The sequence below is a fragment of the Neosynechococcus sphagnicola sy1 genome (assembly GCF_000775285.1).
In the GTDB taxonomy this organism is placed as follows: domain Bacteria; phylum Cyanobacteriota; class Cyanobacteriia; order Neosynechococcales; family Neosynechococcaceae; genus Neosynechococcus; species Neosynechococcus sphagnicola.
Genome location: NZ_JJML01000003.1, coordinates 57,672 through 115,342 on the forward strand (window position 1 = coordinate 57,672; position 57,671 = coordinate 115,342).

The 57,671-nt window shown below is 49.9% G+C and carries 50 protein-coding genes and 3 pseudogenes (2 of these 53 cut by a window edge); 21 read left to right on the plus strand and 32 right to left on the minus strand.

What is annotated here, in order from left to right; all coding sequences use genetic code 11:
- The 6 genes from DO97_RS30605 to DO97_RS24770 form a co-directional block, all read right to left on the minus strand.
- A protein-coding gene (locus DO97_RS30605) for a chemotaxis protein CheA (protein ID WP_239651366.1) crosses the window boundary here: on the minus strand, positions 1-1,458 show its 5' portion. It extends 798 nt beyond the left edge of the window; the window shows 1,458 of its 2,256 coding nt (coding positions 1-1,458); its start codon is at positions 1,456-1,458; its stop codon lies beyond the left edge, outside the window.
- An 8-nt stretch (positions 1,459-1,466) separates the two neighbouring features.
- Positions 1,467-5,126 (minus strand): GAF domain-containing protein, encoded by a 3,660-nt coding sequence (locus DO97_RS20450; protein ID WP_052128281.1) that lies wholly within the window; start codon positions 5,124-5,126, stop codon positions 1,467-1,469.
- Positions 5,127-5,145: 19 nt separating this feature from the next.
- Positions 5,146-8,589, minus strand: a complete 3,444-nt coding sequence (locus tag DO97_RS01870) for a methyl-accepting chemotaxis protein (RefSeq protein WP_052128283.1) — start codon at positions 8,587-8,589, stop codon at positions 5,146-5,148.
- 74 nt (positions 8,590-8,663) lie between these two features.
- Entirely contained in the window at positions 8,664-9,158 is a 495-nt protein-coding gene (locus DO97_RS01875; RefSeq protein WP_036530715.1) for a chemotaxis protein CheW, read from the minus strand.
- A 4-nt stretch (positions 9,159-9,162) separates the two neighbouring features.
- A complete protein-coding gene (locus tag DO97_RS01880) occupies positions 9,163-9,525 on the minus strand; it encodes a response regulator transcription factor (RefSeq protein ID WP_036530717.1) in 363 nt (120 codons plus the stop codon).
- Positions 9,526-9,621: 96 nt separating this feature from the next.
- The gene (locus DO97_RS24770; protein ID WP_036530719.1) at positions 9,622-11,022 is read right to left on the minus strand and encodes a response regulator; all 1,401 of its coding nucleotides are present in this window, start codon (positions 11,020-11,022) and stop codon (positions 9,622-9,624) included.
- Positions 11,023-12,875: 1,853 nt separating this feature from the next.
- Here DO97_RS24770 and DO97_RS23555 point away from each other — a divergent pair.
- Both DO97_RS23555 and DO97_RS20455 read left to right on the plus strand, forming a co-directional pair.
- Positions 12,876-13,322 carry a hypothetical protein gene (locus tag DO97_RS23555; RefSeq protein ID WP_156120387.1) on the plus strand — a complete coding sequence of 149 codons (447 nt, stop codon included), beginning with the start codon at positions 12,876-12,878 and terminating at the stop codon, positions 13,320-13,322.
- Positions 13,323-13,489: 167 nt separating this feature from the next.
- The gene (locus tag DO97_RS20455) at positions 13,490-14,809 is read left to right on the plus strand and encodes a glycoside hydrolase family protein (RefSeq protein WP_052128285.1); all 1,320 of its coding nucleotides are present in this window, start codon (positions 13,490-13,492) and stop codon (positions 14,807-14,809) included.
- A gap of 372 nt (positions 14,810-15,181) precedes the next feature.
- Here DO97_RS20455 and DO97_RS01900 read toward each other — a convergent pair whose 3' ends face one another.
- A complete protein-coding gene (locus DO97_RS01900) occupies positions 15,182-16,810 on the minus strand; it encodes a helix-turn-helix domain-containing protein (RefSeq protein WP_036530721.1) in 1,629 nt (542 codons plus the stop codon).
- A gap of 1,094 nt (positions 16,811-17,904) precedes the next feature.
- Between DO97_RS01900 and DO97_RS01905 the strand changes: the two genes are divergently transcribed.
- Positions 17,905-18,819, plus strand: coding sequence for a ParB/RepB/Spo0J family partition protein (locus tag DO97_RS01905; RefSeq protein ID WP_052128286.1), 915 nt, complete (start codon positions 17,905-17,907; stop codon positions 18,817-18,819).
- Positions 18,820-18,930: 111 nt separating this feature from the next.
- Here DO97_RS01905 and DO97_RS01910 read toward each other — a convergent pair whose 3' ends face one another.
- The gene (locus tag DO97_RS01910; RefSeq protein ID WP_036530725.1) at positions 18,931-20,547 is read right to left on the minus strand and encodes a helix-turn-helix domain-containing protein; all 1,617 of its coding nucleotides are present in this window, start codon (positions 20,545-20,547) and stop codon (positions 18,931-18,933) included.
- A 780-nt stretch (positions 20,548-21,327) separates the two neighbouring features.
- On the opposite strand from DO97_RS01910, the gene DO97_RS01915 reads away from it, so the two are divergent.
- The 8 genes and pseudogenes from DO97_RS01915 to modB all read left to right on the plus strand — a co-directional run bounded on the left by DO97_RS01915 (position 21,328) and on the right by modB (position 31,303).
- Entirely contained in the window at positions 21,328-22,797 is a 1,470-nt protein-coding gene (locus DO97_RS01915) for an efflux RND transporter periplasmic adaptor subunit (protein WP_036530726.1), read from the plus strand.
- Between the two features lie 172 nt (positions 22,798-22,969).
- A pseudogene (locus DO97_RS30610) lies at positions 22,970-26,265 on the plus strand (efflux RND transporter permease subunit).
- 436 nt (positions 26,266-26,701) lie between these two features.
- Positions 26,702-27,211, plus strand: coding sequence for a hypothetical protein (locus DO97_RS01925; RefSeq protein ID WP_036530728.1), 510 nt, complete (start codon positions 26,702-26,704; stop codon positions 27,209-27,211).
- Between the two features lie 17 nt (positions 27,212-27,228).
- Entirely contained in the window at positions 27,229-27,840 is a 612-nt protein-coding gene (locus DO97_RS01930; RefSeq protein ID WP_036530854.1) for a cysteine dioxygenase family protein, read from the plus strand.
- 29 nt (positions 27,841-27,869) lie between these two features.
- On the plus strand, positions 27,870-28,121 hold the full coding sequence (locus tag DO97_RS01935) for a hypothetical protein (protein WP_036530730.1): 252 nt from the start codon (positions 27,870-27,872) through the stop codon (positions 28,119-28,121).
- A gap of 20 nt (positions 28,122-28,141) precedes the next feature.
- Entirely contained in the window at positions 28,142-28,459 is a 318-nt protein-coding gene (locus DO97_RS01940) for a hypothetical protein (protein ID WP_036530737.1), read from the plus strand.
- 189 nt (positions 28,460-28,648) lie between these two features.
- Positions 28,649-29,440, plus strand: coding sequence for a molybdate ABC transporter substrate-binding protein (modA, locus tag DO97_RS01945; protein WP_036530739.1), 792 nt, complete (start codon positions 28,649-28,651; stop codon positions 29,438-29,440).
- A 5-nt stretch (positions 29,441-29,445) separates the two neighbouring features.
- A pseudogene (modB, locus tag DO97_RS30615) lies at positions 29,446-31,303 on the plus strand (molybdate ABC transporter permease subunit).
- Positions 31,304-31,411: 108 nt separating this feature from the next.
- On the opposite strand, the gene DO97_RS01955 reads toward modB, so the two are convergent.
- Both DO97_RS01955 and DO97_RS01960 read right to left on the minus strand, forming a co-directional pair.
- Positions 31,412-31,825 (minus strand): ArsC/Spx/MgsR family protein, encoded by a 414-nt coding sequence (locus DO97_RS01955; protein ID WP_036530741.1) that lies wholly within the window; start codon positions 31,823-31,825, stop codon positions 31,412-31,414.
- Positions 31,826-31,887: 62 nt separating this feature from the next.
- On the minus strand, positions 31,888-32,241 hold the full coding sequence (locus DO97_RS01960; RefSeq protein WP_036530743.1) for a hypothetical protein: 354 nt from the start codon (positions 32,239-32,241) through the stop codon (positions 31,888-31,890).
- Between the two features lie 344 nt (positions 32,242-32,585).
- Between DO97_RS01960 and DO97_RS01965 the strand changes: the two genes are divergently transcribed.
- Positions 32,586-32,795: a TOBE domain-containing protein gene (locus tag DO97_RS01965; protein ID WP_036530744.1), complete on the plus strand. Its 210-nt coding sequence runs from the start codon at positions 32,586-32,588 to the stop codon at positions 32,793-32,795.
- 60 nt (positions 32,796-32,855) lie between these two features.
- Here the strand turns inward: DO97_RS01965 and DO97_RS01970 are convergent, their stop codons facing one another.
- The 22 genes and pseudogenes from DO97_RS01970 to nifB form a co-directional block, all read right to left on the minus strand.
- A complete protein-coding gene (locus DO97_RS01970) occupies positions 32,856-33,482 on the minus strand; it encodes a class I SAM-dependent methyltransferase (protein WP_036530745.1) in 627 nt (208 codons plus the stop codon).
- A gap of 2 nt (positions 33,483-33,484) precedes the next feature.
- Positions 33,485-33,781 carry a ferredoxin III, nif-specific gene (gene fdxB, locus DO97_RS01975; protein ID WP_036530746.1) on the minus strand — a complete coding sequence of 99 codons (297 nt, stop codon included), beginning with the start codon at positions 33,779-33,781 and terminating at the stop codon, positions 33,485-33,487.
- Positions 33,782-33,902: 121 nt separating this feature from the next.
- Positions 33,903-34,535, minus strand: a complete 633-nt coding sequence (locus DO97_RS01980) for a hypothetical protein (RefSeq protein WP_036530748.1) — start codon at positions 34,533-34,535, stop codon at positions 33,903-33,905.
- A gap of 17 nt (positions 34,536-34,552) precedes the next feature.
- Complete coding sequence (locus DO97_RS01985) at positions 34,553-35,284, minus strand: dinitrogenase iron-molybdenum cofactor biosynthesis protein (RefSeq protein ID WP_036530750.1); 732 nt, start codon at positions 35,282-35,284, stop codon at positions 34,553-34,555.
- 32 nt (positions 35,285-35,316) lie between these two features.
- Positions 35,317-35,610 (minus strand): ferrous iron transport protein A, encoded by a 294-nt coding sequence (locus DO97_RS01990; protein WP_052128287.1) that lies wholly within the window; start codon positions 35,608-35,610, stop codon positions 35,317-35,319.
- A 74-nt stretch (positions 35,611-35,684) separates the two neighbouring features.
- Positions 35,685-35,984, minus strand: coding sequence for a 2Fe-2S iron-sulfur cluster-binding protein (locus tag DO97_RS01995; RefSeq protein WP_036530752.1), 300 nt, complete (start codon positions 35,982-35,984; stop codon positions 35,685-35,687).
- A 52-nt stretch (positions 35,985-36,036) separates the two neighbouring features.
- Positions 36,037-36,402, minus strand: coding sequence for a HesB/IscA family protein (locus DO97_RS02000; RefSeq protein ID WP_036530753.1), 366 nt, complete (start codon positions 36,400-36,402; stop codon positions 36,037-36,039).
- Between the two features lie 185 nt (positions 36,403-36,587).
- Entirely contained in the window at positions 36,588-37,382 is a 795-nt protein-coding gene (locus DO97_RS02005) for a HesA/MoeB/ThiF family protein (RefSeq protein ID WP_156120388.1), read from the minus strand.
- A 67-nt stretch (positions 37,383-37,449) separates the two neighbouring features.
- On the minus strand, positions 37,450-37,767 hold the full coding sequence (nifW, locus tag DO97_RS02010) for a nitrogenase-stabilizing/protective protein NifW (protein ID WP_036530755.1): 318 nt from the start codon (positions 37,765-37,767) through the stop codon (positions 37,450-37,452).
- Positions 37,764-37,985: a CCE_0567 family metalloprotein gene (locus tag DO97_RS02015; RefSeq protein WP_036530756.1), complete on the minus strand. Its 222-nt coding sequence runs from the start codon at positions 37,983-37,985 to the stop codon at positions 37,764-37,766. The genes nifW and DO97_RS02015 overlap by 4 nt, the downstream gene beginning before the upstream one ends.
- Positions 37,986-38,054: 69 nt before the next feature.
- Positions 38,055-38,522 carry a NifX-associated nitrogen fixation protein gene (locus tag DO97_RS02020; protein ID WP_036530757.1) on the minus strand — a complete coding sequence of 156 codons (468 nt, stop codon included), beginning with the start codon at positions 38,520-38,522 and terminating at the stop codon, positions 38,055-38,057.
- A pseudogene (gene nifX, locus DO97_RS02025) lies at positions 38,519-38,946 on the minus strand (nitrogen fixation protein NifX). Before nifX ends, DO97_RS02020 begins: the two are co-directional and overlap by 4 nt.
- A gap of 75 nt (positions 38,947-39,021) precedes the next feature.
- Positions 39,022-40,326: a nitrogenase iron-molybdenum cofactor biosynthesis protein NifN gene (gene nifN, locus DO97_RS02030; RefSeq protein ID WP_036530758.1), complete on the minus strand. Its 1,305-nt coding sequence runs from the start codon at positions 40,324-40,326 to the stop codon at positions 39,022-39,024.
- Positions 40,326-41,705 carry a nitrogenase iron-molybdenum cofactor biosynthesis protein NifE gene (gene nifE, locus DO97_RS02035; RefSeq protein ID WP_036530760.1) on the minus strand — a complete coding sequence of 460 codons (1,380 nt, stop codon included), beginning with the start codon at positions 41,703-41,705 and terminating at the stop codon, positions 40,326-40,328. The genes nifN and nifE overlap by 1 nt, the downstream gene beginning before the upstream one ends.
- A 172-nt stretch (positions 41,706-41,877) precedes the next feature.
- Positions 41,878-42,270, minus strand: coding sequence for a Mo-dependent nitrogenase C-terminal domain-containing protein (locus DO97_RS02040; RefSeq protein ID WP_204368427.1), 393 nt, complete (start codon positions 42,268-42,270; stop codon positions 41,878-41,880).
- A gap of 10 nt (positions 42,271-42,280) precedes the next feature.
- Positions 42,281-43,819, minus strand: a complete 1,539-nt coding sequence (gene nifK / locus DO97_RS02045) for a nitrogenase molybdenum-iron protein subunit beta (protein ID WP_036530761.1) — start codon at positions 43,817-43,819, stop codon at positions 42,281-42,283.
- A 125-nt stretch (positions 43,820-43,944) separates the two neighbouring features.
- Positions 43,945-45,456, minus strand: coding sequence for a nitrogenase molybdenum-iron protein alpha chain (gene nifD, locus DO97_RS02050; protein ID WP_036530763.1), 1,512 nt, complete (start codon positions 45,454-45,456; stop codon positions 43,945-43,947).
- Positions 45,457-45,544: 88 nt separating this feature from the next.
- Positions 45,545-46,441: a nitrogenase iron protein gene (gene nifH / locus DO97_RS02055; protein ID WP_036530764.1), complete on the minus strand. Its 897-nt coding sequence runs from the start codon at positions 46,439-46,441 to the stop codon at positions 45,545-45,547.
- 157 nt (positions 46,442-46,598) lie between these two features.
- Positions 46,599-47,486 (minus strand): Fe-S cluster assembly protein NifU, encoded by an 888-nt coding sequence (nifU, locus tag DO97_RS02060; RefSeq protein WP_036530766.1) that lies wholly within the window; start codon positions 47,484-47,486, stop codon positions 46,599-46,601.
- Positions 47,487-47,519: 33 nt separating this feature from the next.
- Positions 47,520-48,722 (minus strand): cysteine desulfurase NifS, encoded by a 1,203-nt coding sequence (nifS, locus tag DO97_RS02065; RefSeq protein WP_036530768.1) that lies wholly within the window; start codon positions 48,720-48,722, stop codon positions 47,520-47,522.
- Positions 48,719-49,105, minus strand: a complete 387-nt coding sequence (locus DO97_RS02070) for a 4Fe-4S binding protein (RefSeq protein ID WP_036530770.1) — start codon at positions 49,103-49,105, stop codon at positions 48,719-48,721. Before DO97_RS02070 ends, nifS begins: the two co-directional genes overlap by 4 nt.
- Before the next feature lie 89 nt (positions 49,106-49,194).
- Positions 49,195-50,673 carry a nitrogenase cofactor biosynthesis protein NifB gene (gene nifB, locus DO97_RS02075; protein ID WP_193365047.1) on the minus strand — a complete coding sequence of 493 codons (1,479 nt, stop codon included), beginning with the start codon at positions 50,671-50,673 and terminating at the stop codon, positions 49,195-49,197.
- A gap of 1,119 nt (positions 50,674-51,792) precedes the next feature.
- Between nifB and cysE the strand changes: the two genes are divergently transcribed.
- The 9 genes from cysE to DO97_RS02120 form a co-directional block, all read left to right on the plus strand.
- Positions 51,793-52,575 carry a serine O-acetyltransferase gene (cysE, locus tag DO97_RS02080; protein WP_072016319.1) on the plus strand — a complete coding sequence of 261 codons (783 nt, stop codon included), beginning with the start codon at positions 51,793-51,795 and terminating at the stop codon, positions 52,573-52,575.
- 77 nt (positions 52,576-52,652) lie between these two features.
- The gene (locus DO97_RS02085; RefSeq protein ID WP_036530771.1) at positions 52,653-52,913 is read left to right on the plus strand and encodes an Asr1405/Asl0597 family protein; all 261 of its coding nucleotides are present in this window, start codon (positions 52,653-52,655) and stop codon (positions 52,911-52,913) included.
- 81 nt (positions 52,914-52,994) lie between these two features.
- The gene (dpsA, locus tag DO97_RS02090; RefSeq protein WP_036530773.1) at positions 52,995-53,540 is read left to right on the plus strand and encodes a DNA starvation/stress protection protein DpsA; all 546 of its coding nucleotides are present in this window, start codon (positions 52,995-52,997) and stop codon (positions 53,538-53,540) included.
- Positions 53,541-53,584: 44 nt separating this feature from the next.
- The gene (locus tag DO97_RS28245) at positions 53,585-53,911 is read left to right on the plus strand and encodes a DUF2949 domain-containing protein (RefSeq protein WP_036530774.1); all 327 of its coding nucleotides are present in this window, start codon (positions 53,585-53,587) and stop codon (positions 53,909-53,911) included.
- A gap of 209 nt (positions 53,912-54,120) precedes the next feature.
- Positions 54,121-55,278 carry a homocitrate synthase gene (nifV, locus tag DO97_RS02100; RefSeq protein ID WP_036530776.1) on the plus strand — a complete coding sequence of 386 codons (1,158 nt, stop codon included), beginning with the start codon at positions 54,121-54,123 and terminating at the stop codon, positions 55,276-55,278.
- Positions 55,279-55,328: 50 nt separating this feature from the next.
- Positions 55,329-55,595, plus strand: coding sequence for a nitrogen fixation protein NifZ (locus DO97_RS02105; RefSeq protein WP_036530778.1), 267 nt, complete (start codon positions 55,329-55,331; stop codon positions 55,593-55,595).
- Entirely contained in the window at positions 55,592-55,795 is a 204-nt protein-coding gene (gene nifT, locus DO97_RS02110) for a putative nitrogen fixation protein NifT (protein ID WP_036530779.1), read from the plus strand. Before DO97_RS02105 ends, nifT begins: the two co-directional genes overlap by 4 nt.
- Before the next feature lie 174 nt (positions 55,796-55,969).
- Positions 55,970-56,581: a (2Fe-2S) ferredoxin domain-containing protein gene (locus tag DO97_RS02115; RefSeq protein WP_036530781.1), complete on the plus strand. Its 612-nt coding sequence runs from the start codon at positions 55,970-55,972 to the stop codon at positions 56,579-56,581.
- A gap of 484 nt (positions 56,582-57,065) precedes the next feature.
- Positions 57,066-57,671, plus strand: the 5' portion of a protein-coding gene (locus DO97_RS02120) for a glutathione S-transferase family protein (protein WP_036530783.1). The gene runs 102 nt beyond the window's last position; the window shows 606 of its 708 coding nt (coding positions 1-606); its start codon is at positions 57,066-57,068; the stop codon falls past the right edge of the window.

Consider the following 57,671-nt stretch of genomic DNA (forward strand, 5'->3'; position numbering starts at 1 on the left):
TTCCAACAGGTCGAAGTCAGCTGTATCACTGCTTGAGGTCGAAAACAGGGTACTGCCTCGGGCTGCGGTTACGGGTAGTCGGTGGGATGCTCTTTCCGTAACACTGCGAGTAGCGGGTCGGATGGACACTGCTTTCAGGTCATAGGCCGTTCTTAAGCGAATGTTCGACTGCTCAAGGGTACTGACTCGCTGACTCAGCATCCCAATTAAATTCCGCAGTCGCCCCAGATGTAAGTTCAGGGCATTGCGCTCGATGGTTAACTCTCCAAACAGATCATTGAGTTCATCCAGCCGCCGAACCGGGATGCGAACGGTGTTGTCTTCTGGCACCATGGCCGCCGCAGTTGCGTCTGCGGCAGGATGATTTCTAACGGAGGTCTGCACCTCGGAAGGTTGAAACAGGGAGGTGAGTGGCGGTGGGGGAATGGCCGGCGGCCGATCTTGCGCCGGAGGAACGCCTATGCCCATGAACATCTCGGCTTCAGGTTCGGCAATGTCGGAGATGGCAGCAATCGGTGCGGTTGAAAATTCCATGGGGTCAGCAGCAGCATTCCACTGGGATTCCATCTCTAAGGCAAAATCTGGCAGGTCTGCTGCTCCCAGGACATCCAACAACATCGATTCATCTAGGGACGGCTCTAACAGGCTATCCAGATTGAACAAATTCGTCGGGAAAGGGGTTAATTCTGCGGGAGTCTGGGGACTGTCCAGTTGAGTCGGCAGGACATCCCGTTGTCCCGCAATCACCAGTGCCTGAGCCCGCCGCCAGGTTTGCAAGGCCAGGGGAGCAATCTGACCCACTTGATCGGGGGGATGGGTGGTGAGTTCCTGGGCGATCGCCTGACATAGGTCTGTGAACGCATGCAGTTGCAGCATCTCTCCTAGGCCACTGAGCTCTTGGGCGATGATGGTCAATTCCTCATGCAAACAGGGCTGTTCGGGATGGTCAATTACCGATGCTAACCGTTGCAAACAACCCTCCACCTCTGATTCAAAGAGCAGGGCTACCATATCCTGACCGTCTTCCGAGGGCAGGAGGGTTTCCTCGGGGGGCACCTCCCCCAATTGTAGGTGCACTTGCTCAAACAGGGGATAGACGTAGGTTTCTAGCCACTCGGAGTCAACGTCCTGACCCTGGGCATTGCGGCTAATCACCTGTCCCAGGCAGTCCCCACCCCGCAACAGCAGGTGCTCTAAGGATTCGTCAACCTCTGGCCGCCGGATTTTCAGGATCTTGAAAAAGTCCTCTAAGCGATGGGCCAGGTCACTCAGGGTGAGAAACCCCATCATCGCTGCCCCGCCTTTGATCGAGTGGGATGCCCGTAGCATCCCATCCACTTTTTGCGGCACCACACCACTGGCTGCGAGACCCAACAGTGCCGTTTCAATGGTGTTCACGTATTCTTGCGCTTCTTCCAGAAACTGGAGCCGGATGATCAATTCCTTATCTTGGGACATACCGTTCTTTACCCCTGAGTATTAACCTTGAATGTACCCACCGACACTTGTAACTCCTGGGCGACTTTCACGGTCTGTTCCAGGGCTTGCGAGACTTGTCGTGAAGAGGCCGAGGTTTGTTCAGAGGTCTGGGCGATCGCCTGCATCAACTGAGCCACACTGTCAGAGGTCTGGGTTTGGGAAACGGTTGCCTGGGAAATGGCCTGCACCAACTGGTCAATCTGGCGAGACACTTCGACAATCTGTTCCAAACTCTGCTTGGCACCCTCCACCAGTTGGGTGCCTTCAACCACTTGGGTAGTCCCCACTTCCATCGCTGCTACCACTTCGCTGGTTTCCCGCTGAATGCTCTCGACAATCCGCTCAATCTCCTTGGTGGCCATTGCTGACTGCGCGGACAGTTGTCCAACTTCTTCAGCAACCACTGCGAAGCCCCGTCCTTCTTCCCCTGCGAGGGCTGCTTCAATACTGGCGTTAATCGACAGCAGCTTCGTTTTCATGGCGATCTGGTTAATCAGGGCCACCACCTTAGAAATCTGTTGGGAGGATTCCCCTAAGCGTTTCACTCGCTTTGAAGTTTCACCCACCGTATCCCGCAGTTGCAGAATACTCTGCACCGTGCGATCCATGGCAACTTCTCCAGCTTCGGCAGTGGTGGAAGCTTGACGTGCCACCGTCGCTGCCTGTTTGGCATTGTCAGACACCGTTTGGATGGAGCGAGACATCTGCTCCACGGAACTGAGGGTGCGGGTAATTTCATCGGCCTGCTTCAGAGCCTGGTCAGCCAGTTGACGAATCGCGCCTTCATTCTTGCCCACGGAGGTACTCACCTGCTGGGCGGATGCCTGCACCTGCACCACAATCTTACGTAAGCTGCCAATAATGGCATTAAAGAAGTCGGCAACGGTGCCAATATCCGCCGCTGTCACATCCGCCCGCACGGTTAAATCCCCACGGGAAGCCCCTTCCACACTGCTCAGCAGGTCAATTAACTGGAGCTGAATCGCTTCTTTCTGCCGCTGTTGTTCTTTGGCCAGAGCTTCTGCCTGTTGCCGTGCCACTTCTGAATCTTGCAGGAAGTTCACCCGGTCGAGGGACAACCCCACCAGGGTGGCTAACTGGGTGAGAAAGTCGATTTCTGACTGTTGCCAGACGTGGGGCCGACCGCAGAAGTGGGCAACCAGTAAACCATACAGTTGGTTGTTGGTCACAATCGGGGTCACCAGGTTGGCTTTAATTTGCAGCCGCTCCATCAGTTTCAAATGCTCGGGATGGAATCCAGCATTGAAAACATCTTTGGTGGGAACAACCCGTCCCTGACAATAGGCATCCCGCAATTGTTGGGGAATACAGGCATCTTCAATGGTGTTGTTTAGAGCCTGGGGCCAACCGGGGAGGACGGCTTCGGAGGCGACAAAGCCGCTCCAATCGCGGTTGAATTGGTAAACCACCACCCGGTCTGCCTGGAGGTAATCCAATGCTCCGGTGACGGCGCGATTAAAGACAAATTCCAAGTCCTGAGAGACCCTAGCTTTGGCGGCGGTGACTTCGGCAAAGAGTTGGGAACGCTTGGCTTCTAAGCTTTTCTGCTCCAGGGAAACCACCCGACTCAAGGACAGACCAATCTGACTGGCAAATTGCCCTAACTGGTCGATCTCCGAGGGCTGCCAAACATGCGGTTGGGCACAGTGGTGGGCAACTAGCAGGCCATAGAGTTGGTCACCGGCGACGATGGGGGTGACGAGATTGGATTTAATTTGCAGCCGCTCCATGAGTTTTAAATGCTGGGGATGGAATCCGGCATTAAACACATCTGTTGTGGGAACCACCCGTCCCTGGCGGTAGCTTTCTAGCAGGTCTTGGGGAATGCAGGGGTCTTCAATTTTGTCGGCGAGGGCTTGGAACCACCCTGGAGCTACTGATTCTGCTGAAACGTAGCCGCTCCAGTCGAGGTTGAACCGATACACCACTACCCGATCAACACCCATTTGGGTTCGGATATTTGTGAGCAACTGATTGAGTAAAACCGTCAGCGTCGATGACTCAGATTGGGCTATTTCTGCAAACAGTTGCGATCGCTGGGCTTCCTGTCGCTGGGCTAGGAGATTGGCCTCTAGGCGACCCACCATTTGGTTCATTTCTTGGGAGAGAATGCCAATTTCATCCTGGCTCTGGGTGTTTTCCAGCCGCATACTGGTTTCTCCACTGCCCACCTGCTCGGCAAAATGAGTCAGACGGCGCAAGGGTCGGGAGAAGGTACCCGCTAAGGGGAGCGCAATTAACCCCACCAGTAACAACATGCCACCGCCAATACCGTAGCCCAGGGCTCGCTCACGCCAGAGTAATTGATCCACCTCGGTCAAAGGCTTGCCCACAAAGGCAATCCCCACGGGCTTGGCCTCGGGGTTGAGTGCCTTTTGATGATCGTAGAGAGGGGTGTAAGCCGTCAGGTAATTGACGCCGACAATGTTGGTGGTTCCAACAAATTTCTCGCCCTGGTTAAGCACCTGGGCGGCGACTTCTCGGGACACCCGTGTCGCAATGGCTCGGGTGTTATCGGGCTTTTTGGTCACGGGATCGACATAGGGGACATTGGTACTGACCCGCCAGTCTTGGGCAAAAATCGTGGCCACCGGAATATCGGGATAGCGCTGGGTAAACTTATCGGGAATGCCAAAGTTACGATTCAGCAAGGAACCGACAACCACGGTTCCGGTGAGCTTGCCCCCGGTGCGAATCGGGTACACTGCCATACTTACCAGTCCGGCCTTGCCCCCATCGATGTTATAGGTGCCCTCGGGGAAGGGTTGTTTGGGTTCTGGCAACCCCTTGATGGCTTGAGGACGAATCCCAACATTGGCTTGCTTATCCAATCCCAACCGCTGGAGATAGCTTCCTTTCAGCAGTTCCATGCCTACAAGGGGACGGCCACGTTGCAATGCACTTTGGACAATGGGAATATCTCCCAGGGGAATTCCCACAGGCAGGGAGAGCAGGTGAAATGACTGGGGTTTCAGTGTCTCAGATGGAGCCGGGAGGGACGGAGGGGTAGTAAAATCTTCATCCAGCACCTGCACCGACTGAGCGACTGTTTGACCCTGAGCATTGGTGAGGATCTTAAAACTTTTCAGGGTTTCTGGATCGACATCGCTCCGCAGTTTGAGCAGATTCTGGAGAAATGGCTGGCGCGCCTGAACCTGTTCAGGGTTGTTGAGGTCAATGCCGGCTGACTGCACGTCTCCGAGAATTGCCTCGGCATCCGTCTGCACTTCTTCCTGGGTCCAGAGTACGTATTCGTCTGTAAACAGGGCATTTTTTTCAGATACGGACGCTTTAATCTGACGCAAGAACTGCTGAGCAGAAATCGTTGTCAACAACTGGGTAACAACCAAGACGGGCACTGCTGCGGTGGTCAGCAGCAGCAAGGTCAGCTTCCAGCGGAAACTGAGATTTTGCCAGAAGCCTAGAAGGTGGCGTTGCCCACGGGGACTGGGGGGTAAGGGGRAAGACGGTTGGGATTTGCCAACGCCTGTCTTGAATGGTGCTGCGGTGGTCACTGGCTGGGGCAGTTGGCTACCGCCATTCATCGAGTGACCTGGCGCAGCTAGATAGTTAGAGGTAGGAACACCGACGCGGCCGGAGTTGTTGCCCTGGGAATGATTCGTCATAGATCGATGATCTCCGTGATCAATTGGTGCCAACGCCACTGCCGACTTTGAATGTACCGACGGAAGACTGTAACTGCTGAGACACTTCTACGGTTTGCTGAAGTGATTTGGACGCCTGCCGCGAGGACTGGGAGGTTTGCTCTGACAGTCGAGCCACCTCTTTCATTAAGGTGGTTACCGATTGAGAGGTCTGGGTTTGGGAAACGGTTGCCTGGGAAATGGCCTGCACCAACTGGTCAATCTGGCGAGACACTTCGACAATCTGCTCCAAACTCTGCTTGGCACCCTCTACCAGTTGAGCCCCTTCAACCACCTGGGTGGTGCCTAATTCCATGGCCGTCACCACTTCGCTGGTTTCCCGTTGAATGCTCTCGACAATCTGCTCAATCTCCTTGGTGGCGGTTGCTGACTGCGCGGCCAGTTGTCCGACTTCCTCGGCAACCACTGCAAAGCCCCGTCCTTCTTCCCCTGCCCGTGCCGCCTCAATACTGGCGTTGATGGCCAACAAGTTGGTTTGTAGGGCGATTTGGTTAATCAGGGCCACCACCTTAGAAATCTGTTGGGAGGATTCCCCTAAGCGTTTCACTCGCTTTGAGGTTTCACCCACCGTATCCCGCAGTTGCAGAATACTCTGCACCGTGCGATCCATGGCAACTTCTCCAGCTTCGGCAGTGGTGGAAGCTTGACGTGCCACCGTCGCTGCCTGTTTGGCATTGTCAGACACCGTTTGGATGGAGCGAGACATCTGCTCCACGGAACTGAGGGTGCGGGTAATTTCATCGGCCTGCTTCAGAGCCTGGTCAGCCAGTTGACGAATCGCGCCTTCATTCTTGCCCACGGAGGTACTCACCTGCTGGGCGGATGCCTGCACCTGCACCACAATCTTACGTAAGCTGCCAATAATCGCATTAAAGAAGTCGGCAACGGTGCCAATATCCGCCGCTGTCACATCCGCCCGCACGGTTAAGTCCCCACGGGAAGCCCCTTCCACACTGCTCAGCAGGTCAATTAACTGGAGCTGAATCGCTTCTTTCTGCCGCTGTTGTTCTTTGGCCAGAGCTTCTGCCTGTTGCCGTGCCACTTCTGAATCTTGCAGGAAGCTCACCCGGTCGAGGGACAACCCCACCAGGGTGGCTAACTGGGTGAGAAAGTCGATTTCTGACTGTTGCCAGACATGGGGTTTGCTGCAGAAGTGGGCAACCAGTAAACCATACAGTTGGTTGTTGGTCACAATCGGGGTCACCAGGTTGGCTTTAATTTGCAGCCGCTCCATCAGTTTCAAATGCTCGGGATGGAATCCAGCATTGAACACATCTTTGGTGGGAACAACCCGTCCCTGACAATAGGCATCCCGCAGCTCTTGGGGAATACAGGCATCTTCAATGGTGTTGTTCAGAGCCTGAGGCCAACCGGGGAGGACGGCTTCGGAGGCGACAAAGCCGCTCCAATCGCGGTTGAATTGGTAAACCACCACCCGGTCTGCCTGGAGGTAATCCAAGGCTCCGGTGACGGCGCGATTAAACACAAATTCCAGATCCTGAGAGACCCTAGCTTTGGCGGCGGTGACTTCGGCAAAGAGTTGGGAACGCTTGGCTTCTAAGCTTTTCTGCTCCAGGGAAACCACCCGACTCAAGGACAGACCAATCTGACTGGCAAATTGCCCTAACTGCTCGATCTCCGAGGACTGCCAAACATGCGGTTGGGCACAGTGGTGGGCAACTAGCAGGCCATAGAGTTGGTCACCAGCGACGATGGGGGTGACGAGATTGGATTTAATTTGCAGCCGCTCCATTAGTTTCAAATGCTGGGGATGGAATCCGGCATTAAACACATCTGTTGTGGGAACCACCCGACCCTGGCGGTAGCTTTCTAGCAGTTCTTGGGGAATGCAGGGGTCTTCGATTTTGTCGGCGAGGGCTTGGAACCACCCTGGAGCTACTGATTCTGCTGAAACGTAGCCGCTCCAGTCAAGGTTAAATCGATACACCACTACCCGATCAACTCTGAGATCGGCGCGAACCTGATGGAGCAGTTGGTTCAAGCTGCCGGTTAGTTGGGCGGGGGTGGGGGACTGGGCAATCTCGGCCAGCAGTCGAGCCCGCAGGGTATCGGTTTCCTGTCTTTGGATGAAGGTTTGCATTTGATCCGCCATCTGGTTGAGGTTGGTTCCCAACACGGTCAGTTCGTCTGTCCCTGTGGTCATCCCCTCTACCCGTGCGTCCAGATTACCCTGCCCCAGTTTCTCCGCCGTGGCGGCAACCTCCAGAATTGGACGGGTGAATCGCCCTGCCAGGTAAGCCGCGATCGCCCCCACCAGTAAGGCCGTGATCGCTGACCCTGCCAGCAGGATCAGACGTAGGTTGTCCAGGGACGCAAACGCTTCTGTAGTCTCCTCGGCAACCAGCACACTCCAACCCAGTTTGGGCAGACCTTTCACCTCTCCTGCGGGAACGTAGGTAACCAGTTCCTGAATATTTTCTTTCTGATTCTGATAAATTTCGGTCACGAGCTGTTGCCCTGACTGCCAGCGGGGAAAGGTTGTAAAGTCTTTTTCCACTGGGAGACCCAGTTCTTCAGGGTGTTCCCCAACAATAAAGTATTTCCCCTGTTGATCCACCGCGAAGATTTCATGGTTTAGGGTGCTGCCCTGACTACCAATCGTTGTGTCTTTCAGCAGTGCTTCCAGGAGTTTCACCGGGGTACGGCTCCTGATCACCGCAATCATTTTGCCAGTGGTGGCATCGAACACCGGTGCTGCCAGGAAAATAGAATATTGTTTGGAGATCGCTGATTTGCGGGGAGGGGTAATCACGGGTTGGCGGGTTTTCACCGCTGCCTTAAAATAATCCCGAATTCCCAAACCAGTTACGGGTTCGCCGCTGGATTGCAAAATCGTGTTCCCCTGGAGATCTGCCACCGCAATGCTGTCATAGTTACCCGTAGCTTTAATAAATTCATCCAGAACCGCCTGCCGCTGTTCGAGCGGCACTCCAGCGGTGGCACTGGGATTTGTCAAAATTGTTAAGTGAGCAAGCTTCTGAATATCTGCATAGCGCTCAAGCATGAACTGATTCAGCAAATCGGCCTTGGCGTCTGCCTGGAATTGCTGCTCACGCAACACTTGCTCATGCACCCGTTGACTGGTGACCCCATAGGCCAGTGACCCGATCGCGGCTACGGGCACAATCCCCAGGGCGATCGCCAACACCGTTGCCTTGGTTCTCAAGCTTTGGCGCTGCCACCAGGTATGTCCTGCCTCCTGCGCCGTTGCCATCTGGATCTGGGGAACCGTTCTAGGCATGGAGACAGGGGAGGAGCTGGGAGGTTGTGGCGGGGAATCGGCACTGACACCCTCTGCGTCTTCCTGATTTTTGGTCTGCATCACTGGAGGAGGGGGAGGGGGAGCAGAGACGGCACGGCCGATGGGTTCGGAGGAAGGTCGCTGATCTTTTTGAGTCGTCATACTCTAGGTGCCTCAAGGGAAAATGAATCTACAAACGCTGCTGGAATTGCAGTAGACTTGCCAAAACGTAATTGCTAATGACTGTGCAGGAGGGGCGATCGGGCGATCGCGGCTGCATCCAGTACTAACAAAATCTGCTGATGATCCAGGAAGCATCCTTGCAAGTAGGGAACCAGCTTCGTTGCCACCACGCCCACTGGGGACTGAATTGCATCCGCCTGAACACGCATAACCCCCTCCACATCCTGGAGTGCCAACCCCACCAGGGATGGTTCACAGCGCAAAATCACAATGGAATAAACCTGGGAGAGCGGATTCAGGGGTTGAAGCCCCAGCATGTTTGCCAGATCAACCACCCACAGTGCCCGACTCCGCCAGTTCAACAACCCCAACAGATATGGGGGCATATTGGGCATGGGAGTCAGACGCTCCACAGGCACTTCTAGCACCTCTTGGGCATAATGCATGGCTAAGACTGCCGGAGTTTGGCGATCTAACTGAAATTTCAGGTAGGGATCGCCCACACTCTGAGGTTGGTTCCGCAGCAGCGAAAGGGGTAGCGCATTCATTGGGTTATGCCCCTACGGACTTAACTGCTTTCAAAAGTTCCTCTTGGGTAAAGGGCTTGGTGATATAGACATCAGCACCCTGCTTCATCCCCCACAGGCGATCGATCTCCTGATTCTTAGAAGAGCAAATCACAATCGGCACCTTCTCCGTCGCTGGGTTGCCTTTGAGGTTCCGGCACAGTTCAAACCCACTCATCCCCGGCATCACCACATCCGTCACAACAACGTCGGGCTTTGACTCAACCGCTTTGGAGAATGCTTCTTGAGCATCGGTTGCCTTGATGACGATGTAACCTTTGTCTTGCAGAAAGGATGCAATTAGCTCCAACTCAGAGGGAGTATCATCGACAACTAAAACGGTACTCATGGGAAACCTTTGTGAATGAACGATTAGAAGAACAACCTAGAACTAACATCCTTACTTTACTCAAGTCATGCTGTATCCCACCCTCCTGGGAACATCCTAAGAAAGGTGTTTGAATACTACTTTGAGTAAGCCAGACTGGGTAAAGGGTTTGGTTAAGTAATCCGATGCCCCCACCAGCTTCGCCCTTGCCCGGTCAATAATTCCAGTATGCCCTGTTACCATAATCACAGGTGTGGCCTTAAACAGGGAATGGTTGCGAAGGAGGCGACAGAGTTCGTAGCCATCGATACCGGGCATTCCCACATCCATCAATACTAAATCCGGCTTCACCCGCACAATTTGCATCAGTGCTTTCAGGGGATCCCCAATCGTCACAATCGTGATGCTTTCATCATTTAAGAGACGACTGATTTCATTCAACATCGCGGGACTGTCGTCCACGCAGGCAATGGTATAGGTTTTACGGAGAGTGGGCGAACTGGCAACCACAGCGCTGGGCGATGAGATGGGGGAACCAATGGGAGCCGTTGCGGTTGAATTGGGCTGGGGTGCAGCCTGGGGAATCACTGCCGCTGGGTTGCTGGGAATCCTGGGGAATCGATCAAAGGGCGGACGAGGTTCGCCGAGAAACAGAATTCCCTCAACAATATAAGGATGTAGGGTCTGCGCCAGTTGTAATTCATCTTTATTCAGCAAAGCCGCAAGGTGCCGGAAACTTAATCCCTTCAACACGGCTCCTAGCTTCTGCTGCAGCTCTTGGGAGAGTTGTTTTTGCCCTTGAGACTGACTACTAGACTGACTGAAAAAGTAGGGACGTTGGTACGGTGACCAAATCTGTGGACCTAGAACCTGCCATCCCCGAAGTCGTTGTTGGGCTTCCTCAATCAGTGACTCAACCTCCATCTTGCAAAATTTGGGATAGTGAGACAGTTGATCCTGATCAATAAATTCGCAGGTTGCCTGGGTGATCATCAACAACGATTCCAGGACTTCCTTGGAAATGGCTTCAATCAGCGTAGTTGCCTGTAAGGGGCTGAGAAGCTCCTCACTGAATAGCCAACAGATGGCTTGGTAAGAAGGATGGAGCGTGGGTGGATTGTTGGGCTGTGTCCATTCTTCAATCAAAGCTGCTGATTGTTCCGGGGTGATATATTGCTGGTTCAGCAGCCAACACACGGCCTGATAGCTCGGATCTTCCATTAATTGGGAGGAGGCGTTCCGAGAGTCATTGGCAAACAAATGGGACACTTGAGAGCGCTGTTCCTGGATCGCGGGGGAAGCCTGTAATCCAAGGCGGCGCAGCATGCGATCGAGCCGATCCAGGGGGGAAATAGAATCCGCAGCATAGACAAGCCTGCCTCTACTCAGGTGAAGTGTCCAAATCGTCCCAGAACTGACGACCCGCAAACAGCCATCAACGGCACTACGTGACAGCCGCAGCAGTGAATCTAAAATATTGCTGCCTTGTGATTCTTGAACAACTTCAGAGCGAACCATAATTTAAATCTCGTCCCGGTAAATGAATACAGAGATGACTCAGCGTCAGAAGCATTGCAATAAATCTACAAATATTAAAATATAAATTTCAATACGAATTTTTACGCAAGAACCCGAATAGAAGCACAAACAAATAGTTCATAAAAACTATTCACAAAAGCCTTACGCAGTAAAGCTTCTAGGTAATTCTATCTATAGTTCATTTGAACTTTTTCTTGTAAGTCAAGTCAGATTGCTATATGACAACAAAAGTCTTGAACGCAAAGTGTAAGATAGCAAGTTCATAGCCAAATTTAGTACAAAGGATCGACATGTTTACCTATAAGGGGCTAATTATTGAGAATGGAAGCAATAATTAGCCCCTTAGGAGTAGCATTTGTTGTGTTTCACCTTCAAGATTTAACGCCTTTGACTCAGCGCATATTCTGAGCATCTTAATGATTAGGCGCTTATCAGACCTAGGTAAGTGCAAGATAAACTCAGGCCGAACCTTGAATTAAACAGGAGTATTTTTACGGATTATTAAACATTGTGAAAACGACTGTGTACTCTCGCTTGATCTCCAATAATTTCAGGTTATCTCTTTTAATTAGGGCGAAATAATAAATTTCAGTCACATCTTGGCGTTATTTGTAAAGAAACCGTAAAGAACCAACTTTAATTATTAAATTATATCTTATTTAATTAGGGTAGGTGACTCCCGTACCTCAGTATTAATCCTGTACATTGGGTCAGTGTTAGCACCGATAGGCTCTTGGAGTTTCTTGTGATTTAGTTGCGGCATCTAGAGATCTGCAATTTTTCTGTGACTAAATCTAAGCCGCAGAAATTCCATTGAATCTAAAGCGTTTGTCTCACCTATTGTGATTGATGTTCTCACGACGCCAGCCTTGCAACGATCGCTGTCCTTTCCCCTGGAATGGAGGGCGTTTTTTACGGGTGAGCGTCAAGGGAGTAGGATTTCATTGATTTGCTACTGGATTCTCTGAGTTACTATACATGCTTCATAGCTATGAAGAAGTTGTGGCGAGTCGCCAGAGATCGACGCTGTCTTCTCATCAGCGGGTTGAATGGTGACCCAATGTATCGAAGTTTAACGACGCATTTTCCGCATTAATCAGGATTCATATAAAGTTTCATTGCAGATTGCGTAAAGCATTCCCGAATCAACTGACTTATCTACAGAACCACTTAAGAAAAAGAAGGAATCACCCAGGAGGGAAGACTTCTCAAGATTGGCCGTGACCCATCACCTTTGGTAAATTGCCCGAGGCTGAGTGTTGCGCGGAATTGAATCGGCGTTTTGCTACCAAAGAGCGATGGCCAAAGGCCGGTCGGAGACCATCGCAGTTAAATTTCTTCTTCCCACAGTCCACATAGTTTTTATAACGTCTCAAAACTAATTTCATAACGTTGTTATTCGAGCATTAGTCATCACTTTGCCGTCTATATTTTTATGGCCATATATTTCAGATTTTCGTCGTCTAAACGACTCCTAAAAAATGTCTATAAAGCTCAAAAGCTTTGCCAAAAAGGAATACAGATTTTTTAAAAAAAATTTAGTTAAAGACACTTACAGTACCTTGTTATTGTTGAAAACAAATGATATTCTTTCAAAAGATATTCGAATTTCTCTGGCATCCAGTTTTTTGTCTAATTAAGTAGACGAAATTGTGCGGTTCTCTAATAATTTATTACCAGTCATTTCTGGATAATCAGGCAATTATTCAAGAGTGAATTTAAAGCCAATCTATAGGTTTTTATATCTAAATGGCTGAGACAGATTAGCGTAAATTGGTTGTGAAGAGGTAATAAAGCAATATTGGTGTTTCACAAAATATAGAGGTAATAAAATGCCAGAACAGGATGTTCAACAACCAAAAACAAGTTGGTGGAATGAGCTTTTAGGATTTCTTTGGGAAGGAGGTTTTCGTTCATTAATCATTCTTGTATCTATAGTCGGCACGATATGGATCACTGTAAATAACGACAGTGTATGCAAGAACCTATCCTCAAATAATGGGACAGCTAATGGAGCTTCGTTAGCCCAAGGAAACCCAATTTGCTCTAAATATTTTGATTTGATATTTCTGATACTCGGTGGTTATTTCGGTATTTCTGTTCCTAGTAGCTCCTCAGGAAAACCCTTCGGGTTTTCTGAGCCTCATGCACCTGCTATCCCACGACCAGTCGAGTCTTCTGTTACACCACAACCGACAAGAAGGGAGAATGAAAATGTACCAGCATCTATAGGAGAAGGAGCAATAAAGCCGGACTCTCCTGATCAAAATAGAGGCTAATTTCAGAGCGGAATGTTGGAATGAAATTTTAGGTATTCAAGTGATCTCAAAAGAAACCGAAATGGCGATCGTTACCCCGAAGAGTATTCAGTAAATATCAGTTTTTTACCTAAGGTAGAATTGCCATAAATTTCTTCTGAGGAATGAAATATTGAGGGAGGTGAAAAATGAAGCCAAGTAAAGACTGCTTTGACCTAATTAAGAAATGGGAAGGTTTACACAAAAAACGTTCAGATGGTTTGATTGAATCATATCAAGATCCTGTTGATATATGGACAATTGGGTATGGCTCGATCAATAACCCTGATCTAGGACGACCTATTCAGCCCAATGATGTCATCACGGAAGCAACCGCCTTGCGATGGCTTGAACTTGAGGTTCAGGAAGTAGCGGAAGATGTAGATAACATTTGTAAAGTCTCTTTGACTCAAGGCATGTTTGATGCGTTAGTTTCGTTTGTCTATAACATTGGAATTGGGGCTTTTGGTGAGTCAACACTGTTACGAAAGCTAAATGAAGTTAGGGATTATGAAGGTGCTGCCCGTGAATTTGAACGTTGGGTAAATGCTGGAGGCAGAGTTTTACAAGGATTAGTAAATCGACGGGATGAAGAGGAACGTTTATTCCGTCGGGATGGCCTAAGTCCTGCGAGAAATCTTGTAACTTCTCCTTCTAACCCAATTTTACCCTCTTCTGCTAGTCCTTCATTGGTAGTGGAACGCCCTTATCAAGCTGCTCCAGTACCCTTACCATTTAGTCGGACACTCCTAATTGGTGACGTAGCTGAGGACTGCTATATCCTCAATTGTGCCCTTGCAGGCTTAGGTTTTCTGCGGATTGCTCCCCAACCTAATAAATTCAGTGAGGTTACCAAAAGTGCCGTTGAACTGCTTCAGAGACGGGAAGCGATCCAAATTGATGGCAAGGTTGGGCCAGAAACCAAACGAGCGATCGAAAACTCTCTCAAGCGGTCACGTGGACTTGTCCCCTCAGTCTCAACCCATGTTATTTGTCGTCTTACCCGAACTCGACAAGATACACCTGAGGGACTCGAATGGCTCAAACTTGAGTTTGTTGATCCCGATGATGGTGCTGTTGCCTCATTAAAGGTTATATCAGGTGCCCCTGGACACCAAAACTTTTTACTGTTCAACAACCCGGCTAGCGTACCAGGGAGTTTGCAGCCTATCCCTCAAGGGCGATATGCCATTGGCGATCTTGATTGGGCAGGAGGGAGGGACGACTATTCTATATCCCATTCTCATCCTTCAGATGGAATAGGCCCTGTGTTTGTGTCTCTTACCTGTCTGCAACCCGACGATCGTGATGCCTTTGGCTTCCATGGTGATTGGAATTGGATTACACGAGGAGAAAGTCCTGGGAGTGCGGGTTGCGTTTGTCCGACCAATCTTGCTGATCTAAAAGAACTCGTAAAATTACTACGACAGTTGAACCCACGAGTATTAGAGGTAGATTGGGGATTATGATTGTTATACCTAGCCGGAGTTTAGTTCCATCAGAGAAAAAAGGCAGTTTCTCAATATGAAGATGTCTACGGTGGTAGACAACCCAAATTTAAGTATTATTACGCCAGTTTAAATCTGAAGTGCATCAACAATAGGCTTAGTTGGTGTTGTGCTTGGAGGTGATGATTGCGGCGGCATAACAATTCAAATGCAGCGAACGGTTGAGAGCCACTGGTGCTGAGTTGGATTTCAACTGCCACGGATCTGTCAAGCAGTGAGACTGTAAATTAGTTTGTGTCAGAGAAAATCATTAAACTGGAAATCTATCTTCTCTCGACAGTCGATGGAATATGGTTTCATTGCTGACCTACTTTGATAACGCTTTATTGTCCTCTATCTGACTGCAAAGCGCTGTAGCAACTCAGACAACATCGCGTAGTCTTTTTCATTCAGTTGCAGCCGACCATTTTCAATATCACGAATCCAACTTTGGCTCTTGCCAACCCTATCTGCCAGCACTCTCTGACTCAGTTGGAGTTTTTTTCTGGCTGCGGCAATTTGTGGCCCGGAAAGCAACGATGTGGATTGGTGGTGTTTGCGCTCTTGTTTTCTGTATTCTTCTGATGTTTTTTTAGCTATTTTGGGTGACTGCTGTGCCCAATCGTCTGGAATTTCAAATTTCAGCAAACGAGCATTCATCAGCCGCTGCCACTTGTTACGGGGAGCGGCATCCGTTAAGCGGTGATCACGGCTACCATCGCTCGTCCAAAACTCTAAAGCAGCCTCGGCATCGTCTGGTAAGTCTGCTAGCTTTACCCATAGGGGCTGAATTTCAAGTGGATAGGTTAATGGATCAAAAATAGGTTGGATCTGGTAGCGGTTTAGCACTTCGAGATCACTTTCAAACGATCGCACCAACCGTTTGCGCTCTTCTCGTTGGGAGCCTGCTTTGAGCAGTCGTTCTTCGCCATAAGCAATCCGCATCAGTGTCGGTACAGTGATCCGTTGTTCAGTGCCCATGCGAGTTTTGAATAGGAGCCACAGCATAATCCGAGCAACCCCTTCATGTTGCTGCCAGATGCTCATCACATTCATCAACAGCGATTTGGGCAAGGTGCCGTACTGATAAAACGTGGTTCCTTCTTTGGCACCCTGTCGATTGAGAAAGAACTGGGCCCACTGTCCCGCCTTGACTGTAAAGGTCAATCCAGTCAAGTGCTTACACCCTAGATCATCCTCTTGAAAGTGTTGGTGGGTGTTAATCAGGTGCCATAGATGACTTTGAGGCACCGTGATCTTTCTGAATCTGCCCTGCGGTGCCCAGTCAACCGTTACCAATAGTTTGCAGGGTTGTTCAACCAGATCTTTGATCAACGTTAGCTTTGCCAGTTTACTCAGGTCTTTGCGCTTGCTTAAGCCCAAATAGTCGGAAATTTCTTGATCGTTGACCGTAAAAGACTGCTCCCAAGGACGCTCCAGAGACGTTGCATAGGCAGCGTACATAAGATGTAGACATGCCGATCGTATATCCCAAGAGGCGATCGCGGTTTCAGCTGCTTTCACTTCTAAGACGGCAGGCGAGTCTGGAGTGCAGGTAGGAATACAGGTATCCGTCAGGCAAAGCGTGACCTCACCTCTACCGCCACTGACCTGCCGCCGATGACAGAGGTTACCCGACTCATCTGGCTGCCAGGGTAACGACTGTCGTTGTGCTAGCACATTACAAGCTTCCCAAACGACAATGGCAGATGCAAAGGGATGGGTTTTGCCATTGGAAAAGAGCCTAGGACTCGTATTCACTTTAGTATTAACCTTGCATCGACCTTTCTTTGCCTGTAATGGCACTGGCACATCGTTTAAACAGATCGAAGCACATAACGGTTGCTCATAAAAACCTTCACAGTTATTGCACAACATCGGATCAATCCAAAGTTTTTCGCCCTCTTGCTTAATGGCAGCTGTAGGACACAATGGTACGCAGTCATTACACTGAGTGCACAGGCTTGTAATGGTATAAGCCATAGTTGTGTGTGATTACCTCAAAGTGAGCCGTGAACTTAAAGCTTTAGTCTCGTTATCTTTAGTGGATGTTTTAAAAGTCCGATTGCGGGTATCAAATTCTACCATTCCCCCTAAATTCCCTTGAGAAATTAGGGGGAATGGTAATTCAAAATCCCTCTGTTGATGGATGCTTTCAACTTCCCTCAGAGTCGGAAGCTAGGAGCGATCGCTGAGTACTTAGGATCAGAAATCTTATCTTTTCAAACCCCCTCTTAGTGTCGTTCCACCTGTTAGCTGCAAAATCTGTTGTGCTTGGTAGTTAAAATTACAGCTAAAAGGACAAAAACTGTCTGTGCAGGTCCTGAAAGCTTTGATCAAATCACATTGCTGTATCATCAGAAACCGTGAAGCTGATCACATTCACTTGACTACATTGATTCTGGCGTTTCCTCAAATCTATAATTTACGTTTCTCTAATACTATTTCTAATCTAGAAATACATTTTATATTGTTCAGTAGAAGCTATTAAATGGTTTCTTAATAATTCCAAAATCGTCGAAAAGTTCGTTTTTATTCTGGCTTTCTCTATAGACTTTATAGTTTTAATTCATACGTAATTTTTGTATTTATACCGGATCTCTGTGCAGCGTCATATTGAATTGGTACTAGATTATTAATTAAACACTTTGTGTTTTTTTCACTAATGCCTCCATGGCCATCTTGTCTAGATTGTGAGCAAGGATTTTTATGAAATTCTTGCTCACAGAATCTCTGATCCTCACAACTAATTTTAGATCGCTATATGGATATAAATAAACTTTTTGAAATTGGCGATACCGATGGCAAAATTGCCTCTGTTCAACGGATGTGGAAGTTTCGCCAAAATGCTAGTCCCTGCACCCATAAAGACTCATCCCCATGTCAGAAAAAGCCTGTACCCTCCCCCTAACTTCTGCCTAAACTCACCGCATAGAATGCTTTGAGCGGTTGAGTACATCGCTAATGGGTTTCACAGATTTATTGGCAATGAGAGGCGCTGACTGGTTTCAACCGTCTGATATAAGCAGAGAAGTTACATTCATGATTTAGTCTTATTCGGCTTGCTGGAGGCAGTCATGGTGCAATCCCATGTTCGAGAAACAACAAATCGAGAGACTACGAATGTTGCTGAGTGGGTTTCACTGGTGTCGATCAAAACTCGTGAACAGCCGCGTCATTACTTTGACCCAGAGAAGCTAGAGCAGTTGGTGCAATCGATCGCACAGCATGGCATTTTAGAGCCGTTGCTGGTGCGCCCTTTGCAGACCAACCAATATGAGCTGGTGGCGGGCGAACGACGGTACCGGGCTGCGCTTAAACTCGGTCTGTCTGAGGTGCCAGTCGTTATTCGGCAATTGAATGATGAAGAAGCAATTCAATTAGCCTTAATTGAGAATCTACAGCGTGAAGATCTGAATCCGATCGAAGAAACAGAAGGCGTATTACAACTACTTGCTTTCAGGTTAAAGATGCCAGTGCAGGCAGTGCCAGCCTTGCTCTATCAACTGAAAAATGCACTTGAAAAGGGTGATGAGGATAGGAATAACGTTATTCTTAATAAGAAATTAGAGCAAGAGCGAGAAATTCAGTCTGTTTTTCAAACATTGGGACTGATGAGTTGGCTCTCTTTTACGTGTAATCGGCTACCGTTACTCAACTTGCCCAGCGAGATTTTGGATGCCATTCGCTGCGGTAAGATTGCCTACACAAAAGCGCTGGCGATCGCCCGCATCAAAGATAAAACTCAGCGCCAGACCTTACTTAAGCAAGCCATTGAAGATAATCTTTCCCTCAATCAAATTCGAGACTCGATTAAAGGAATCAAGCCAGAACTAGAGCTTCAATCCCCCAAAGCCATCGTGACAACTCTGCATCGACGGTTGTTGAAGGCGAAGTTATGGGAAGATCCTCAGCGGTGGACGCAGGCACAGGCACTATTTTCTGAACTGGAAGCGTTGTTAGATCAAGCATCGCAGAACCCTTCACGGTAAAGCAGGCAGAAGCTACAAGAGGGCTGCATTCTGGCTCCCGACTACTAACTGCTCTCAAATGCTTGCTTTACACTTTTACCCAGCGTTGAAGAAAAGATGGGGGTGAGGACGTTATGGATTCACACCCAATACTTTGGATAGAAGCTGTTGCTCTTTGAACCCAACCTGGAGGCGACCACTTTCAATATCACGCACCCAACTTTGACTTTTGCCAACATGGGTTGCCAAATCTCGCTGGCTAATTTGCAGATTTTTTCTAGCCGTAATAATCTGTTGAGCCGAAAGGGGCGATCGCGGCTGCATCGGTTCCTTGCGTTGAGCTTGGCGTAGCTTCCTTTGCATGGTTTGGGTCGCCTGGGTGGTCTGGCTCTCCCACCCATCAGGCAGCTCAAAACATAAAAGCCGTGCGTGCAGCAACCGCTTCCATTTATCACGCGGAGCCGCATCAGTCAAACGGTTATGGTTGCTGCCATCATTCGTCCAAAATTCTAGGGCAGCTTCAGCATCATCGGGGAGGTCTGCCAGTTTTGCCCACAACGGTTGAATGTCGGTCGGGTAGGTGATGGGATCAAAGACTGGCTTCAGTCCATAGTGATTGAGCACTTCCAGATCGCTCTCGAACGATCGCAGCAATCGTTTGCGCTCCTCTCGTTGAGTTGCCGCCAGAAACATCTTGGCTTCTCCATAGGCAATCCGCATCAGCGTTGGGATGGTCAAGCGTTGTTCACCCCCCATTTTGGTTTTGAACAAGAGCCATAGCAACATGCGACAGGCACCATCATGCTGCTGCCACAGGCTTGTCACGGTTTCTAGAAGGGATTGAGGCAAACTACTGTATTGGTAAAAGGCTGTACTTTCGCTGGCGCCCCGTCGATTGAGAAAGTATTGCGACCAAGCTCCGGCTTGAACTCGGAAGGTAAGTCCAGTCAGATGCTTGCAGCCTAGGTCATCTTCCTGAAAATGATGCTGAATGTCGAGCAAATGCCAGAGGCGGCTCTGTTTGAGCGAGAATCCTCGCACCTGCCCTTGTTGAAACCAGTGAATGTCAAGTTGGAGCTTGCAAGGCTGCTGCACCAAGGCTTTGATTAAGGTCAACTTGGCAAGCTTGGTCAGGTCTTTGCGCTTTTCCAACCCTAAATAGGCTTCAATCTGACGATCGCTGATCACAAACTCCTGCTCCCAGGGTTGCTCTAAAGCCATCGCGTGAGCAGCATAAACCAGGTGCAGACAGGCGGCTCGTGCATCCCAATTGGCAATTTCAGCCTGAGCCGCTGCGCTCCCCAGAGTCACGGGAGCGTCTGAGTCGAGGGCATCCGTGAGTCGGAATGCGATCGCGCCCCGTCCACCGCTCACCTGCCGCTCGTAATAAAGTTTCCCCTCTGAATCACTTTTCCACGGCAGTGATTGGCGTTGTGCTAACACATTACACGCCTCCCATACAGCGATCGCAGAGGCAAAGGGGTTACTTTTGCCATTGGCAAAGAGATTGGGACTAGGCAGCATCCGGATGGTCGTTTTGCAACGCCCTTTCTTTGCCTGTAAAGGCATGGGTGGCAGATCAATCGGACAAGCACTCACGCATTGGGGTGCCTCAGCATAGCCCTTACAGTCATTACATAACATTGGGTCAATCCAGAATCCCCCCTCCTCATGTTTAATGGCATCCTGGGGGCATTGGGGAACGCAATCTCCACACTGCGTACAGCGGTTTGTAATAGTATGTGCCATAGGGTTAACAGGGTGAAATATAAACTTGACTGAGTTCCCTTCCCAGTACATCACCTGAGATGGCTTAGAACGCGATCGCAAATGCCAAACGGTTGCCTTGATTCAGTAAGCAGCCTGATAAGTGAGCAAGAAGAATCAAACAACAACCTCAACCCACTTCGATCAACAGCTAATTAAATTCTTATTTGTAAGTAAAAATGCAGCCTAATTTTGTTCAGTGTAAGCGATTCAATACTTTCTTAAGATTGTCGCCCACAATATGTTCACTGCAAGCAGTTCTGGGTTCCATTCAGTAGCATTTGTTACCGCTGAAAATGTTATCAATTCATCCTGTTTGAACTTGCTGTGAGTACTTTTAACCTGAATGCAACAGCGATTGTCACAGTCAGGACGCGACGGATAAAGCACCCTCTAGGATATGCCCTAAAACAGTGGGAAAAGATAGTCCTATTGCTTAAAGGATGGAAAATAATTACTCTTTTTAGAGGTCTTGCCAAATACGGCTCCTAGAATCAGGCTTTTTCTTTATCCTTTACCTAAGTACTCTACCCTCAAAATATCCGATTAAAAATGAACCGTTTGATTGGTAGTTCAGTCTAGAGACTGAGGCGGTTCTTTACTATACAGGGCACTTCTATAGCAATCCGACCTAACTTACAAATAAAAAGATCAAATGAACTATAGGTTGAATTACCTGCAAGCATTCCTAAGCAAGGCTTTTGCAAATAGTTTTTATGAACTATTCATTTGCATTTCTATTCGGACTGCCATAGCAATCTTATGACTCAGTTTGCTTCTTCCTTTCGATCTACGACCTTGGCTCTAGCCCATCCCATTCATCTCTTTTGGCGCACGAGATGGATGCTATTGGCCGGAGCGGTATTTACCCTCACTTCTAGCTGTGGCTTTTTGCCCAAAGAGGCTGCTGAAGCACAACAGCGGCGAAATGGCAACAGCCGCGATCAGGGATCGCCAACTGTTGATGTGGCGATCGCCCAAACAGAAGCCCTACGCCAACCCAGAGAATATACGGGCACCACCCAACCCATACGGGAAATTTCCCTGCGATCCCAGGTGGAAGGACAGCTTTTAAAACTGAATGCCGATGTGGGCGATCGCATCCAGTCAGGTCAAACTCTGGCTCAGGTAGATGATTCTTTCTTGGAAGCTGTTGTGATTTCTGCCGAAGCAGAACTCTCTGCTCGCCAAGCCGAAATTGCTCGCCTGCAAACCCAGGTCAAAGAAGCAGAAACCCAGGTTCAACGTGCTAAGTTTCAACTGCAACAGGCAGAAACCGATGCCAAACGGTTTGAAAACCTGGCACGAGATGGAGCAGGCACCCAACAACAGGCAGAACAAGCTCGCACCAATGCCCTATCGGCAAATGAGGTTTTGCGTTCCACAGTGGCACAGGTTACCAGCCGCCAGCAAGAAATTGCCTCAGCTCAGGATCGTGTGATTGCCCAGCAAGCGGTGATTGCCCAAACTAAAGAACGTCAATCCTATGCTGTGCTGAGGTCACCCATCAGCGGATTTGTGGTGGCACGGGCTACAGAAGCAGGAAATTTGGTGCAGCCAGGAACCGAGTTGCTCAAATTGGGCGACTTCAGCAGTGCCAAAGTGATGGTGCAAGTTTCCGAATTGGAGCTATCCACGATTCGGGTTGGGCAATCAGTCCAAGTGCGGTTGGATGCCCAACCCAATCGCCAACTGATAGGCACCGTTGCCCGCATTTCTCCAGCCGCGAATCCCACTTCCCGATTAGTGCCTGTGGAAGTTACCATGCCTAATCCTACTGGACAAATTGGCAGTGGCTTGCTGGCGCGGGTTGTTTTCCAGAGCCGTGACGCACGCAACATTGTCGTGCCTATAGCAGCCTTGCCAGATCTCCAGAAACAACGGCGATCGCCTAATTCAGCCTCCTCATCTCAGACAAAACCAGACCCAGGTAAATCCCAGAGCAAGGATGCTACCCAGGGTGAAAATGGAGGGAACCGGTTCATTGGAGCGGACAACTCCAACCAACCCGCAAAACCAGCCCGTAGCACCCTATTTGTGGTGACTGGCGAGGGCGACCAAGCAACGGTGCAATCGCGTTCTGTCATGTTGGGCAAACAACTGGATGCTAAAGTCGAAATTTTGTCTGGCTTAAAACCGGGCGATCGCTACGTCGCTCGCAGCAGCCGTCCCCTCAAAGATGGCGAGAAAGTACGCCTTAGTATTCTTTCAGAGAAACCAGGAAATAAATAGAGAGTAGGCATCCATTACTACGGAGCAGGAGTCAGGAGTCACGGGGGTTGGTGCCAGAGGTCAGCCAAATCAAATCCTCCCTCCACCGTCACACGGAAACAAGCTACCCCTTCTCTCTCCTCACTCTATTGCTTCTGTTCAGCTCAGAGTCTAGCCCTCTCACTCCCCTGCTATGCAAAGTCCTCAAACTACCGGATTTAGCCTCAGTACCCTATCGATTCGTCGGCATATTGGTGTTTTGATGCTCACCCTAACAGTCATGATTCTGGGGGTGTTCTTCATGATTCAATTGCCTGTTGATCTGCTGCCTTCGATTACCTATCCCCGAATTGGGGTGCGGCTGGATGCACCGGGAATTTCCCCAGAAGTGGCAGTGGATGAAATTACCAAACCGCTGGAAGAGGCACTGGCAACCACCGATGGAGTCGTGCAGATTTACTCTCAAACCCGTGAGGGGCAAGTCAGCCTAGACTTGTTTTTCCAGCCAGGAAACAATATCGACCAGGCACTAAACGATGCCACCGCCATTTTCAACCGTAACCGGAACCGATTGCCCGACGACCTCGAAGCGCCTCGAATTTTCAAAGCCGATCCCAGCCAGCTCCCTGTTTATGAATTTGCCCTCACCTCTCCCTCGCTGCGGGATGTGGATCTGCGGGTGTTTGCCGATGAGGAACTAGCCCGTGAATTGAGCGTGGTGCCAGGAGTTGCTTCAGCAGACGTTTCCGGTGGGGTGCAGGAAGAAATCCGGGTTCAGATTGATTTAAACCGCTTGCAGGCGCTAGGGGTTGGGTTAAAGGATGTATTAGATGGACTGGAGCAACGCAACCAGGATGTTTCCGGTGGAAGGATTCTAGGTCAATCATCGGAGCCGTTAACCCGTACAGTTGGTCGGTTTCAGAATGTGGCGGAGATTCAGGATTTGACCTTTGAGGTGGGAAGTCAGCAGTCACCGGTTAGCAGCCAGCCATCGGGAGGAAGTGCTCAGCCCCCAGTTCTGCAACGGGTTTATTTGCGAGACTTTGCGGAAGTGATTGATGGCACAGAAGAGGAGCGGGTACTTGTTAGTCTGAACCAGGAAAAGGCGGTCAAGGTCAGTATTCTGAAACAATCGGAAGCCAACACGGTTAACGTGGTGGATGGAGTTAAGCAGCAAATTGAAGCATTGCGCCGATCGGGTTTGATTCCAGTTGAAATGACATTGAGACCGACGCTGGATGAATCGATATTCATTCGCAACTCCCTGGCAGATGTAATTAGTTCGGGATTGTCTGGAGCCATTTTGGCGGCGATCGCTGTGCTGATTTTCTTGGGATCTCTGCGACAAACATTGATCATCGCGTTGACCATTCCCCTCTGCACCTTGGCGGCGGCGATCGTCATGAAGTTGTGCGGGTTCTCGCTGAATAGTTTTTAGTTTCGGGGGGGCTGGCAATTAGCATTGGTCAGGCGATCGACACCTCCGTGGTGATTCTAGAAAACATCAGTAAGCGGGTCGAATCATTACCACCAGTGATTGAGAATGGATCCTCCAGCCAGAACGGACACAATGGTTCTCAGGCTCAATCCTTAATTGCAGCGGTTGAATCCAGCAGTCAGGAGGTTGAATCTTCACTGGTTGCTGCGACGGGTGCCAATTTGGTTTCCGTGCTTCCCTTCGTGCTGATTGGCGGGTTTGTCTCTTTGCTATTTAACGAACTGATTCTGACCATTTGCTTTGCTGTCGTTGCCTCACTGTTGGTCGCCATTACCGTGGTGCCAATGCTGTCTGCCCGACTCTTGGCAATTCGGTGGTCCAGCGGGATGCATCGATTCTGGCTGCTGCGAGCGTTTAATCGGCGGTTTGAGTGGGCAACTTGGGCATACGGCAGAACCTTGGCTAAAGTGGTGCGTCGTCGCAGGCTGGTGATCCTGGTGGCTTTTGTTGTTCTGGGCGGGAGTAGTCTGTTGATGGCGGGTCAAATTCCCCAGGAGATTTTGCCTCGGATTAATACCGGACAAGCCAATGTGAATGTTATTTTTCCTCCCGGCACTTCTCTGGAAACCAATCGCAAGGTGATGGCTGCCGTGGATCAGGTGTTGCTGCAGCAGCCAGAAACGGAGTATGTCTTTACGACAGCGGGGGGATCTCTGTTTGCTAATTTTATTTCTTCTAATCCAGCGCGGAGTTCCAGCACTGTAACCCTGAAGCCTGGGAGCAACATTACGGAGTTCAGCGATCGCGCCTCACGGGAAGTCAACAAGCTCAACCTGGCAGGAATTCGTGTGAGAGTTTCGCCCGGTAGCGTACGCGGTTTGAACTTAAATAACTCGCCGTTGCGCGGGGCAGATGTGGATGTAGTGCTCCAGGGACAGGATCCCGAAACCCTACGGCAGGCTGGACGACAAGTGCTGGCAGCCTTGGATGAACAGGTAACCTTGGCGAGTTTTCGCCCCGATGCAGACGATCGCCAGCCCGAAGTTCAGATTCTGCCTGACTGGGAACGGGCTAAAGCCTTTGGGCTAACAATCCAGGACATTGGCAATACCATTCAGACCGCGATCTCGGGTTCGGTGCCTACCCAGCTACAACGAAATGAGCGCTTGGTGGATGTACGGGTTCAGTTGGATAAAACCTTGCTCCAGGAACCTTCTCAACTTCAGCAACTGCCTCTTTTTGTGGACAACAACATTCCAATTCGCCTCGGCGATGTTGCCAAAATTCAGGAGGGGCGTGCTCCCGGTGAAATCCAGCGGATTAACCAGCGTCCTGTGTTTCTGATCGCTGGCAACCTCAACAAAGGTGCCAGTTTGGGAGCTGCCCTAGCGGAGGTACAGCAAGTGGTTGCCGGTTTAGACTTACCAGAGGGGGTGACGTTACAGCCCAGCTACGCGGGCAGAACCAGCCAAGAGCTACAGGAGGCGCTCAAAGTCTTGGGATCATTGGCAGCATTTCTGGTCTTTGTGGTGATGGCGGTGCAGTACAACTCCTTGGTTGACCCATTGGTGATCATTCTGACCATACCCCTGGCACTGGCAGGGGGAATTCTGGGGCTATATGTGACGGGAACAGCAATCGGTATTACGGTGCTGGTCGGGGCGGTGCTGCTGGTGGGGATTGTGGTTAACAATGCCATCATCATGGTGGAGCTGGCAAATCAGATTCGGGAAGAGCAGGGGTGCGATCGCCTCACCGCCATTCTAAAAGCTGCCCCCGATCGCCTCCGCCCCATCATGATGACCACGATTACAACCGTGATGGGCTTATTTCCACTGGCACTGGGAATTGGAGAAGGCGCAACGTTTCTACAACCTCTGGGGGTGGTAGTGTTTTCTGGGTTGTCCCTGGCAACTCTGCTCACCCTGTTCATCGTTCCCTGCTTCTATGTTCTGCTCCATGACCTGTTTCAGGTCAATGTGCGTCCTAGAGAAATGCTCAAACAGGGGCGATCGCTACTCGCCAAAGCCACTTACTTACCTGACAAATAATTGTTGTGCAACGCCAGTCAGTGATCTTGCGAGGCAACTGTTTTGCTATATTTCTCTTCTTAATGGTTGCCACAGTTAAATTTAGACGTGGGCACTTGATTCCCTCCAATCATCGTGTCACTTTCCCAATGACCGATCTCAGTCTTGTCAAATGATGAACGACGCGATTCAACATCCATCCTTTGTTGAGTCGTGGCTAAAATACTAGCCCCCTCATCCATAAAAACTCACTTCGCGCTTGAGAAATACCTGTCCCCTAGCCCTAATATTTACTTGAACCCATTGCAATCAGACAGTTTGAGCAAGTGAGTACAGGACTAATGGGGTTGAGTAGATTCGATGGGATGATCGCTACGAGTTAGCTTGGAGGCATCTGATATAAGAAAGAGCAGCCCCATGATTGGTTTCATCGCCATTATGCCGCGCCTCTAAGCCTATGCAAATTTGTTTTAAGCCTCAGTCCAGCCCTGAACCGACGCTATCCTGGTATAACTTGCCTGGTGAAGTCAAACGTTTGCTGATTGCGGCAGCGAATACCTGGGAAGATACGGTACAGTCCCAGGGCTATATCCAGCAAGCACTGACGATCTCTGGTGCCTCTCTGGATGTGTTAGTCGCTGCCTACCGCTATTTCTTCTATAAGCACAATGATGCCGCCGCTCTCCAAATTGCGACCCAGGTGATTAAGCAAATCAGACTGTTAGAGGCGCTGCCTGAGTCGTGGGAGTTGCTGGCACCGATCCTCAGCAGTCGGAAGGAAGAACCCAGTATCCGATTGTATCTCAATGCTTATGCGGCTTCTGGATTGGTTCTGGCACGGACGGGTGAGATCGAGGAGGCAACCGTGATCACCGCTCGTGTCAGCGAAATCGATGATAAACGAGAATTTGGGGCAACCACAGTGTTACACATTCTGACTCACCCAAACGATGAGGAGGACGATTGACTGTGGTGGAGACAGCGATGAAACATCGAGATTTACTGGTTACAGAAAACGGACGGTGGCAGACTTGTAAGCCTGCGAGAGAATGGGACTTGCTCCGCACGCCTTATCGGTTTCATCGCTTTTTGACAGAGGTGGAGGATGTGTTGGAAGCGGCGATCGATGAAACCGATTGTTTGCCGCAACTCTGGCTACTCGTGCGCCGATTCATCACAAATTCCTACTGGCTACAGACGCAGTTTATTGAACCCAGCCCTGACACAGGCACTGGAGTCATCGTGCTGTATGACGAAATTGGTTATCCACTGACCGTGCAGATTGCCACTTACTTACCCGGTACACGATCGTCCATTCACAATCACGGAACTTGGGGTGTTGTTGCAGTGTTCAAGGGAGAAGAAAAAAATACCTTTTGGCAACGGAATCCCAAGCCACAGTTCCCAGATTGGATAGAGCCAACGGCTGAAGTCACTTTATTGCCAGGAGACATCATCAGCTTTACTCCCGATGCAATTCATGGTGTTGAAGCCGCTGGTGATGAAACGACCGTTACCTTCAGTCTCTACGGCGAAAACCACCATTCCAAACGCTTTGAGTTTGATCCCGTGACTCACACCGCCAAAAATTTCTAACCTCCACATCCCTTTATTCAAAAATCATGATGTCAGACCATCGCCAAGACCAATACTTTAACCTGATCGATCAATTGCTCAAATGTCCCAATGGGCAGGAGCCAGAGGTTTTAGATAGTCAACCAGAGTTGCTCGATGCAGGATTAGTGAAATCATTGATGCAAGTGGCAACCATGATGGCCCATCAAGATCATCAAGATGCCGCTAAGTTTCTAATTTTCATAGCGCGACAACTTAGTAAAGAACTGGGTTTGTATCCTCAAGTTTCACCAGAGTCGTAGATAGCTAGATAGAGGGGCTGATGCTTTTAGAGTTGACCATCACAGAAATAGGACAACGGGCGATCGCGTTTCTTGTGGATGATCTGGAGATTCCAACGGATGATCGCGATTGGTTCTCCGTCTTGACTGTGCGCCCGGTGGGGGAAACCTGGCATGTCGTTGAAGTTGGTGTGGAAGGCCTGCCAGATAAATGGGTCTTGCAAGTTTACGATACCGGTGAATGTGACCCCAGCTATACCTTTAGTTCTCCCGTTAATGTGACTGAGACCGATACGGGATTGCAGGATCTGCCAGAGGCGATCGCCCAAATTCTCGCCACCGAACGCATCTCTCGTTAATTATAAATTTAAGGGTCAGGAGTGAATTTTATTAGCTCTAAAGGTGAAACAAGAGTCAATGACTTTAGAAGGAAGCCAGGAGTGAAGAAAGCTTCCAGCATGGCTTTCTCCCTTAATTGAGGCGGTCAATTAAGTTGGTAGAATCACCCCAACTTCCATCGTTTAGCTCGTCATTCTAGAGGGGATTGTATGAGGAGTAAACAGTTTCTAATTTTTCTCAGCGTAGCGCTGATCAGCTTCTTGCTGGTGCCTGGTTTAAGGCTAGTCAATCCTGAGCCAGCCCAAGCCACCACGACTCTACTAGTTTCGGCGGCGGCTAGTTTGAAAGAGGTGCTAGAGGAGATCAATCCGCTGTATCGCAGAAACCACCACGATGTGAACCTGACCTTTAACTTTGGGGCATCGGGTGCCTTATTGCAGCAGATTGAGCAGGGAGCCCCCGCCGATATTTTTATTTCCGCTGCCAAGGGCCAAATGGATACATTGGATCAGAAAGGAGCCCTGGTTCCTGGTACCCGTACCAACCTGGCAGCCAACAAGTTGGTGCTGATTGTGCCCAATGGCTCTGCAGGTGTCGTCAGCTTCGATAGTTTGAAACTGCCTGAGGTGAAGCGGATTGCGATTGGTGAACCTCGGAGCGTTCCGGCAGGGCAGTATGCGGAACAGGTTTTGCAAAAGCTGAATTTGATGGATGCAGTAAAGCCCAAGCTCGTCTATGCCAACAACGTACGGCAAGTGTTAGCAGCGGTTGAAAGTGGTAACGCCGAAGCAGGTTTGGTTTACCTCACGGATGCAAAAATCTCCAGCAAGGTGAAGATCGTCGTCATTGTCGCGGATTCCTATCACTCGCCGATCGTCTACCCAATGGCAGTACTCAAGAGTAGCAAAAACATCACCGCTGCTAAAGCCTTTGTGCAATATCTGACGAGTAGTGAAGCGAAAAGTGCTTTGCGAAAGTATGGGTTTAGTGTGCCGAAGTAGTGTACATGAATGACGCGGTCTCCCTACCCCTCGACCTGTCTCCGCTCTGGATCTCTCTGAAAGTCTCGCTGTTGGCAACGATCTTTACCTTCTTTGTGGGTATGGCGGTTGCTTACTGGATGTTGGGTTATCGAGGTAAGGGGCGATCGCTGCTGGAAGGGCTTTTTGTCTCCCCGCTGATTCTGCCACCTACCGTGGTTGGTTTTTTACTGCTGTTGTTCTTTGGTAAAAATGCCCCCGTCGGACAACTGCTGATGTCAGTGGATCTGAGTGTGGTTTTTACCTGGTATGGGGCGGTGATTACTGCAACGGTGGTGTCCTTTCCCTTGATGTATCGCACGGCATTGGGTGCTTTTGAACAAGTTGACGGGAACCTCCTGGCTGTTGCCCGGACGTTGGGTGCCTCAGAATGGACAGTCTTTCGTCGGATTCTACTGCCCCTGGCGTTACCCGGAGTGGTTGCCGGAGCCGTGCTTGCCTTTGCTCGTGCCCTGGGTGAATTTGGTGCCACGCTGATGCTGGCGGGTAATATTCCTGGACAGACGCAAACGATTCCCATGGCAATCTATTTCGCTGTGGAAGCGGGTGCCATGAATGAAGCCTGGTTTTGGGCCATTGTGATTATGCTGATTTCGCTTTCGGGCATTTTTGCTGTCAATTTTTGGCAGGAGCAGCAAAAAAACGCGGCGCATCCAGTTCAATCGATCCAGGAATTCAGCCTCTGTCACTAGAGCGACAGTTCATACCCCGATCTCCGCACCCCCACAGTCCGATGCCTCACCCAATGGTTTGTCCGGTCTGGTTGTTAACGTGCAAAAACGACTTGCCAATTTTGACCTGGATCTGGCGCTCAACGTCACCGAATCCACGCTGGGCATCTTGGGCGGATCAGGAGCGGGCAAAAGCATGCTATTGCGGTGTCTTGCAGGGATGGAAAGCCCCAGCAAAGGTCAAATTGTCTTGAATGGGAGGGTGCTGTTTGATGCCAAAAGCGGGATCAATGTGCCGAGCCGCGATCGCCGGATTGGGTTTCTGGTACAAAACTACGCCCTGTTTCCTCACATGACGGTAGCAAAAAATATTGCCTTTGGTTTGCCTAAAGCCCTTTCTGCCAGACAAGTTCGGCAACGGGTGGAAGCCCAATTGGCAGCGGTGCAGTTACAGGGATATGGCGATCGCTATCCCATCCAACTCTCTGGTGGGCAGCAACAGCGAGTGGCCTTGGCACGAGCACTGGCAAGTGAACCGGAACTGCTGCTCCTGGATGAACCCTTCTCAGCGTTGGACACGCATCTGCGTAGCCAAATGGAACAGGAGATGGTTACACGCCTACGCACCTTCAATGGAGTAAGCCTTTTTGTCACGCACAATTTAGAAGAGGCATACCGGGTTTGTCAGGATTTGCTCGTGCTGGAGCAGGGACACGCCGTTGCTTACGGTGCCAAGTACGACATTTTTGAACGCCCTGGTCTGTTGGGGGTGGCTCAATTAACAGGGTGCAAGAACATTTCTGCTGCGGCAGAGATAGCAGCACAAACAGTTCTGGCAGGCGATTGGGGGTTGCCCTTGCAGGTGGTTGATTCCATCCCCGATCGCCTCGCCTATGTGGGTATTCGCGCCCACCAAATCCGGTTCACTGAACATGCCAACCAGTGCAACACGGTTCCGTGCTGGTTGGTTTCCACCAGCGAAACGCCGCACCGCATGACCGTGTTTCTCAAGTTCAATACCCAGCCTGATCACCCACAGGACTATCACGTGCAGGCAGAAGTCTTCAAGGAAAAGTGGGAAATGCTCAAGCAGAAACCCTTGCCTTGGTTCGTGCAACTCGATCCGTTGCGGTTAATGCTATTAGAAGCATAGGCTCAAGGTTAGCGGTAAGTCAGGTAAGCCGCGATCGCCGTGACGAGAAACCTCCCATGAACAGAGTTAACCAGACCTGAATACGATCTCCCCTTCGTCGAACTGACGTTAACCAGGAGCAGTGGCCCGATCTCGGGGACAAGTCTGTAAATCTTGGGCTGTATCCGCTGACTGGAGACCAATCCAAGCATCGATGATGGCCATATCAAAACCCACGGCTCGCAGATTGCCAACCTGAATCAACGGACGACGAATCAGCAGCGGATTTTGCACCATCCGTAGCAGTGCCGTATTTTCATCCATGTTTTCAGGGATTACATCCCCTGCCTTAACTGCCGGAGCTGATCGATTGAACCAGTCTGCAACAGGGAGTGTGCCAAAAAAGAGACGGAGGGTTTCGACTGTCCAGGATTCGGTGAGTAGATTATGTGCCTGTACATTATGTCCTGCGGCTTTGAGCAATGCTTTTTGTTTGGTGTTGTTGATGCAGCCTGGTTTTTCGTAAAAAATAACGATCTCCATATTCATTCCTGTTCCATGATGGTTATATAGCCTTGAACATCTGTTCTGTAGAGCGATGCAACCTAGCTGTCAGGGGTCTGAGCCGGTAAGAGTCTGTGCAGTTCTAACCAGAAGCGAGGTGCGTCTTGTTTCAATTTTGACTTTGGATCGCGGAGTAGGCGAGTGGCATTCATGCAAACGGGTTCTGCCAGTCCCATATACCGGGAGATGTTTCTGAACGCTTCTTTTTGGGCAGAGGCAGCCTGAAATAGTGTGTCAAGACAATAAATCGCGATGTAATCTAAGCGTCTGGGTGGTTGTCCCCAATGAGCCGTGATTAGCTTGATGTGGCAATGACGCAACAAACTGCCAACTTGAGGGTAGGTGCGCTCGATCAGCGTTGTGAATTCTTGGATCAGATGGGTTTCCGTTAGCATAATGAGTCAGGTGGGTAGTTTTGTCGATAACTCTAACTTGAGTGCTACCGTCACTGCATTACAAACTTTGTTTGTATAACACCTTTCGGTTTGAGTAGAATTTAGCGGCTCTGATTAAGATATTAAAGGTGTACTCAGTCCTTAAAAACCACAATTGGCAGGGATCTAAACTTCAACTTGGGATGGGGTACAGGTATTTTTTGGTAGGGGTACAGGTGTTTATTTTTGAACCATTGATTGGTATAGGCTGAATCAGAGCGATAGAGAGCGGTGTTTATCTTAATCATCTATCGATGTAGAACAAGAGTAAAATGGTTTTCTCTGGATCAAACAAGGAACTAAATATGCAAATCAGTGCGCGTAATGCCCTCAAGGGAACGGTCAAGTCGATTGAAGTTGGGGCTGTGAATACAGAAGTTGTGTTGGAAATTGGAGCGGGTGTTGAAGTTACCTCAATTATCACGAAAGCTTCAGCCGAAACGTTAGGTTTAAGCGTTGGCAAGCAAGCCTATGCAGTCATTAAAGCCAGTGATGTGATTGTGGCGATCGATTAGACCAACACGAAACCTCCGATTTCTTCGAGAAATCGGAGGTTTGAAGAAGCTGAGGTCTTATCAGGCTTTTTTACGAGCGACGATGTGGAAAATGTGCCAGTGTTTTTCCTCGCCGATTGCCGTTACGCCCAGATGTTCTTCTTCGTCTAACCACTCGACCTCAAAGGGCTGTAGAAGCTCTTCAACCTGTTGGCGCGTGTGATGGGTTCGGTTGGGATAAATTGTCCAGGAATCGCGATCTCCAAACAATTGCCCACAGAACTGTCCTCCTATGTTGAGCGAGGTCACAATGGTTTCCCAAAAATGCGGAAAATATGCGGGTGGACAAAAGGGCAGACAGAAACTGGCATTGATGAGATCAACCGCGGGCGGCAAGGCTAAGGCTTCAAAGCGCATCAGTTGAGTTTGCAGCAAATCATGATTGAGATCAGGACGATCGAGCAGACGATCGAATGCGTTCTGTTCGCCATCAATGGCTAAGACCTGCCAGCCTCGACGCAACAATTCCACCGTATCGCGTCCATCACCGCAGCCCAAATCAATGGCTAAACGACGGCGATCGGGCGAGGCCTCCCCATCGAAATTTGCTAGTGCTTTTAGCAACGTTTCACGGGGTGGACGACCTGCTACCGCTTGATAGTACGTCGTCCAGTTGTGTTCAGCAGTGGGATGGGTGGATGGAGTCATACTCAGGCGATCGCCAGTTCAGTATGGGTTTGGCAATTTTTAGGACAAACTCTGGCACAGGCTTCGCAGCCAATACAATTTTCCACATTGGCGATCGTCATCACCTTGCGTTCAATTTCATCATCTTCTTCGTCATCAACAAATTCACCGTCTTCATTCAGTGCGCGTAATGCCATCACACCGCGCCCGCAGGTTTTCAGGCATCTGCCGCAGCCGATGCACCGAGCAAAGTCAATCGCTTGCAGAAATTTGGGAGTCCAAACTTTGCCGCCGAATGTTAGCCCTGTAAATGTCGCCATGGTTGTGTTCTCCTAAGATGAAATAATTGATTTCGATCGCTTTAATAGGCTTTCAATCTTGATCCATCCTTACCCTCCTTAAAAAGTTACGGGGTACAAAGATCTCGAAGCGGGGTAGGTTTCAAACCCCCGCAAAGCTCTTTGCTGCTAGATGAACTTGATTCCAGCTTGGAGGACGATAGTCTGGGTTCAAGGTTTGGTCCACATAGCCCACTAAATTTGGCAAGGTGTGATAGGAAATAGTTTGGTTGAGGAATTGGTTGAGCTTGTCTTCCCAACCCGATGGATAGTCCCGAATGATGGGATGTTTGACGACAATGGATTGATATTCCGGTGTTGTCATATCCATGATGACGTCTAGTCTGAGCAGGGCAAGTGGACGGATGAAAAGCCCAGTAGCAGCGATCTCAAACCCAGCATCCAACCCTTTTTGCCTCATCACCACCACGAACTGTCCACCTTCAGAAATTTTGTAGGGGATCTGACTGGGATCGGCAATGGTTTTCACCTCAATGTTATAGCCCTGGGTCAGTCCAGCTTCTAGCGTCATCCCATCGTAGAGTTGTTCAGGGTGGGGAATGTGAACCGTCAATTGGTGCAGCTTTCGCCAGGGATCGCCGAGTGCATCGTCGTCTGAAAGGTTGTGCAGCCGACGGATTGATTGTCCTACGTAGCTCGTTTGATTACAGAGATTAATCAAACTCATGTTGAGGACACATTGGTCGAATTGATTGATGCCTAAGGTTCTGATCATGACTGTATGTTTCGCCTCTACACCAATGCTTTGTAGTTTTTGACGCGATCGCCATCTGCAATGCCCAAAATTTTCGCCAGCCAGGGTGGGGGAGAAGTGGCGATCGCATGTTGTAATTCGCTCAACATCTCTCTGGCTGCACCACCGACTTCCTTTTTAATTGGGTAGATGCCAGCCTGTACCACCTTCCCGGCTGCTGGCCCACCAATGGCGACGATGTAGAGCACTGGACAATCTCGAATCAAGCCCACTCGGAAGGCGTTTTTGTCCTCAGATAAATCTGCTTCGAGTGCTGATCGAATATCAATTAATCTCAGCTCTTCGGTAGAAAGTTGATAAATCAGATACCGCAAGCAAGAACCAAAATGCCCATCCAGAGCTTCTCGATTGTTGGATGCGACGGCAACCCGAATCGAATGGGGCATATCCCCCTCTTGATAGGGTTCAATGGCTGGCAATTGATCAATCTCATCCAGCTCACCCCACAAAATGCGGACTGCCTTTTTGAAACTGGCAATATCGGTGGCATCCGCATCTTCACCATGTTCCTCCCCATCCAGTTCATAGGTGTGCCCTAGGGCTGTTTTGAGGTTGGTAACCGTGATTCGACTCAAGCTGATTTCATCCAGAAAATCGCCTAAATAAGCGTGTAATGCTTCGACGAAATCGCCGATAGAAAACTCTGGAAATAGCCTTGATGCCAGGGCAATCCTCAATGCCACTTCATTGGATATGGGTTGTTCAGCCATGACTTCTACCCTTTTATCTATCTTTGAGCACATCAATGCTCGACAATGCGAACATAAATGGCATTAATCATTGCTTCATCCAGCGCATGACGATCGCTGCCAAGTCGGACGATGAAACGTGGAAATCGCTGCTCTACGGTAATTGATCGCCCCAGCGTTAGCCCTAGTGCCTTAAGCTTTTGAGCGGTCGTTTCATGCAAGGGTTTCATGCGTGTGATCACACCACGCTCGTGCGATCGCAACAGTTTCAACGAAGCACCCTGCACCGTAAAGCCTGTTGTCCGCGTTGAACTAGCACCTTGAGTTTTCAATTCTGCTGTCACCATCGAGTGTGTCCTCTAAGAGTAGGGAAAAGGGCTGATGATTCAAATCTGTTGCTGTCTAGAGGGACGTTATATCGCTAAACCAAGTAGGCTTCCTGATGCGTGCGAATCGTGCAGTCAGAGCGGGGATAGGCAACACAAAGGAGAACAAAGCCTTTAGCAATTTGCTCTTCGTCGAGAAATACTTGTTCTGATTGATCCAAGTTACCTTCGACCACTTTGCCCACACAACTAGAGCAAGACCCAGATTGGCAAGAGAACGGTAATTCCAATCCCTGCGCCTCAGCCGCATTCAGAATCGTCGTCGTGTCTTCAACGGGAAACGTAATGTCGATCTCTCGTTTTTTATTGATGAGATGTACTTGATAGGTCGCCATAATTATGTCCTCGAAAATCAAATTAGGTTAGTGTTTAATCCTGTGGGATCACTTAGCTGCACGGTACAGCCGCAGGGGTGCAGTTGCCAGACTGGAAAGACTTGCCACAGCCACAGGTATCGGTTGCATTAGGATTGCTAAACTTAAAGCCACTTTCCATCAGTCCTTCAAGAAAATCAATCACAACGCCTTGCAGTAGGGGCGCACTTTTGGGATCGATGTAAACTCGAACTTTGCCTTGCTGTTCGATGACGTCATCTGGTTGAGGTGCATTGGCAATATCAATGGTGTATTCATAGCCATTGCAGCCGCCATCATTGACTCCAACCCGAATTCCTTTTTCGGGCGAAGGGTTTGCACTGCCCTGTAAGAAAGCACGGAGTCGAAATTCTGCTTTTTCAGTAAGGGTAACGGTCATTGGTGTTTCTCCTTATGCTTGATGGAATGTTGAGTGAATCGAGAATGCTTCAGCTAATTGTGGGGATGGAGACAGGTCGATCGGGCAACGCATTGCCGAGAGCAGTGAGATAGTCCGGTGCTAGTATTCCAAATCGTCTATGTGGGTGCGGCTGATGGTTTGGGCAAAGAGGGTGAGCATGAGCGCTATGAATGAGACCAGCATTGTTCCTCCTTGGCTGCACCTGCTAAGCGTTGGCTTTTCTCACTGCATACGGGACAGTTGGGATCGTGGTAAGGATGACGTTTGGCAAACTCAGCGTGGCTTAAATCCATCGTCAGCAACTGAGACAGCAATGGCGTTCCTAACCCGGTGATGAGTTTGATGGCTTCCAAGGCAGTGAGGCACGCCAGTGTCCCTGAAACTGCCCCTAGTACGCCAAAACCGCGCTTGTCCCAATCGGGCTTTTCGGGGAAGATGCAGGCAAGACAGGGCGTTAAACCTGGAACGATCGTGGTCAGGTATGCTTCCATATCGTTCATCGCTGCCTCCACCATCGGTTTGCCCCAACGCACGCAGGCAACATTCAACAAATCTCGCTCGGTGAAGTTGTGGGCACAGTCCAATACAATGTCCGCACATTGCACTAGGGCATCCACATTCTCAGGAGTCACATACTCACAGATGGCATTGATTTGGACATCTGGGTTAATTGCCTCCAGAGTTGTTTTTGCCTTGAGGACTCTCGGTTTGCCAACCCAATCATGGGTCATCAAAATCTGGCGATTCATGTCATCTAACCGCAGTTCGCCACCGCGCAAGAGAATCAAGCGACCGACTCCAGCCACTGCCAGATAAAGTGCTGCTGTTGCCCCTAAGCCACCGACTCCAGTCACCAGTACTGTTGCGTCTTTTAAACGTTGCTGTGACTCTTCACCAAATCCGGGGAGCATGATCTGGCGACGATAGCGCTCTAGTTCAATCGGGGTCAGAGTTTGCACAATTTCATCTCCACGGGGTGATTTTGGGTTCCTGATTCCTAGACAAAGACGAGGAGTCAGAAATTAATTAATCGGAGCCAATTTCGGACAGCAATACCACATTTTGGGGTTTGTCATTGAACACCTTAAACAGTTTTTCGCTTAAAGGAGAAGAGGTGGTGAAGGTGTTGTATGCCTGCTCTAGAGCTGCTCGATACCGTTTAAGTTTCTCTGGCTCACTTAAGTCTGTATCTTCCAAATTAATGGTTTTGATGAAAGAAGAGAACTTCTGAAGAATATGTAACCGATTCACATTGACGAACTGTGGATCGTAGGGAAGTTCAAAGAATTCAAGGTATTCTTCTGCATTCACCAGTTGTTGGAATTCAGCTAAGGTTCCAGTCATACGTTTTGCTCCAATTGCTTTAGCTGCTGTTTCAGTTGATCAATCTGCCGATAGATTTGGTAAGTCTCGCTGGCGGCATCCATCAAGCGTTCATAATCCGTGGGCAAGCCTTCCGCTAAGTCGTGCAAATCCATTTTCATTTGTCCGGCTTTGCTGTTAAGGCGTTTGATTTGTGTTTTCAGCTCTTCAGTGTTGGTAATTTCGGTTGTTTGAACCATTGAACCTCTTCTTTAGACTTCCGAATTCTTAGCTCTCCGACTTCTTCAAGAAGTCGGAGAGCTAAATGACTAAAGCCTGCCGACTTCGGGAAAGCGCTCTGCAAGGTTGATGCCGGAGGCGATAATTTTTGCACCCTCAGCTTCAAGCTTTTCCAGCGAGTCGAAGCCGAACCGTTGGGCATCACGCAGGGTCTTGGAGACCACGAGTAGGCGGCCAGAAAAGACCAGCGCCCAACCAAAGCCTTCGTGACTCAGGTCAATGACGACTTGGCAGAGGAGTCCGGTTTCGGCTTCAATGCAGTGGGCGATCGCCCGGTAAAAAGCCAAAACCCGACCTTTAGTAATCGGATCGACATCTCCTTCCACAGAGATTTCGCGTTTTTGGGCTTTGCTGAGCACGTATGGCTTGAGCAGTAGCTCATCTGACCAGTTACGGTAAGTGCCGTAGGGATCATTGGCGCGAATTTGTTGCGTGATCGCTTTCAAAAAGGGGCTGATCGCTGTTGCAGTTGTGGTGGATACGGTGGTGGTTGTCATACGGTTACTTCTTCCTTAATGTCATCAAGTTGATCAAGTTCATCGAGAGCGGGGCTGCGCTGGAGGAGGGCTTTTCTTAGCCAAGGTGGGGGGTTGCCATTCAAGGTTTGCACCAGTTTGGTCAAGACATCAGTGATTTCCTGTGCCTCAGATTGGGCTTTGATGGGGGTAATTTTTGTTTGATTAACCGGGCTGCAGCACTGCCGCCAATGGTGGATACGTAAACGATCGTGCAATCGTGGAGCGCTGCAATCTTGGGCTGCAACTTATCTTCGTTGCCATCTTCGTTGAGGTTGCCATCAAACCGTAGAGTTTCTATGAATTCATAGTTGGCTTGATCGACTTCATAGACATCAATTTTGCTGGCGGAACCAAAGTGAGCATTGATGTGGATGTTGTCGCTAGTGGTGAAGGCTATTTTCATTAGTGGGTTCCTCCTCGATCTTTCGTTTCTAGTTTTGGTTTTAGTTTGTGATAGGACTCAAAACTCAAAACTTTGCTAATGTTTTGCATGTGCTTCTTCCTGTTCCAGGAATAAGTTCCCAAGGTCAAACAACAGTTGCATCATGCCGCGATATCCCACGGTGCAGCGTTGCCCATTGCCGAGGCGATCGAAGACAGGAAAGCCCATCCGGTACAAGGGAAGGTGGAGACGACGAGCGATCGCTGCGACATTGGAATTCCCAATCAATAAATCAGACCCCACTGCCAGTTGCTCAAAGTCTTCCAAATCGCCAATCGTCACCGTTTCTACAGGCAGTTTTTCCAACAAAGGAGACTTCGTTGTGGTAACGGCTGCCTGAATCTCAGCACCCATGCTTTGCAAGAAGTGAACAGTGGACCAGAGCAAATCGGGTTCCATTGCCAAAGAAACTCGTTTGCGTCCGAAGAAGAAGTGAGTATCCAGCATGGCATCTTGCAGTTGCGCCCGCTGGCGACGATATTTAGCCGGAACGGGTGATCCACTAAGATCCGCCAATCCTTCTAAAAAGTCATCGATCGCATCCAGGTTGCTGAGGCTGGGAATCACTTCGTAGGGAATGCCAAACTGCGACTCCAATGCCACTGCTGCACTGCGCATACTTTCGCCCAGAGCCAAAGTATAAACAGAACTACCAATTTCCCGCAGTTCGGCTAAGGTGGTGCCACCGCTGGTCACGCTGCTGGAAGAGTCGTCCAAGTGCCCATCCAGGGAGCGTGAGAGATCGGGAACGGCGATCGCGGTTAATCCAAACGCTTCCACAATCTCCTTAATTTCCTGAAGATCCCCTGGTGCAAAGGCTGGGCTGACGAGCAGTGTGATTTGATTGGGACGGGTTTCGCCCGATCGGGGTAGCTCTTTGACAATGCTTTCAACCGTCGCAGCAAAACCATCTTGTAGCGCACCTTTGAAATCAGGTGTTGAGACGAAGACGATCGGTAAATCATGGAGTTCAGGATGACGTTTACGAATGTTTTGTAGAATGCCCGCCATATCGTCGCCGCGAGTCTCGGTCAAGCCCGTGGTACAAAGCCCAATGATGGAGGGTTTCGACTTTTCCACCAGCGTGAGAATGGCTTGCTCCACATTCTCTTCACCACCCAAAATCGTACTGACTTCCGTCATGGCAGTGGTCGAGAGGGGAATCGCTTCCCGAAAATGGCGTACCAGCGCGACTTTGGCAAAGGCGGTGCAACCTTGAGAACCGTGGAACAGTGGCATGATGCCCTTTAAGCCGAGAAAGGCTAGGGCGGCTCCCAGTGGTTGGCTTTGCTTCAGTGGATTGACCGCAACAGACTTTCTCGGCGTTGTAATGGTTGCCATTAGATCACCTCCGTATCCCAAGGGGCGGGTTTGCGAACTTGTGCCCAAACTGGGCTGTAGAGGGCTTCTTCTAGCTCCCTTGCCATTTCCACCATGCCGACGTAGCCTGCATAGGGATGATGGCGTTCCTGGTTGATGTCGAGGAAGGGGATTTTCGCCTTGAGAGCGGTGTATTGGTTGCGTCCACCAGCAATCAACATGTCCGCTTTGGTTTGAGCAATCACTCGCAGCAGTTCCTGGGCATTGCCTTTTTCCATCATGATGCCGTCTTGACCGAGCAACTCTTTGATGCGAGCTTTGTCTTCTTCGGTGCTTTTTTTAGTGCTAGTGGCACAGACCTCCATGCCCAAATCCTTCGCAGCGGAGATAATTGACCAGCTTTTCACTCCGCCGGTGTAAAGCACCACCCGCTTGCCTTTTAACCTGGCTCGATAGGGTGCCAACGCCGTATCCAACTTGAGTGTTTCTTCAATGATTAATTGTTCGACACGCTGTTGCAAATCTGCATCCCCAATCTTGGCAGCAATGTTTCGCAAGCAGCGGTTCATATCTGCCACACCATAAAAGGATTCTTCAACATAGGGAATGCCGTAGCGCTCTTCCATTTTGCGTGCCATATTGATCAACGCTTTGGAGCAAATCATCACATTGAGTTTGGCACGATGGGAGCAGGCAATATTCTCGTAGCGTCCATCGCCAGTGATTTGTGAGAGGACACGAATCCCCAATTTCTCGAATAAGGGCAACACGCCCCACAGTTCCCCAGCAATGTTGTATTCGCCAATTAAATTAATGTCGTAAGGTGTGGTCGTTTCTGGCTCGCGGGTGCCCACCACATACTCCAGCAAACTCTCCCCACCCACGCGATTTCCCAGGTTTTTGCTGCCAATAAAACCAGGTGAATTTACAGGAATCACGGGTGTTCCCGTTTTCTCAGCGGCTTTCTGACAAACCGCATCCAGATCATCGCCGATTAAGGCGGTGACGCAGGTGGAGTAGACAAACACAGCCGCCGGATTGTAGCGCTCTTTGACTTCTAGAATGGCTTTGTAGAGCTTCTTCTCACCGCCAAAGATGACATCGTTCTCGGATAGGTCGGTGGTGAAACCCATTTTGTAGAGCATGGAACCGGAAGACAGACTGCCTCGACTGCCCCAGGAGTTACCCGCACAGGCGATGGGTCCATGCACGAGATGAGCGGCATCGGTAATCGGCACCAAGGCAATCATCGCGCCATCAAACGCACAGCCTCCCTGGGCGGCTCCGGGTTGTGCGACCTGAGTGCAGGATTTGTTTTTACCTTTGCCTTCTTTTTTGTGGTTATGTTCACAAGCGGACTCGCTCAGAAGTTCGTTGATTTTGCCTTGAGTGAGTTTCATAACAGGAAGGGGGGCGAAAGTGTGCGATGTGAACGTCAAGGCTGGCGATAAAATGCTGGCAGGTAAAATATAGTTAAATCACTAACAAATTAATAGTGAGTCACCAGGCTAGCAATCTATCATGAACCACTGACTGATCAATCAATAACAAATCACTGACGAAGATAATTGACTAACAAATGTAGTGGGTTACGTCTTCACCACAAACATCTGCAAGATAGCTGAGGGCACGAAATCGGAGGGCGACAAACTCGTTATAGAAGGGGTTAAGTTCGCAGAGGGGAGGAGTGTTAAAGAAGTGCCCAAACAAGGTGAATTTATGCTCAAAAGGGCAGGTGCAAGGAATGAGTTTACAAATCAAATGGGCTTGGAGTGGGGTATGAATTTCAATGTGATCGATCCAGCGACGAATAGGATCGAGAATGCCTGAAGTGGGTGGTGAAGGCGAGGTAAAGGTAGACATGGCTAGGGTTAGGGGTTGCCCTTCTGGGCGGATCGGGTGGGGGGATGGGTCAGTTTGTCGGACGATCGCCTGAGCACGCTGTCCAGAAATAAACCCGCCCATCCCCTGTGTGTTAGCGAATCAGGTCATAGGAGATATCTGTCTTCGCGGGGACGATGGTGTTGCGATCGAGTTCATCCAACAACGTGTTCACAATCCAGTTGAGCAGGTTGATGGTGCCCTGATAGCCGTAGGTGCTGTAGCGGTGCAGGTGATGGCGATCGAAGATGGGATAACCAATCCGCACCAATGGTGTATGGGTATCACGCCACAGGTACTTGCCATAGGAGTTACCAATCAGCAAGTCAACGGGTTCGGTGAACAGGAGCGATCGCAGATGCCACAAGTCTTTGCCACCCCAGATCGTTGCGTTTGCACCAAAGGGACTGGTATCTAGCAATGCCCGCAACTCTGCTTCAAACTCATGGGTGGTGTTGCTGACGACGATGTGAACAGGTTCTGCACCAATTTCCAGCAGGAATTGCACCAGACCAATGACCAGGTCAGGGTCACCGTATAGCGCCACTTTCTTACCGTGCAGCCATGCCTGTGAGTCAGTTAAAGCATCGACTGCACGACCCCGTTCATCTTCCAGTTCTTGAGGAATGGGTTTGCCAGTGAGAGCAGAGAGCTTGATGAGAAACTCGTCAGTGCCGCGAATGCCAACGGGACGAACCACGGACGTGGGTTGGTGCCACTCTTTCTCGATGTATTCACGAGTTTTGGTGGTGGAGTAGGACTGGAAGGCGATCGTGGTTTCGGCGTTGATGGAATCTGCTGCATCTTCCAGGGTGGTGCCCCCTTGATACATCCGGTATTCCCCATCATTGGGTGAATCCAAATAATCAGAGTTATCCGCCAGCAGGGTGTAGTTCACCCCTACCAAGGAGGCGATCCGCTTGATTTCCCGCAGGTTACCAATGTAGGTTTCAAAACCAGGAATAAAGTTGATCTTGCCGTTGGTGGTTTCGGCTTTTTTGCCCTTAGTCAGGTTCGACAAAATGCCCTTCATCATGTTGTCGTAGCCCGTGATGTGGGAGCCGACAAAACTGGGGGTATGGGCATAGGGCACGGGGAATTCTTCCGGCACTGAACCAGCGGCTTTGGCGTTGGTGATGAAGGCTTGGAGGTCATCCCCAATCACTTCTGCCATGCAGGTGGTGCAGATGGCAATCATTTTGGGATTGTAGAGGCTGTAGCTGTTTGCCAAGCCATCAATCAAGTTGTTTTGTCCGCCGAAGACCGCAGCGTCTTCTGTCATGGAAGAAGAGACTGCCGAGAAGGGTTCTTTGAAGTGGCGGGTGAAGTGTGAGCGGAAGTAAGCCACACAGCCTTGGGAACCGTGAACAAAGGGCAGAGTGCCTTCAAACCCAACAGCAGCAAGGATCGCACCGAGGGGTTGGCAGGCTTTGGCGGGGTTAACAGTTAGCGCTTCACGGGCAAAGTTTTTCTCACGGTATTCCCAGGTCTTTGTCCATTCTGCTGTCTGAGCGACCAAGTCAGGATCATGTCCGCCTTCAAACTGTTTCTTAGCAGCAAACAGCTCCTGGTATTCATCTTGGTGAAATAATTCAGCGTGGTCTTTGATGTTATCGATGTTGTTTTGAGCCATGATGTGAGTTCTCCAAAGTTGATGAGGGAGTTGGGGAGGAAGGGCGTTGGGGAGGAAGGGAGTCGGGGAATAGCAGGGCATTCACCTCATCACCCCACCACCCCATCACTCCATCACTTTCTGTTTCATGCAGTTGCGGCCTCAGCTTTTTTCCACGGCGCACCAATCAAGCTCCAGGTGGGGCTGTTGAGTGCAAGATCCATGTCACGCGCAAAGATGGCAAAGCCGTCGTAACCGTGGTAGGGACCGGAGTAATCCCAGGAGTGCATCTGGCGGAACGGTAGCGCCATTTTTTGGAAGACGTACTTCTCTTTGATGCCAGAAGCCACTAGATCAGGCTTCATTTCTTTAATGAACTCCTCAAACTCAAAGGCAGAAACATCGTCGTAAATCAACGTGCCGTCTTCGATGTAGTGGGTGGTGCGTTTGTAGTCGTCGTTGTGACCAAACTCGTAGCCTGTGCCGATCAGTCTCATCCCCAGGTCGTAGAAGGCGGGGACAACGTGACGGGGACGCAGACCACCCACCATCAGAGCAACGGTTTTGCCTTCTAACCGAGGACGGTATTTGGCAATCACTGCCTGGGTTTGGGCTTCGTACTTGGCGATGACTGCTTCTGCTTTTGCCTGGATGGTTTCGTCGAATTTGGCGGCGATCGCTCTCAGGGACTCAGCAATTTGCGTGGGCCCGAAGAAGTTATATTCCAACCAGGGAATCCCGTAGGTTTCTTCCATATGGCGGGAGATGTAGTTCATCGAACGGTAGCAGTGCACCAAGTTCAGTTTCACCGTCGGGGTCATCTTCATCTCGTGCAGGGTGCCATCCCCTGACCACTGTGCTACAACCCGCAAGCCAATTTCTTCGAGTAGAATCCGGCTTGACCAGGCATCACCACCAATGTTGTAGTCACCAATGATGGCAACATCATATTCAGTGCCATCGGGAACATTGCCCGCTTTCTTTTCCTTGTCGTATTGCGGAAACACCCAGTCGCGGACGGCATCGTTGGCGATGTGGTGTCCAAGGGATTGGGAAACACCCCGGAAGCCTTCGCAACGAACAGGAACAACGGTTTTGCCAATTTCTTTGGCAGATTTCTTGGCAACGGCCTCGATATCGTCCCCAATTAAACCAATGGGGCATTCAGACTGAATGGAAACACCGCGATTGAGGGGAAACAGTTCATCGAGTTCAGTAATCAATTTGGCGAGCTTTTTGTCACCGCCAAACACAATGTCACGTTCTTGGAAGTCAGAGGTGAACTGCATCGTGCCAAAGGAATCAATGCCCGTGGTGCCGATGTAGTAGTTGCGGCGACCCGACCAGGAATAGTAGCCGCAGCCCACAGGCCCATGACTAATGTGAATCATGTCTTTGATGGGGCCCCAAACCACGCCTTTTGATCCGGCGTAAGCACAGCCACGAGTGGTCATGGAACCAGGAACAGACTTGATGTTGGACTTCACGCCGCAATCAGATTTGCCTTCTTCAAACACGTTCAGGTGCTTTTCCCGCTTTTTCTTGGCTTTGTCGGGATAAGCTTCCAGAACTTCTTTAATCAGGGCTTTCTTGTCAGCCGTTGTCAGCTCTTCTGTAGGGGCGATCGCGTTGAGAGTAGCGGATTCAGGAGGTGTCATAGTCTGCCTCTCTAGGTAAAGGATGGAGTGGGAGGATGAAGAGAGTGGGAGTGAGGGTAGGGTGGGCAATGCCCACCCTACGCATTAACTAGGCAACGCCAGCGGGAGCTTTGGTGCCTTCTTTGATTGCCTTTTCGTACTCTTCTTCGCCACCCAAGATGCCGAATTCGACCAACAGATCTTCCAGTTCATCCATCGAGATGGGGGTGGGGATGGCAAGATTTTTGTTGTCGATGATCTTCTTGGCAAGGGTGCGGTACTCTTCAGCTTGCTTGCTATCGGGGGCGTACTCAATCACCGTCATACGGCGCAATTCGGCATGTTGAACGATGTTGTCGCGAGGTACGAAGTGCAACATTTGAGTATTGAGCCGCTTGGCAAGGGTTTCGATCAGTTCGAGTTCCCGATCTACCTTACGGCTGTTGCAGATCAAACCACCCAGACGTACACCGCCGGAGTGGGCATACTTGAGTACACCACGGGCAATGTTGTTGGCGGCATACATTGCCATCATTTCACCGGAAGTGACGATGTAGATTTCTTGGGCTTTGCCTTCCCGGATGGGCATGGCAAAACCGCCGCAAACTACGTCGCCCAATACGTCATAAGACACGAAATCGAGGTCTTCGTAAGCGCCTTCTTCTTCCAGAAAGTTGATGGCGGTGATGATGCCTCGTCCAGCGCAACCGACACCAGGTTCAGGACCACCCGACTCCACGCAACGAACATCGCGGTAGCCAGTGAGCAATACTTCTTCGAGTTCCAGGTCTTCTACTGCACCACGCTCCGCTGCCAAGTGCAGAATGGTGGTTTGGGCTTTGCTATGGAGCATCAAGCGGGTGGAGTCGGCTTTGGGGTCGCAACCCACGATCATGACGCGCTGACCCAGTTCAGCCATACCCGCGATTGTGTTTTGAGAGGTGGTAGATTTACCAATCCCACCTTTGCCGTAGAAGGCTATCTGTCTAATGGTTTCGTCAGTCATGGAATGGTCTCCTTTGAAGTGATAGGGGGTGAGCGGTCAGTAACCAGCCATCATTGAAACTGCGATCAGACTGTGGAGGATGACTGGGGTGGGAAGTTGGAATCAATCGCAGTTGGGGGCGATCGTCCAACGGGAAAAACGTGAGATATCAAAGCGTTCATGCAACTGCTTCAACCACTAGATTGGGTAAAACACGTTCTCGTAACCGGACTTCGATCGCATTTTTGAGCGTAGCGGTACTGCTTTCACAGGAACCACAGGCACCTTTCAGCACTACTTTGACCACATCGCCTTCGATGTCGTAGAGTTCGACATCGCCACCATCTGCCAGCAGCATCGGACGAACTTCTTGTAATGCGGTTTGAATCAGGCTGATTTTTTGCACCGTTGTCAGAGGACGATTTTGGGCCTGAGCCGTGGCAATTTCTGCTGCCACTCTGGTGGCTGTGAGTGCTTTTTCTTGTTGCACAGCGGCGATCAAATCTTCAATTTCGGCAGCGCAGGAACTGCAACCACCGCCTGCTTTGACGTAGCTGGTGACTTGTTCTACTGTGGTCAGGTTGTTTTCAATCACGACGCGGCGAATTCTGTTTTCGCTGACACCAAAGCAACTACAAATCAGTGCGCCATCATCCTCTTCATGATGTTCAACTTCAATGCCACGGTATTTATAAATCGCCGCTTCCAATGCTTCCTGTCCCATCACAGAACAGTGCATTTTTTCTTCCGGTAGTCCACCCAGGTAATTGGCAATGTCACGATTACTGACATTCAGGGCTTCATCTAAGGTGATACCTTTGATGATTTCGGTGAGGGCTGACGAAGAGGCGATCGCACTCGTACAACCAAAGGTTTGAAACCGAGCATCCAGAATTCTGTCAGCCTCTACTTCAATCTTGAGGTGCAGTCTCAAGGCATCGCCGCAGGCAATACTGCCGACTTCGCCAAAGACCACTGCAACGCCAGCTTCACTCGGATCTTCGATCGCGCCTTGATTCTTGGGGTTATAGAACAGATCCAGTACTTTTTCGGTGTAGTCCCACATGGCGGTGTTTCCTAAAGGTAAAGGGGTGATGGGTTATCTAGCTCCGACGACAGCTTCTTCACGGTCTTGCAACCATTCAGCTTGGTCGTTATTGAAGGGTGAAAGAGCACGGAGGCGTTCTACAATCCCAGGCATGACTTCGAGGACGAGATCGATGTCGGACTCGGTTGTATTTCGGGAAAGGCTGAACCGGATGGAGCCATGCAGGATGGTGTAAGGCAAGCCCATCGCCCGGAGGACGTGGGATGGTTCGAGGGAACCGGAGGTACAGGCGGAACCAGAGGAGGCACAGATGCCGTACTGGTCGAGGGAGAGCAAGATGGCTTCGCCTTCGATGTATTTGAAGCCGATGTTGGTGGTATTGGGTAGGCGGTTTTTGCGATCGCCATTGAGCTCGGTATCAGAAATCGCAAGTAATCCTTTTTCCAGGCGGTCGCGCAGTTTTTTCTCAGTTGCCACATCGGCTAGATGGAGTTGCGCCAGTTCTGCAGCTTTACCCAATCCAACAATGCCAGCCACATTTTCAGTTCCAGCTCTGCGTCCCCGTTCCTGGTGCCCACCGACTAGCAGCGGACGGAAGCGGAATCCGCGTCTCACAAACAGGGCACCCACACCTTTGGGAGCGTGCAATTTGTGGCCGGAGATCGTCATTAAATCGATGGTGCTGGTTTTCATATTGAGTGGCAACTTTCCTGCAACCTGCACCGCGTCCACATGGAACGTTGCGCCGTATTCTTTCGCGATCGCCCCTGCCTGCTCAACGGGAAACACCGTTCCGGTTTCGTTGTTGGCGTACATGGTGGAAACGAGGGCTGTACTTCCCGTAATCGCCGCTTCTAGCTCCATCAGATCTAATTGACCCTTACGGTTTACCGACAGGTACGTGACGGTGTAGCCCTGTTTTTCGAGCTGTTTGAACAGGTTCAACACACAGGCATGTTCAACTTGGGTGGTAATCAGGTGTTTGCGATCGGGTTGAGCGGCGATCGCGGCACGGATGGCGGTGTTGTTGCCTTCGGTGCCACAACTGGTGAAGATAATTTCAGATTCTTCAGCACCGAGCAGCGAAGCAACCTGGTTTCGCGCCTGTTTTAATGCCTTACCCACCTGTCCACCAAAGCTATGCATTGAAGAAGGATTGCCGTAGTACTGGGTGAGATAGGGCAAAATGGCTGCCACCACTTCGGGATCAACCTGGGTTGTAGCGTTGTTATCGAGATAAATGACTGCGCTCATGCGTTGACTCCCCCAGTAGTAGGGTTTTGTAGTTGTTTGGCTAAGGCTTGTGAATAGGTATCAAACCAGCGTTTCCAGTAATCAGAGGGTCGGTTGGCGTTGAGCCTTGAAACCAGGCGGTTGTAGGCAAGGAACCAGTGATCCCAGTAGTCATTGGCAGGCTGGGCAAACCGCGCTTGAGGAGGAGTTGCCAGGTCTGGAAGACATCCGCCATTCGTGGGACAGACTGCCCAACATTGAGGTACAGCGTAATAACCCACACAATCGTTACAGCGTTCAGAATTGATTTGATACTGTTGTTCATTTCGGGCGATCGCCCCCGTAGGGCAGATGGACTCACAGCGATGACATTCAGTGCACTGACTCGTAATGACGTAGGTCATAGCAACCTCCTTAAGTAAGGGCGAAGCATTTAGGTAAAGATCTTTGTCGAGATCCAAGGGGCTTGACCAAAGGCTTCGCCTCTACGGACTCAAAACTCTTGAACGTGCTGGTCGTAGAACTCTCTTGCCACTTTTTCAATCACGTCGTAGGCTTCCACCACTTGCAAGCCAGATTCTCGCAGTTCCGCTTTCGGGCATTCACCCACTTTGGAAACCAGAACCGCTTTGCAATCCGCGATCGCCTTGATCACATGCTCCAGCGTGGCATCTTCGCCGTAACCGCCCTGGCAGTATTGGTCAATCTTGCGGTGTCCGACAAATTTGGCTTCGTTGGCATCCACTTCAAAGATTTGGAATTCCTTGGCGTGACCAAAGTGCTGATTCACAATTCCGCCACCTTTGGTTGCGACTGCTACAAGTATTTTGGGACTGTTCTTGATGCGCTCACTGGGCTTGACCTTGGCTTTTGCCTGCTTGATGTCTTCCTTGAATTTCTCAATGCCAGCATGGACTTCTTGCCGCAGCTCCAGGTCGTACTGTTCCGGCATTTTCATGAACTTGTCTTTGGTGAATTCCTGGCTGCGGTCTTCACCCAACAAACCAACGGCATCCGCACGGCACTGACGGCAATGACGCATCATCTTCATGTTGCTGTCGGCACATTCGTCTTGCAGCTTTTTCAGCTCTTTAGGAGTGGGTCCGCGTTGTCCAGTCAGACCAAAGTGGGTGCCGTGCTCAGGCGCTGAAATCAACGGCATGATGTTGTGTAAGAACGCACCCTTCTCGCGGATCACCCGATCCACTTCTGCCAAGTGCTCATCATTAATGCCGGGAATCATCACCGAATTCACTTTGCACAGAATGTCGGCTTCACGGAGTGCCTGTAAGCCTTCCATCTGCCGTTCGTGCAGAATCTGAGCCGCTTCTAGCCCTTTGTAGCGTTTGCGGCGATAGTGTACCCAGGGATAAATCTTAGTGCCGATTTCCGGATCCACCATATTAATCGTAATGGTGACGTGATCGACATTGAGGGCTTTGATTTTATCCACATGATCCGGCAGCATCAGCCCGTTAGTGGACAGGCAGAGCTTGATATCGGGTGCTTTATCAGCAATCAACTCAAAGGTCCGAAACGTCTTTTCGGGGTTTGCTAATGGATCCCCAGGCCCCGCAATCCCTAACACAGTCATCTGAGGAATCTTGCCTGCAATCACCAACGCCTTGTGAGCAGCTTCTTCGGGAGTTAACAACTCACTCACCACCCCAGGGCGGCTTTCGTTCGCACAGTCGTATTTGCGGTTGCAGTAGTTACATTGAATGTTGCAAGCAGGCGCTACTGCAACGTGCATCCGGGCATAGTGATGATGGGCTTCTTCGCTATAGCAGGGGTGTTTCGCAATGCGATCGAGCATCTTTTGATCAAAGCTGAGGGCTGCACTGTTATTGGTGGTACAACCACAGCTATCGTCACTCTTTTTCTGCGTCACCGTATTTTTGGTGATCACGATATCCGTAGCAGGCTGCGTTGCTGGAGGAGAGAGAAGTCCTGAAGATGGTGGTGGTGTCATTGAATTTCGGCAGGGCTAGTAGGTGTACAGCGCCACCGAGAAAGACGACTGCTCCATGCTCCTAAAGAATCGATTAAAGTCACTGGGGACAGACAACCTGCCAATGCAGGCTAGAAGTTCTGATTCGTCCACAGGGGAGCGCTTTGCTAAGGCTGTAGGACAGCGACTTCATTCCGACTTTATTCACAGAGTGTGATGCAGTTGCGTCGTCCTCCCATCTCCTCTCTGACCGTGAAACCTGAATGCTTTACGCTTGGTTGGAAAAACCTGTGTTTCTGGTTTAAAGAGTTGAGTGATTGGCGTTGTGAGAGTTATAACAGCCACTCAAAATCAGCCCGGTTTAGCAGCACCCGGTAAGAGTTATTGAATTCATTAGTCTGTACTCAAGCCTTCAAACCTAGACTGAGTAAGCACCCAAATTTTATGTAGGGTAGGGGTGCGAGTATTGTTTGAAGGGGGGACAAGTATTTTTTGAGTAGGGGAGCAGTATTTTATGTACTCAACCCAAACGCTTATACAGTCGATGTTTGAAGATATTTTTCAGTAAAATTTGAGTCTTAAAAGCTGTACTCAAACGCTACCTCAAACTGGCTCTAAGGCTGATTTAGAGAGGGCATGGACTCGCTTTTTGACTAGATTGTTAATTAAATGCTGGGAACAATTGGTTGAGGATTGCTCCCAGCAAGATCCGAAATTCAATTCTGTATCTAAATTAGCACTTTGCTCCAAGCAACCGAGCGCTTGTAATTATTTCTTCAAATTTGTTCAGAGCGAACATAACTATATTATAAATAGATAGCCTTGATACCAAATTGCTGGGTTGAGTACACAGTCAGCAGCAAGTTATTTGAGTTGTTAATTTCCTGTAAAGCTTTTGGATACAGGGTTTTGCCATGAGTACTCAAATACTTGTTCCTGGTTTGATTAATACTAGACCCCCCGATGGAAAATACCAGTCCCTCAACCCTTTAAAAAAATGAAGCCCTTCTCAGATAAAGGCTTGCGGGTTGAGTACATTTCTAATTAATTCAATAACTCTGATTCGGGTTGCTGGGTCTGCCCTGTTTTTCCTGCCTGATATAAGCAGGAGAACAGAACACTGTTTGCCATCTGAAAGCGATGCAACACTCTCCTACCTGGCTCCCCTTATCCCTGCCGCTGACGTTCATCAAGAACCGTTCCCAGAAGTCGGAGGGCTTGACACCAGAAGCTGCTGTGCACAGCGATCGCTTCTGTCAAAGCTCCAATGGCTTGAGAGCAGGATGGCAAGCGCTGAAGGAAGATTTTCGGATCATCTTTGAACGCGACCCGGCTGCCCGTCATTGGTTAGAAGTGCTGTGCTGCTATCCCGGCTTCCATGCATTGCTCTGTCACCGCTTTGCCCACTGGCTCCACTCTCACCAAATTCACTTTTTCCCTCGATTCATTTCCCACCTAGCGCGGTTTCTCACCGGTATTGAAATTCATCCCGGTGCCCAGATTGGCAAGGGTGTGTGCATTGATCATGGCATGGGCGTGGTGATTGGGGAGACCGCGATCGTGGGAGACTACACGCTGATTTATCAGGGCGTGACCTTGGGCGGAAAGGGCAAGCAAATGGGTAAGCGTCATCCCACTGTCGGGCAGCATGTCGTGGTAGGAGCAGGCGCAAAGGTGCTGGGAAATATCCAGATTGGCGACCATGCTCGGATTGGCGCTGGCTCAATTGTGCTGCGGGATGTGCCGTCCCATTGCACAGCCGTGGGTGTACCAGGACGCAATATCTGCCGCTCTGGTACCCCTGCCTGCCCCCTGGATCATAACCAAATGCCCGATGCAGAATCAATAGCCATGCGAGTACTGGTCGATCGCATTGAGCAACTAGAACAACAACTCCAGATGCTGTTACCAGACAAACTCTGATTCCCTTTTCTCCCCCGAACCCCGACTCTGTCCCCCGAACCTAACCCACCCATTGCATTTTGTTTGAGGTAACTCCGATGTTTTCCCTTTCTGGTGTAACGCCCAATGTCATAGATTCTACGGCTCAAATTATTGAGGTTTCGCGGATCGATCGCTGGCGCATCTGCTACCGACTGCAAGAACTAATGATTCCTTGTTGGTGTTTGCAAGATGGCACCCTGCGGGTTGAAATTCAAAGCAGTATCAGCGCTGTGCTATTGCGGAGTGTGGTACAGCAATTTGTTGCCTCTCGCCAAGAGTTGGTGAATTGGCTCGAAAGATGTCTAGACGCAGACTAAATCGCAAAGGCTGCAAGCGACAAAAGCAGCGATCAGAGTAAACAAGTAACGCAAATCAATTTATTACAAGGAATTACCTCAATGAGCATCGTACAAGCACCCGTTCAAGCCTTAGGACAAATTGCCAATAACCCAATCGCCTTGGGCACTGAAGTCACCATTCCCGTCTGTGAAGGATTGAATCTTGCCCTTGCCAGCTTTCAAGCCCTCTATTTGCAATACCAGAAACATCACTTTGTGGTTGATGGATCTGAGTTCTATTCCCTCCATGAATTCTTTCATGAGGGGGTGAATGCAACTCAGGGCTACGTACATCAAATTGGTGAGCGGTTAAATGGACTGGGTGGCATTCCCGCATCCAGCTTTGCAAAATTGGCAGAGTTAAGCTGTTTTACCTCAGAACCCGATGGGAAGTTTACCGCTCGCCAGATGGTGGAACACGATTTACAAGCTGAACAGGCAGTGATTGATTTATTGCGGCGGCAGGCAACTCAGGCAGAAAGTGTGGGCGATCGCGCCACGCGCTACATGTACGAACAAATGTTGTTGCAAACCGAAGATCGGGCATTTCATCTGGAGCATTTCTTGGCAGCCGATAGCCTGACCTTGGCATTCGTGGTTCGATAACCCTCGATAACCCAGTGTTGCTGAATAGCAGGAGGACAGCGGTGATGAACGTTAACACGCAATTGATTCAATTTCTTCGTCACGATCTGGCCGTTTCATCTACGGAAATCGACATTATGCTGCGTCATTGTGAACGGGAAAATGCACCGCTGCCGATGCTGCTGTGGAAATATGGGCTAGTGTCTTTACAGCAACTGGGTCAAATCTTTGACTGGCTAGAAGCTCAAACAAATTCTGCTCTAGATGGAGTATTCGATGGTGTACTTGCAGCTCAACCATCCTCTGTATTGGTGCAAACCAGTGTCGTAAATCATCCCTTCCCGCTCCAAAACTTTCAGCCTGAAGCTTATTCTCGTCCCAATTCAATATGATGCTGCATCTGCCTACGGAACCTCTCCTTGATAAGCTGCCGCGTATCCACATCTAGGGCGGAATGCCAAAGTATTGCAAGATCCCCCTAAATCCCCCTTAAAAAAGGGGACTTCCGGACTAAAATCCCCTCCGAAAATGCATCTCATCTGCCCCAGATTCGCTTGAGACATGGATAAGTCGTAATCGTTTTTATAAGGTTAGAATGGGAATGAAAAAGCAATTTGACAATCCAATTCAAATCAATGACACCACGTTACGAGATGGGGAACAGGCGGCTGGAGTTGCCTTTACCCTCGAGGAAAAAGTGGCGATCGCTACTTTATTGGATCGCGCCGGAGTGCAGGAATTGGAAGTGGGAATTCCAGCGATGGGACATGACGAAGCCACCGCGATCGCCACCATCAACAACCTGGGTTTAACCACCCAATTGCTGGGCTGGAATCGTGCTGTCATTGCCGATGTCCAAGCATCCATTGATTGTGGCTTGAAGCGCGTTCATGTTTCAATTCCTGTGTCGGAGGTTCAAATCGCTGCCAAATTCCAAGGGCAGTGGCGCAAAATGCTGGAACAACTGCGGGACGTGATCAACTTTGCCCGCGATCGCAGCTTAATGATTGCCATCGGGGGCGAAGATTCCTCCAGAGCCGATGCCACCTTTCTGGAAGATGTGGCGCTGTTTTCCCAGGATTTGGGAGCTTTTCGCTTTCGTTTTTGCGATACCGTTGGCATTCTCGATCCCTTAGACACCTACGAAAAAGTGCAGCGTCTGGTAAGAGCGCTCTCCATTCCTGTAGAAATGCACACCCACAACGATTTGGGCATGGCAACCGCCAATGCCTTGGCAGGCATTCGAGCCGGGGCGCAATCGGTAAATACCACTGTGAATGGATTGGGCGAACGGGCTGGAAATGCGGCATTGGAAGAAGTCGTGATGGCAGTCAAGCGGATTTATGGCATCAAGTTGGGCATTGATACCTGCCGTTTGCCGGAGTTGTCTCAACTGGTGGTGCAGGCTTCCAACTGTCCGCTGCCGCCCTGGAAAGCGATCGTGGGGGAAAACGCTTTTGTCCATGAGTCGGGTATCCATGCCCATGGAGTGCTGCAAAATCCCCAAACCTACGAGCCATTTGATCCAGCAGAAATTGGCTGGCAACATCGATTGGTCCTGGGCAAGCACTCAGGGCGGCATCTAGTGCAAAGTATCCTGCAAGAGCACGGAATGTCACGGACAGGCAATGATCTTCAATTCATTCTGGATGCGGTGCGTCGGTGTTCAACTCAGCTAAAACGAAATCTGACGATTGAGGAACTGCTAGGTTTAGCCCGCGATCGCGCTCCGACAATTCATCCCGCCAGCATTCATTAAAGTTGGTTTTGTGTACAGGTCAACATGACATTTTCACTTGGAGCTGCATCATGCAATCAGATGAAATTGAAATCGATTCTCCACCAACCTTTGATATTGGTCAGAAGGTGAGATCGTGCAAACTCATTCGCAATGACGGCACCTTTCCAGGAAAGGATATCGGCGCAACCCTGGCAAAGAAAGGCGATGTGGGCTACGTGGTCAGTATCGGCACCTTCTTGCAAAGCTCCTACATCTACGCAGTACATTTCATGACTACAGGTCACATTGTTGGCTGCCGCAAAAAAGAACTTGAACTTGCTGAGGAAATTAAATGAAAGTGATGCTCCGTCGGAATCCTGCTGGACACTTGGTTGTCTATGTTGCCAAGAAAGACTTGGAAGAAGAAGTGGTAAAAGAAGTAGAGGCAGACAGTGAAAAGATTTTCACACTGGCGAACGGCTGGGAACTAGCGATCGCCAAGTTAGAAGAGCCGATAAAGTTGCCTCAAACGGTAGAAGCTAGACGCATTGCTTAAGAGGATGTTTTAAAAGGGTCGTCTTGAGCCTCAAATACGACTCAGTGGTGCAATCTAAAATCCATAAACCCTGATTCTGTCGTAGCGGTCTCTAGGTGGTCTGAGTGGTTGGATACACCCAGGAAGACTTTTAAAACATCCTCTAAGAGATCAAATGCTTAGGAGAGCAAAATCATGGCTCACTTTGACACCAAATCACCCATGGAATTCAATTTTCAAGGTCAGTTTCTGGGCTTTGTGAGCCATGATGGGGCATGGAAATATATGCGTTTAAGGGTCTTATCGGAAGAACTACAGATCAAGATCCCGAAAGCGATGCGGCTGACTGTAGGGTCATCGCTTCAGCCCGGTGAATCCATTCAGGTCATTGGCATCAGCAAGTTCGATCGTCACGCTCATGCACCCAAACTGAAAGCAACTCAGCTCATACCGCTGACAGAAAATAGTCCTCCAATAGTGCCTGTAATCCCAACCAGACGAGCATCTTCAGCACCTCCCGCCGCTCAAACTCAGCTCAAAGTCAAACCTAAAGTGAAAGTGCTGCTCTGCCAAAAATCGGGATGCTTGAAGCGAGGAAGCAAAGGATTGTATGAGGCACTCGATCAAATACTCTGCGATCGCAATTTGCAACACCAAGTCACGATTGAACCCACGGGATGTTTAAAGTGCTGTTCTTCGGCACCAAATCTGACCATCATCCCAGTGAATCATCGTTACAAAGATGTTCGCCTTAAAATGCTGCCGCAGATCGTTGATGCGATCGCCCAAAGCCTTACAAAGCATTAAGTACTTACCCTGAATTAAAGCAGTTCTTCTGCTGTTGGCAATTTATTTATACTGCCATTAACAAGGGGCGAGTGCAAGATTTCTAGAATGTTGAATTGACCCGACCCGCTTCCGCTTGATTCACGCAAGAGAGCACCATTGAGTTCCCCGGCTGATCCCGATTTGGGCAGATGGAGGATTTTCAGGGGGAGCGTTTATGCGGTGGGTGATGGCTCTCCGTCGTTGAATCTTGGAGGTGATCCTGCGGCCTCAAGGGGCAAAAGGATTGGTTCTACTTCCCCAGCGCTGGAGGGTCGAGCGGAGTTACGGTTGGCTGCATTGGTGTCGTCGTTTAAATGTTGATTACCAGCGCTGACTTGCCTCCGCCGCAGCCTTCATTGATATTGCTATGATTCACTTGATGTTTCGCAGACTCCCACTAGAATTACGATACTTCTCTCCGTATTTCCCAACATCCTCTAAGAACTAACTGGAGAATGGCGCGGTGCATCTTTTGCAATTCAGTACCTCTCACTACTGCCGTAAAGCCCGGCTAGCCCTTGGCTACAAACAGCTGACCTACACGGTAGAGAATTTAACGCCGGGTTTGCATATCCTCAAGCTCAAACCCCTGACGGGGTTAAGCACGGTTCCGGTGTTGTTACCGCAGCAACCTGGGACAATCCTCGGAGATCAATCTGTCTCCGGAGGCGCAGCGATGCCCCAGGCGATCGCGGACTCAACCCGGATTCTGCATTTTCTAGAAACCCATTACCCTCAACCCTCCTTATTGCCGATTTCCCCGGAGCAGCAGGCAGAGGCATGGCTCTTGGAGGATTGGCTGGATGAAAGCATTGGAACAGCGACCCGCTTTGTCTACTACGATTTTCGAGCCGGAGCAGGAAAGCAGCTTGATTCTTCCCTCACCAGTCAACTATTGATTCAGCTCATCCTCAAGCAGTATGGCATTAATGCTGCAACAGTTGTTCTGGCAGCGGAGCGCCTGCAACTAGCCCTTGTCGAGTTGGGGCATCGCTGGCAATCAGGCCCCTACCTGGTGGGAGATCAGCTCAGTGTTGCCGATGTAGCCGCCGCTGCCCTCCTGAGTCCA

Bases quoted from the DNA above. Each gene is read 5' to 3' on its own strand.
- DO97_RS01935 (WP_036530730.1), top strand. From the start codon at position 27,870: ATGTCAGACCATCGCCAAGACCAATACTTTAACCTGATCGATCAATTG.
- DO97_RS02105 (WP_036530778.1), top strand. From the start codon at position 55,329: ATGCAATCAGATGAAATTGAAATCGATTCTCCACCAACCTTTGATATT.
- DO97_RS01960 (WP_036530743.1), bottom strand. From the start codon at position 32,241: ATGCTAACGGAAACCCATCTGATCCAAGAATTCACAACGCTGATCGAG.
- DO97_RS02040 (WP_204368427.1), bottom strand. From the start codon at position 42,270: ATGGGCGGGTTTATTTCTGGACAGCGTGCTCAGGCGATCGTCCGACAA.
- DO97_RS01875 (WP_036530715.1), bottom strand. From the start codon at position 9,158: ATGAATGCGCTACCCCTTTCGCTGCTGCGGAACCAACCTCAGAGTGTG.
- DO97_RS24770 (WP_036530719.1), bottom strand. From the start codon at position 11,022: ATGGTTCGCTCTGAAGTTGTTCAAGAATCACAAGGCAGCAATATTTTA.
- DO97_RS01905 (WP_052128286.1), top strand. From the start codon at position 17,905: ATGGTGCAATCCCATGTTCGAGAAACAACAAATCGAGAGACTACGAAT.
- DO97_RS01980 (WP_036530748.1), bottom strand. From the start codon at position 34,535: ATGATCAGAACCTTAGGCATCAATCAATTCGACCAATGTGTCCTCAAC.
- nifT (WP_036530779.1), top strand. From the start codon at position 55,592: ATGAAAGTGATGCTCCGTCGGAATCCTGCTGGACACTTGGTTGTCTAT.
- DO97_RS01965 (WP_036530744.1), top strand. From the start codon at position 32,586: ATGCAAATCAGTGCGCGTAATGCCCTCAAGGGAACGGTCAAGTCGATT.
- modA (WP_036530739.1), top strand. From the start codon at position 28,649: ATGAGGAGTAAACAGTTTCTAATTTTTCTCAGCGTAGCGCTGATCAGC.
- nifE (WP_036530760.1), bottom strand. From the start codon at position 41,705: ATGAAACTCACTCAAGGCAAAATCAACGAACTTCTGAGCGAGTCCGCT.
- DO97_RS23555 (WP_156120387.1), top strand. From the start codon at position 12,876: ATGCCAGAACAGGATGTTCAACAACCAAAAACAAGTTGGTGGAATGAG.
- DO97_RS02015 (WP_036530756.1), bottom strand. From the start codon at position 37,985: ATGGTTCAAACAACCGAAATTACCAACACTGAAGAGCTGAAAACACAA.
- fdxB (WP_036530746.1), bottom strand. From the start codon at position 33,781: ATGGCGACATTTACAGGGCTAACATTCGGCGGCAAAGTTTGGACTCCC.
- DO97_RS28245 (WP_036530774.1), top strand. From the start codon at position 53,585: ATGAACGTTAACACGCAATTGATTCAATTTCTTCGTCACGATCTGGCC.
- DO97_RS02070 (WP_036530770.1), bottom strand. From the start codon at position 49,105: ATGACCTACGTCATTACGAGTCAGTGCACTGAATGTCATCGCTGTGAG.
- DO97_RS20455 (WP_052128285.1), top strand. From the start codon at position 13,490: ATGAAGCCAAGTAAAGACTGCTTTGACCTAATTAAGAAATGGGAAGGT.
- DO97_RS01900 (WP_036530721.1), bottom strand. From the start codon at position 16,810: ATGGCTTATACCATTACAAGCCTGTGCACTCAGTGTAATGACTGCGTA.
- nifS (WP_036530768.1), bottom strand. From the start codon at position 48,722: ATGAGCGCAGTCATTTATCTCGATAACAACGCTACAACCCAGGTTGAT.
- DO97_RS02000 (WP_036530753.1), bottom strand. From the start codon at position 36,402: ATGACCGTTACCCTTACTGAAAAAGCAGAATTTCGACTCCGTGCTTTC.
- nifW (WP_036530755.1), bottom strand. From the start codon at position 37,767: ATGACTGGAACCTTAGCTGAATTCCAACAACTGGTGAATGCAGAAGAA.
- nifB (WP_193365047.1), bottom strand. From the start codon at position 50,673: ATGACACCACCACCATCTTCAGGACTTCTCTCTCCTCCAGCAACGCAG.
- nifN (WP_036530758.1), bottom strand. From the start codon at position 40,326: ATGGCAACCATTACAACGCCGAGAAAGTCTGTTGCGGTCAATCCACTG.
- nifH (WP_036530764.1), bottom strand. From the start codon at position 46,441: ATGACTGACGAAACCATTAGACAGATAGCCTTCTACGGCAAAGGTGGG.
- DO97_RS02085 (WP_036530771.1), top strand. From the start codon at position 52,653: ATGTTTTCCCTTTCTGGTGTAACGCCCAATGTCATAGATTCTACGGCT.
- nifK (WP_036530761.1), bottom strand. From the start codon at position 43,819: ATGGCTCAAAACAACATCGATAACATCAAAGACCACGCTGAATTATTT.
- DO97_RS01970 (WP_036530745.1), bottom strand. From the start codon at position 33,482: ATGACTCCATCCACCCATCCCACTGCTGAACACAACTGGACGACGTAC.
- DO97_RS01910 (WP_036530725.1), bottom strand. From the start codon at position 20,547: ATGGCACATACTATTACAAACCGCTGTACGCAGTGTGGAGATTGCGTT.
- DO97_RS01925 (WP_036530728.1), top strand. From the start codon at position 26,702: ATGCAAATTTGTTTTAAGCCTCAGTCCAGCCCTGAACCGACGCTATCC.
- DO97_RS01990 (WP_052128287.1), bottom strand. From the start codon at position 35,610: ATGGTGACAGCAGAATTGAAAACTCAAGGTGCTAGTTCAACGCGGACA.
- nifD (WP_036530763.1), bottom strand. From the start codon at position 45,456: ATGACACCTCCTGAATCCGCTACTCTCAACGCGATCGCCCCTACAGAA.
- nifU (WP_036530766.1), bottom strand. From the start codon at position 47,486: ATGTGGGACTACACCGAAAAAGTACTGGATCTGTTCTATAACCCCAAG.
- DO97_RS01870 (WP_052128283.1), bottom strand. From the start codon at position 8,589: ATGACGACTCAAAAAGATCAGCGACCTTCCTCCGAACCCATCGGCCGT.
- DO97_RS01985 (WP_036530750.1), bottom strand. From the start codon at position 35,284: ATGGCTGAACAACCCATATCCAATGAAGTGGCATTGAGGATTGCCCTG.
- DO97_RS02115 (WP_036530781.1), top strand. From the start codon at position 55,970: ATGGCTCACTTTGACACCAAATCACCCATGGAATTCAATTTTCAAGGT.
- nifV (WP_036530776.1), top strand. From the start codon at position 54,121: ATGAAAAAGCAATTTGACAATCCAATTCAAATCAATGACACCACGTTA.
- DO97_RS01940 (WP_036530737.1), top strand. From the start codon at position 28,142: ATGCTTTTAGAGTTGACCATCACAGAAATAGGACAACGGGCGATCGCG.
- DO97_RS01915 (WP_036530726.1), top strand. From the start codon at position 21,328: ATGACTCAGTTTGCTTCTTCCTTTCGATCTACGACCTTGGCTCTAGCC.
- DO97_RS02020 (WP_036530757.1), bottom strand. From the start codon at position 38,522: ATGACAACCACCACCGTATCCACCACAACTGCAACAGCGATCAGCCCC.
- DO97_RS01930 (WP_036530854.1), top strand. From the start codon at position 27,229: ATGAAACATCGAGATTTACTGGTTACAGAAAACGGACGGTGGCAGACT.
- DO97_RS01880 (WP_036530717.1), bottom strand. From the start codon at position 9,525: ATGAGTACCGTTTTAGTTGTCGATGATACTCCCTCTGAGTTGGAGCTA.
- DO97_RS01955 (WP_036530741.1), bottom strand. From the start codon at position 31,825: ATGGAGATCGTTATTTTTTACGAAAAACCAGGCTGCATCAACAACACC.
- DO97_RS01995 (WP_036530752.1), bottom strand. From the start codon at position 35,984: ATGGCGACCTATCAAGTACATCTCATCAATAAAAAACGAGAGATCGAC.
- cysE (WP_072016319.1), top strand. From the start codon at position 51,793: ATGCAACACTCTCCTACCTGGCTCCCCTTATCCCTGCCGCTGACGTTC.
- dpsA (WP_036530773.1), top strand. From the start codon at position 52,995: ATGAGCATCGTACAAGCACCCGTTCAAGCCTTAGGACAAATTGCCAAT.